This is a genomic window from Qipengyuania sp. NPDC077563 (assembly GCF_044901345.1).
Lineage (GTDB): Bacteria > Pseudomonadota > Alphaproteobacteria > Sphingomonadales > Sphingomonadaceae > Qipengyuania > Qipengyuania aestuarii.
The window spans coordinates 727,440-782,050 of sequence record NZ_JBJDPC010000002.1; the positions used below are offsets into that span (position 1 = coordinate 727,440).

General features: G+C 60.8%; 59 protein-coding genes (2 of these 59 cut by a window edge). 35 read left to right on the forward strand and 24 right to left on the reverse strand.

Going from position 1 to position 54,611, the window contains the following annotated elements; all coding sequences use genetic code 11:
• The 28 genes from rplC to ACI2I1_RS09660 all read left to right on the forward strand — a co-directional run.
• Positions 1 to 275: the end of a 50S ribosomal protein L3 gene (gene rplC, locus ACI2I1_RS09525; protein ID WP_404678910.1), read on the forward strand. Its footprint begins 583 nt before the window's first position; only the last 275 of its 858 coding nucleotides appear in the window; its start codon lies beyond the left edge, outside the window; its stop codon occupies positions 273 to 275.
• A 2-nt stretch (positions 276 to 277) separates the two neighbouring features.
• Complete coding sequence (rplD, locus tag ACI2I1_RS09530) at positions 278 to 901, forward strand: 50S ribosomal protein L4 (RefSeq protein ID WP_221541767.1); 624 nt, start codon at positions 278 to 280, stop codon at positions 899 to 901.
• The gene (locus ACI2I1_RS09535; protein ID WP_221541766.1) at positions 894 to 1,214 is read left to right on the forward strand and encodes a 50S ribosomal protein L23; all 321 of its coding nucleotides are present in this window, start codon (positions 894 to 896) and stop codon (positions 1,212 to 1,214) included. Before rplD ends, ACI2I1_RS09535 begins: the two co-directional genes overlap by 8 nt.
• The gene (rplB, locus tag ACI2I1_RS09540; RefSeq protein ID WP_221541765.1) at positions 1,214 to 2,050 is read left to right on the forward strand and encodes a 50S ribosomal protein L2; all 837 of its coding nucleotides are present in this window, start codon (positions 1,214 to 1,216) and stop codon (positions 2,048 to 2,050) included. The genes ACI2I1_RS09535 and rplB overlap by 1 nt, the downstream gene beginning before the upstream one ends.
• A gap of 6 nt (positions 2,051 to 2,056) precedes the next feature.
• Positions 2,057 to 2,332, forward strand: a complete 276-nt coding sequence (gene rpsS / locus ACI2I1_RS09545; RefSeq protein WP_160607323.1) for a 30S ribosomal protein S19 — start codon at positions 2,057 to 2,059, stop codon at positions 2,330 to 2,332.
• The gene (rplV, locus tag ACI2I1_RS09550; RefSeq protein ID WP_006831883.1) at positions 2,332 to 2,709 is read left to right on the forward strand and encodes a 50S ribosomal protein L22; all 378 of its coding nucleotides are present in this window, start codon (positions 2,332 to 2,334) and stop codon (positions 2,707 to 2,709) included. Before rpsS ends, rplV begins: the two co-directional genes overlap by 1 nt.
• A gap of 1 nt (position 2,710) precedes the next feature.
• Positions 2,711 to 3,406 carry a 30S ribosomal protein S3 gene (gene rpsC / locus ACI2I1_RS09555; RefSeq protein ID WP_221541764.1) on the forward strand — a complete coding sequence of 232 codons (696 nt, stop codon included), beginning with the start codon at positions 2,711 to 2,713 and terminating at the stop codon, positions 3,404 to 3,406.
• Between the two features lie 21 nt (positions 3,407 to 3,427).
• The gene (gene rplP, locus ACI2I1_RS09560) at positions 3,428 to 3,862 is read left to right on the forward strand and encodes a 50S ribosomal protein L16 (protein WP_090478793.1); all 435 of its coding nucleotides are present in this window, start codon (positions 3,428 to 3,430) and stop codon (positions 3,860 to 3,862) included.
• A complete protein-coding gene (gene rpmC, locus ACI2I1_RS09565; protein WP_224811415.1) occupies positions 3,862 to 4,071 on the forward strand; it encodes a 50S ribosomal protein L29 in 210 nt (69 codons plus the stop codon). The genes rplP and rpmC overlap by 1 nt, the downstream gene beginning before the upstream one ends.
• A gap of 10 nt (positions 4,072 to 4,081) precedes the next feature.
• Positions 4,082 to 4,372 (forward strand): 30S ribosomal protein S17, encoded by a 291-nt coding sequence (rpsQ, locus tag ACI2I1_RS09570; RefSeq protein WP_221541762.1) that lies wholly within the window; start codon positions 4,082 to 4,084, stop codon positions 4,370 to 4,372.
• 68 nt (positions 4,373 to 4,440) lie between these two features.
• Entirely contained in the window at positions 4,441 to 4,809 is a 369-nt protein-coding gene (gene rplN, locus ACI2I1_RS09575) for a 50S ribosomal protein L14 (protein ID WP_006831888.1), read from the forward strand.
• The gene (gene rplX / locus ACI2I1_RS09580) at positions 4,809 to 5,129 is read left to right on the forward strand and encodes a 50S ribosomal protein L24 (RefSeq protein ID WP_221424868.1); all 321 of its coding nucleotides are present in this window, start codon (positions 4,809 to 4,811) and stop codon (positions 5,127 to 5,129) included. The genes rplN and rplX overlap by 1 nt, the downstream gene beginning before the upstream one ends.
• Positions 5,122 to 5,700 carry a 50S ribosomal protein L5 gene (gene rplE / locus ACI2I1_RS09585; protein ID WP_221541761.1) on the forward strand — a complete coding sequence of 193 codons (579 nt, stop codon included), beginning with the start codon at positions 5,122 to 5,124 and terminating at the stop codon, positions 5,698 to 5,700. Before rplX ends, rplE begins: the two co-directional genes overlap by 8 nt.
• A 41-nt stretch (positions 5,701 to 5,741) precedes the next feature.
• Positions 5,742 to 6,047, forward strand: coding sequence for a 30S ribosomal protein S14 (gene rpsN, locus ACI2I1_RS09590; protein WP_040963574.1), 306 nt, complete (start codon positions 5,742 to 5,744; stop codon positions 6,045 to 6,047).
• Positions 6,048 to 6,058: 11 nt separating this feature from the next.
• Positions 6,059 to 6,454 carry a 30S ribosomal protein S8 gene (rpsH, locus tag ACI2I1_RS09595; RefSeq protein ID WP_221541760.1) on the forward strand — a complete coding sequence of 132 codons (396 nt, stop codon included), beginning with the start codon at positions 6,059 to 6,061 and terminating at the stop codon, positions 6,452 to 6,454.
• Positions 6,454 to 6,987, forward strand: coding sequence for a 50S ribosomal protein L6 (gene rplF, locus ACI2I1_RS09600; RefSeq protein WP_404678911.1), 534 nt, complete (start codon positions 6,454 to 6,456; stop codon positions 6,985 to 6,987). Before rpsH ends, rplF begins: the two co-directional genes overlap by 1 nt.
• Before the next feature lies 1 nt (position 6,988).
• Positions 6,989 to 7,333, forward strand: a complete 345-nt coding sequence (gene rplR / locus ACI2I1_RS09605; RefSeq protein WP_221541758.1) for a 50S ribosomal protein L18 — start codon at positions 6,989 to 6,991, stop codon at positions 7,331 to 7,333.
• The gene (gene rpsE / locus ACI2I1_RS09610; RefSeq protein ID WP_404678912.1) at positions 7,333 to 8,112 is read left to right on the forward strand and encodes a 30S ribosomal protein S5; all 780 of its coding nucleotides are present in this window, start codon (positions 7,333 to 7,335) and stop codon (positions 8,110 to 8,112) included. Before rplR ends, rpsE begins: the two co-directional genes overlap by 1 nt.
• A gap of 5 nt (positions 8,113 to 8,117) precedes the next feature.
• On the forward strand, positions 8,118 to 8,306 hold the full coding sequence (rpmD, locus tag ACI2I1_RS09615) for a 50S ribosomal protein L30 (RefSeq protein WP_221541757.1): 189 nt from the start codon (positions 8,118 to 8,120) through the stop codon (positions 8,304 to 8,306).
• Positions 8,307 to 8,414: 108 nt separating this feature from the next.
• Positions 8,415 to 8,939 carry a 50S ribosomal protein L15 gene (rplO, locus tag ACI2I1_RS09620; RefSeq protein WP_221541756.1) on the forward strand — a complete coding sequence of 175 codons (525 nt, stop codon included), beginning with the start codon at positions 8,415 to 8,417 and terminating at the stop codon, positions 8,937 to 8,939.
• Between the two features lie 102 nt (positions 8,940 to 9,041).
• The gene (gene secY, locus ACI2I1_RS09625; protein WP_221541755.1) at positions 9,042 to 10,406 is read left to right on the forward strand and encodes a preprotein translocase subunit SecY; all 1,365 of its coding nucleotides are present in this window, start codon (positions 9,042 to 9,044) and stop codon (positions 10,404 to 10,406) included.
• A 32-nt stretch (positions 10,407 to 10,438) separates the two neighbouring features.
• Positions 10,439 to 11,083, forward strand: a complete 645-nt coding sequence (locus ACI2I1_RS09630) for an adenylate kinase (RefSeq protein ID WP_404678913.1) — start codon at positions 10,439 to 10,441, stop codon at positions 11,081 to 11,083.
• Between the two features lie 120 nt (positions 11,084 to 11,203).
• Positions 11,204 to 12,556 carry an NADP-specific glutamate dehydrogenase gene (gdhA, locus tag ACI2I1_RS09635; RefSeq protein ID WP_404678914.1) on the forward strand — a complete coding sequence of 451 codons (1,353 nt, stop codon included), beginning with the start codon at positions 11,204 to 11,206 and terminating at the stop codon, positions 12,554 to 12,556.
• A 292-nt stretch (positions 12,557 to 12,848) separates the two neighbouring features.
• On the forward strand, positions 12,849 to 13,217 hold the full coding sequence (gene rpsM / locus ACI2I1_RS09640; protein ID WP_221541753.1) for a 30S ribosomal protein S13: 369 nt from the start codon (positions 12,849 to 12,851) through the stop codon (positions 13,215 to 13,217).
• A 60-nt stretch (positions 13,218 to 13,277) separates the two neighbouring features.
• A complete protein-coding gene (gene rpsK / locus ACI2I1_RS09645) occupies positions 13,278 to 13,667 on the forward strand; it encodes a 30S ribosomal protein S11 (RefSeq protein WP_006831904.1) in 390 nt (129 codons plus the stop codon).
• A gap of 107 nt (positions 13,668 to 13,774) precedes the next feature.
• Entirely contained in the window at positions 13,775 to 14,830 is a 1,056-nt protein-coding gene (locus tag ACI2I1_RS09650) for a DNA-directed RNA polymerase subunit alpha (protein ID WP_221541752.1), read from the forward strand.
• Between the two features lie 83 nt (positions 14,831 to 14,913).
• Positions 14,914 to 15,336 carry a 50S ribosomal protein L17 gene (rplQ, locus tag ACI2I1_RS09655; protein ID WP_224811420.1) on the forward strand — a complete coding sequence of 141 codons (423 nt, stop codon included), beginning with the start codon at positions 14,914 to 14,916 and terminating at the stop codon, positions 15,334 to 15,336.
• A 279-nt stretch (positions 15,337 to 15,615) separates the two neighbouring features.
• The gene (locus ACI2I1_RS09660) at positions 15,616 to 16,200 is read left to right on the forward strand and encodes a hypothetical protein (protein WP_404678915.1); all 585 of its coding nucleotides are present in this window, start codon (positions 15,616 to 15,618) and stop codon (positions 16,198 to 16,200) included.
• Positions 16,201 to 16,350: 150 nt separating this feature from the next.
• On the opposite strand, the gene ACI2I1_RS09665 is transcribed toward ACI2I1_RS09660, so the two are convergent.
• The 3 genes from ACI2I1_RS09665 to ACI2I1_RS09675 are packed head-to-tail and all read right to left on the reverse strand — an operon-like array spanning position 16,351 to position 19,084.
• A complete protein-coding gene (locus tag ACI2I1_RS09665; protein ID WP_404678916.1) occupies positions 16,351 to 17,004 on the reverse strand; it encodes a trimeric intracellular cation channel family protein in 654 nt (217 codons plus the stop codon).
• Positions 17,001 to 17,705, reverse strand: coding sequence for a PepSY domain-containing protein (locus ACI2I1_RS09670; protein ID WP_404678917.1), 705 nt, complete (start codon positions 17,703 to 17,705; stop codon positions 17,001 to 17,003). Before ACI2I1_RS09670 ends, ACI2I1_RS09665 begins: the two co-directional genes overlap by 4 nt.
• 44 nt (positions 17,706 to 17,749) lie before the next feature.
• Positions 17,750 to 19,084, reverse strand: coding sequence for an amidase family protein (locus ACI2I1_RS09675; protein WP_404678918.1), 1,335 nt, complete (start codon positions 19,082 to 19,084; stop codon positions 17,750 to 17,752).
• A 119-nt stretch (positions 19,085 to 19,203) separates the two neighbouring features.
• Between ACI2I1_RS09675 and ACI2I1_RS09680 the strand changes: the two genes are divergently transcribed.
• Positions 19,204 to 20,877 carry a hypothetical protein gene (locus tag ACI2I1_RS09680; protein WP_404678919.1) on the forward strand — a complete coding sequence of 558 codons (1,674 nt, stop codon included), beginning with the start codon at positions 19,204 to 19,206 and terminating at the stop codon, positions 20,875 to 20,877.
• Between the two features lie 40 nt (positions 20,878 to 20,917).
• On the opposite strand, the gene ACI2I1_RS09685 is transcribed toward ACI2I1_RS09680, so the two are convergent.
• The 8 genes from ACI2I1_RS09685 to ACI2I1_RS09720 form a co-directional block, all read right to left on the reverse strand.
• Positions 20,918 to 22,282, reverse strand: a complete 1,365-nt coding sequence (locus ACI2I1_RS09685) for a serine hydrolase (protein WP_404678920.1) — start codon at positions 22,280 to 22,282, stop codon at positions 20,918 to 20,920.
• Between the two features lie 51 nt (positions 22,283 to 22,333).
• Positions 22,334 to 23,182: a hypothetical protein gene (locus ACI2I1_RS09690; RefSeq protein WP_404678921.1), complete on the reverse strand. Its 849-nt coding sequence runs from the start codon at positions 23,180 to 23,182 to the stop codon at positions 22,334 to 22,336.
• Positions 23,183 to 23,197: 15 nt separating this feature from the next.
• The gene (gene lpdA / locus ACI2I1_RS09695) at positions 23,198 to 24,616 is read right to left on the reverse strand and encodes a dihydrolipoyl dehydrogenase (RefSeq protein WP_404678922.1); all 1,419 of its coding nucleotides are present in this window, start codon (positions 24,614 to 24,616) and stop codon (positions 23,198 to 23,200) included.
• Between the two features lie 122 nt (positions 24,617 to 24,738).
• Complete coding sequence (odhB, locus tag ACI2I1_RS09700; RefSeq protein ID WP_404678923.1) at positions 24,739 to 25,974, reverse strand: 2-oxoglutarate dehydrogenase complex dihydrolipoyllysine-residue succinyltransferase; 1,236 nt, start codon at positions 25,972 to 25,974, stop codon at positions 24,739 to 24,741.
• Positions 25,975 to 26,001: 27 nt separating this feature from the next.
• Positions 26,002 to 28,836, reverse strand: coding sequence for a 2-oxoglutarate dehydrogenase E1 component (locus tag ACI2I1_RS09705; RefSeq protein WP_404678924.1), 2,835 nt, complete (start codon positions 28,834 to 28,836; stop codon positions 26,002 to 26,004).
• A gap of 101 nt (positions 28,837 to 28,937) precedes the next feature.
• The gene (gene sucD / locus ACI2I1_RS09710; protein WP_404678925.1) at positions 28,938 to 29,828 is read right to left on the reverse strand and encodes a succinate--CoA ligase subunit alpha; all 891 of its coding nucleotides are present in this window, start codon (positions 29,826 to 29,828) and stop codon (positions 28,938 to 28,940) included.
• A 97-nt stretch (positions 29,829 to 29,925) separates the two neighbouring features.
• Positions 29,926 to 30,888 (reverse strand): malate dehydrogenase, encoded by a 963-nt coding sequence (gene mdh / locus ACI2I1_RS09715; RefSeq protein ID WP_404678926.1) that lies wholly within the window; start codon positions 30,886 to 30,888, stop codon positions 29,926 to 29,928.
• A 311-nt stretch (positions 30,889 to 31,199) separates the two neighbouring features.
• Entirely contained in the window at positions 31,200 to 31,412 is a 213-nt protein-coding gene (locus ACI2I1_RS09720) for a hypothetical protein (RefSeq protein WP_404678927.1), read from the reverse strand.
• A 444-nt stretch (positions 31,413 to 31,856) separates the two neighbouring features.
• On the opposite strand from ACI2I1_RS09720, the gene ACI2I1_RS09725 reads away from it, so the two are divergent.
• Both ACI2I1_RS09725 and ACI2I1_RS09730 read left to right on the forward strand, forming a co-directional pair.
• On the forward strand, positions 31,857 to 33,770 hold the full coding sequence (locus tag ACI2I1_RS09725; protein WP_404678928.1) for a TonB-dependent receptor plug domain-containing protein: 1,914 nt from the start codon (positions 31,857 to 31,859) through the stop codon (positions 33,768 to 33,770).
• Between the two features lie 60 nt (positions 33,771 to 33,830).
• The gene (locus tag ACI2I1_RS09730) at positions 33,831 to 34,121 is read left to right on the forward strand and encodes a GCN5-related N-acetyltransferase (RefSeq protein WP_404678929.1); all 291 of its coding nucleotides are present in this window, start codon (positions 33,831 to 33,833) and stop codon (positions 34,119 to 34,121) included.
• Between the two features lie 22 nt (positions 34,122 to 34,143).
• On the opposite strand, the gene ACI2I1_RS09735 is transcribed toward ACI2I1_RS09730, so the two are convergent.
• The 4 genes from ACI2I1_RS09735 to ACI2I1_RS09750 form a co-directional block, all read right to left on the reverse strand.
• Positions 34,144 to 36,390: a M3 family metallopeptidase gene (locus tag ACI2I1_RS09735; RefSeq protein ID WP_404678930.1), complete on the reverse strand. Its 2,247-nt coding sequence runs from the start codon at positions 36,388 to 36,390 to the stop codon at positions 34,144 to 34,146.
• A gap of 147 nt (positions 36,391 to 36,537) precedes the next feature.
• Complete coding sequence (locus tag ACI2I1_RS09740; RefSeq protein ID WP_224811438.1) at positions 36,538 to 37,185, reverse strand: hypothetical protein; 648 nt, start codon at positions 37,183 to 37,185, stop codon at positions 36,538 to 36,540.
• Entirely contained in the window at positions 37,182 to 37,724 is a 543-nt protein-coding gene (thpR, locus tag ACI2I1_RS09745) for an RNA 2',3'-cyclic phosphodiesterase (RefSeq protein WP_404678931.1), read from the reverse strand. The genes ACI2I1_RS09740 and thpR overlap by 4 nt, the downstream gene beginning before the upstream one ends.
• 12 nt (positions 37,725 to 37,736) lie before the next feature.
• Complete coding sequence (locus ACI2I1_RS09750) at positions 37,737 to 38,654, reverse strand: lysozyme (protein WP_404678932.1); 918 nt, start codon at positions 38,652 to 38,654, stop codon at positions 37,737 to 37,739.
• A gap of 364 nt (positions 38,655 to 39,018) precedes the next feature.
• Here ACI2I1_RS09750 and uvrA point away from each other — a divergent pair, with 364 nt between their 5' ends.
• Entirely contained in the window at positions 39,019 to 41,946 is a 2,928-nt protein-coding gene (gene uvrA / locus ACI2I1_RS09755; RefSeq protein WP_404678933.1) for an excinuclease ABC subunit UvrA, read from the forward strand.
• 273 nt (positions 41,947 to 42,219) lie between these two features.
• A complete protein-coding gene (locus ACI2I1_RS09760) occupies positions 42,220 to 42,594 on the forward strand; it encodes a hypothetical protein (RefSeq protein WP_404678934.1) in 375 nt (124 codons plus the stop codon).
• A 165-nt stretch (positions 42,595 to 42,759) separates the two neighbouring features.
• Here ACI2I1_RS09760 and ACI2I1_RS09765 read toward each other — a convergent pair whose 3' ends face one another.
• Together ACI2I1_RS09765 and ACI2I1_RS09770 are read right to left on the reverse strand one after the other, a co-directional pair.
• Positions 42,760 to 44,175: a hypothetical protein gene (locus ACI2I1_RS09765; protein WP_404678935.1), complete on the reverse strand. Its 1,416-nt coding sequence runs from the start codon at positions 44,173 to 44,175 to the stop codon at positions 42,760 to 42,762.
• A gap of 279 nt (positions 44,176 to 44,454) precedes the next feature.
• Positions 44,455 to 44,661 (reverse strand): hypothetical protein, encoded by a 207-nt coding sequence (locus tag ACI2I1_RS09770; protein WP_404678936.1) that lies wholly within the window; start codon positions 44,659 to 44,661, stop codon positions 44,455 to 44,457.
• A 264-nt stretch (positions 44,662 to 44,925) separates the two neighbouring features.
• On the opposite strand from ACI2I1_RS09770, the gene ACI2I1_RS09775 reads away from it, so the two are divergent.
• Positions 44,926 to 46,122, forward strand: a complete 1,197-nt coding sequence (locus ACI2I1_RS09775) for a hypothetical protein (protein WP_404678937.1) — start codon at positions 44,926 to 44,928, stop codon at positions 46,120 to 46,122.
• Positions 46,123 to 46,170: 48 nt separating this feature from the next.
• Here ACI2I1_RS09775 and ACI2I1_RS09780 read toward each other — a convergent pair whose 3' ends face one another.
• Together ACI2I1_RS09780 and ACI2I1_RS09785 are read right to left on the reverse strand one after the other, a co-directional pair.
• Positions 46,171 to 46,683, reverse strand: coding sequence for a septal ring lytic transglycosylase RlpA family protein (locus ACI2I1_RS09780; protein WP_224811448.1), 513 nt, complete (start codon positions 46,681 to 46,683; stop codon positions 46,171 to 46,173).
• Between the two features lie 946 nt (positions 46,684 to 47,629).
• Positions 47,630 to 48,844 carry an argininosuccinate synthase gene (locus tag ACI2I1_RS09785; protein ID WP_404678938.1) on the reverse strand — a complete coding sequence of 405 codons (1,215 nt, stop codon included), beginning with the start codon at positions 48,842 to 48,844 and terminating at the stop codon, positions 47,630 to 47,632.
• Positions 48,845 to 49,097: 253 nt separating this feature from the next.
• Between ACI2I1_RS09785 and ACI2I1_RS09790 the strand changes: the two genes are divergently transcribed.
• On the forward strand, positions 49,098 to 50,411 hold the full coding sequence (locus ACI2I1_RS09790) for an acyltransferase (RefSeq protein WP_404678939.1): 1,314 nt from the start codon (positions 49,098 to 49,100) through the stop codon (positions 50,409 to 50,411).
• Between the two features lie 59 nt (positions 50,412 to 50,470).
• Here the strand turns inward: ACI2I1_RS09790 and ACI2I1_RS09795 are convergent, their stop codons facing one another.
• From ACI2I1_RS09795 to ACI2I1_RS09815, 5 genes are all read right to left on the reverse strand, one after another.
• On the reverse strand, positions 50,471 to 51,718 hold the full coding sequence (locus ACI2I1_RS09795; protein WP_404678940.1) for a class I SAM-dependent methyltransferase: 1,248 nt from the start codon (positions 51,716 to 51,718) through the stop codon (positions 50,471 to 50,473).
• A gap of 137 nt (positions 51,719 to 51,855) precedes the next feature.
• Positions 51,856 to 52,101 (reverse strand): hypothetical protein, encoded by a 246-nt coding sequence (locus ACI2I1_RS09800; RefSeq protein ID WP_404678941.1) that lies wholly within the window; start codon positions 52,099 to 52,101, stop codon positions 51,856 to 51,858.
• A 223-nt stretch (positions 52,102 to 52,324) separates the two neighbouring features.
• Entirely contained in the window at positions 52,325 to 53,620 is a 1,296-nt protein-coding gene (locus tag ACI2I1_RS09805; RefSeq protein ID WP_404678942.1) for a class I SAM-dependent methyltransferase, read from the reverse strand.
• Between the two features lie 69 nt (positions 53,621 to 53,689).
• Complete coding sequence (locus tag ACI2I1_RS09810) at positions 53,690 to 54,457, reverse strand: SDR family oxidoreductase (RefSeq protein WP_404678943.1); 768 nt, start codon at positions 54,455 to 54,457, stop codon at positions 53,690 to 53,692.
• A gap of 110 nt (positions 54,458 to 54,567) precedes the next feature.
• Positions 54,568 to 54,611: the 3' portion of a glycine zipper 2TM domain-containing protein gene (locus tag ACI2I1_RS09815; RefSeq protein WP_221541718.1), read on the reverse strand. 352 nt of this gene lie beyond the right edge of the window; only the last 44 of its 396 coding nucleotides appear in the window; its start codon lies off the right edge, out of view — the gene reads right to left on this strand; its stop codon occupies positions 54,568 to 54,570.

Consider the following 54,611-nt stretch of genomic DNA (forward strand, 5'->3'; position numbering starts at 1 on the left):
TCCCGGGTGCGAAGAATGGCTGGTTGATGGTTCGTGACGCCGTGAAGGTCGCTATGCCGGAAGATCTGCCGTTCCCGGGCGTGATGTACCGCAACCGCGATGAGTTCAAGACGGAAGATGCCGATGCGGGTCTCGTTGAGAGCGCAGCCGAGCACGAAGTCGGCACCGAGGTGTCTGCTGAGCAGCAGGAAAAGCTGATGCAGCAGCAGGACGCGGGTGCTGATGCCGAAACCACCACCGACGGCGCTGCCGGCGGTGAAAGCAAGGAGTCCTGATCGTGAAGGTCAAGGTCCAGAAAATCGACGGCAAGGCGTCGGGCGATATCGAGCTGAACGATGATGTGTTCGGCGTCGAGCCGCGCGCCGACATCCTTCACCGCGTTGTCACCTGGCAGCTCGAGAACCGTCGCGCCACTGCACGTCCCACGCGTGAACGTTCCGACGTTGCTCGCACGGGCAAGAAGTTCGGCCGCCAGAAGGGTTCGGGCGGCGCACGTCACGGTGACCGTGGTGCCCCGATCTTCATCGGCGGCGGTAAGGCTCATGGTGCGCGCAAGCGTGACTTCGAGCAGTCGCTGAATAAGAAGATCCGTGCCCTCGGTCTCAAGATGGCTCTCTCGAGCAAGGCGAAAGACGGCCTCATCGTCGTCGACAGCCTTGAGCTGAAGGATGCCAAGACCAAGGCGCTCAAGGGTCACTTTGACAAGAATGGCTGGGCGGGCAAGGTCCTGATCATCGACGGCGAAAGCGTGAACGACGGCTTCAAGAAGGCTGCCGGCAACCTGCCGGGCGTGAACGTCCTCCCGGCGATGGGCGCCAATGTCTACGACATCCTGAAGCACGACACGCTCGTCCTTACGAAGGACGCTGTCGAAAAGCTGGAGGGCCGTTTCAATGGCTAAGAAGCAGGAAATCGCAGCACGTCACTACGACGTGATCCTCGCTCCGCACATCACCGAGAAGTCGACCATGGCTTCCGAAAACAATGCGGTCGTATTCAAGGTTGCCGGCGACGCTACGAAGCCGCAGATCAAGGAAGCGGTCGAAGCGATCTATGCTGACCAGAAGGCGAAAGTCCTTTCGGTCAATACGATCAACGTGAAGGGCAAGACCAAGCGCTGGAAGGGAAAGCCCTACAAGCGCAACGACGTGAAGAAAGCGATCGTCACCCTCGCTGAAGGTGCCATGATCGACATCACGGAAGGTGTAGGCTGATGGCACTGAAGAATTACAAACCGACGAGCCCGGCGCGCCGCGGCCTCATTCTCGTCGACAAGTCGGGCCTGTACAAAGGCAAGCCCGTCAAGTCGCTGACTGAAGGCAAGCGCAAGACCGGTGGTCGCAACAACAAAGGTCATGTCACTTCGCGTGGCATCGGCGGCGGTCACAAGCAAAAGTACCGCTTCATCGACTTCAAGCGTCGCAAGTGGGACGTCGAAGGCACCGTGGAGCGGATCGAATACGATCCCAACCGCACAGCCTTCATCGCACTCGTGAAGTACGAGGACGGCGAAATGGCCTACATCATCGCTCCGCAGCGTCTCGCTGTCGGCGATAAGGTGATCGCAGGCGAGAAGACCGACACCAAGCCTGGCAACGCCATGTTGCTCGGTCAGATGCCGGTCGGTACGATCTGCCACAACGTCGAGATGAAGCCCGGCAAGGGCGGCCAGATCGCACGTTCGGCAGGTGCCTATGTTCAGCTGGTCGGTCGTGACCGCGGCATGGTCATCGTGCGCCTCAACAGCGGCGAGCAGCGTTATCTGCGCGCCGACTGCATGGGCACCGTTGGCGCTGTGTCGAACCCCGACAATCAGAACCAGAACCTTGGCAAGGCCGGTCGTCGTCGTTGGATGGGCATCAAGCCGCTTACTCGCGGTGTTGCAAAGAACCCGGTCGACCACCCGCACGGTGGTGGTGAAGGCCGCACCAGCGGTGGCCGTCATCCGGTTACCCCGTGGGGCAAGCCGACCAAGGGTGCCCGTACCCGCAAGAACAAGCAGACGGACAAGATGATTATCCGTTCGCGCCACGCCAAGAAGAAGAGGTAATCCGACATGGCTCGTTCCGTCTGGAAAGGTCCGTTCGTCGAACTCAGCCTTCTGAAGAAGGCCGAAGAGGCGCAGGACGCAAGCAACGCGAAGCCGATCAAGACCTGGTCGCGTCGCAGCACCATCCTGCCCCAGTTCGTCGGTCTCACGTTCAACGTGTACAACGGCCACAAGTTCATCCCGGTCTCCGTCTCGGAAGAGATGGTTGGCCACAAGCTCGGCGAATTCGCGCCCACGCGCACATTCCCCGGTCACGCTGCCGACAAGAAGGGTAAGCGCTGATGAGCAAGCAAAAAGCACCCCGTCGCGTTGCCGACAACGAGGCTCTTGCCGTAGGCACCACCATCCGTGGTTCCGCGCAGAAGCTGAACCTCGTTGCCGAGCTCATCCGCGGCAAGAAGGCCGAAGAGGCCCTCAACATCCTGGCGTTCTCGAAGAAGTCGATGGCCAAGGATGCCACGAAGGTTCTCGCCTCGGCGATTGCCAACGCGGAAAACAACCACAACCTCGATGTCGACTCGCTGGTCGTTGCTGAGGCTTCGGTGGGCAAGTCGATCACGATGAAGCGCTTCCACACCCGTGGTCGCGGTAAGTCGACGCGCATCCTGAAGCCGTTCAGCCGCCTTCGGATCGTCGTCCGCGAGCAGGAAGAGGCGTAAGATGGGCCATAAGAGCAATCCGATCGGTCTGCGCCTGCAGATCAACCGCACCTGGGACAGCCGCTGGTACGCCGAAGGGCGTGACTATGCCAAGCTGCTGGCCGAGGACATCGAGATCCGTAAGTACATCCTCGAGAACGCTGCCCAAGCCGCTATCTCGAAGGTCGTGATCGAGCGTCCGGCGAAGCTTTGCCGCATCTCGATCTATGCTGCTCGTCCCGGTGTCATCATCGGCAAGAAGGGCGCGGACATCGAAAAGCTGCGCACCAAGCTGTCGAAGATGACCGAAAGCGAAGTGAAGCTTAACATCGTCGAAATCCGCAAGCCGGAAGTCGATGCGAAGCTCGTTGCCCAGGGCATCGCCGATCAGCTGATCCGCCGTGTGGCTTTCCGCCGTGCAATGAAGCGCGCGATGCAGTCGGCCATGCGCCTTGGTGCAGAAGGCATCAAGATCATGTGTGGCGGCCGTCTCGGTGGCGCTGAAATCGCCCGCGTGGAACAGTATCGTGAAGGCCGCGTGCCGCTGCACACGCTGCGTGCCAACATCGACTATGCCGAAGCCGAAGCACTGACCGCTTACGGCATCATCGGCATCAAGGTGTGGGTCTTCAAGGGCGAGATCCTCGGCCATGATCCGACCGCGCAGGACCGTCTCATGATGGAATCGCAGACGTCCGGCGTCCGTCCGGCTCGCTGATTGCAGGTATAGGAAAGAACCATGCTGCAACCGAAGAAAACCAAGTACCGCAAGGCGTTCAAGGGTAAGATCCATGGCAACGCCAAGGGCGGCACCACGCTCAACTTTGGCTCTTACGGGCTGAAGGCTCTTGAGCCCGAGCGTATCACCGCACGCCAGATCGAGGCGGCTCGCCGCGCGATCACGCGTCACATCAAGCGCCAGGGTCGTCTCTGGATCCGTGTCTTCCCCGACGTGCCGGTTTCCAAGAAGCCTGCTGAAGTCCGTCAGGGTAAGGGCAAGGGTTCGGTCGAATACTGGGCTGCTCGTGTGAAGCCGGGCCGCATCCTGTTCGAACTCGACGGTGTTGCCGGCCCACTGGCTGCCGAAGCGTTCAGCCGCGCAGCCATGAAGCTGCCGGTCAAGACCAAGGTTGTTGCCCGTCTCGGCGACAGCTCGCACCTCGGAGGCGAATAATGAGCAAGATCGAAGATCTGCGCCAGAAGAGCGACGACCAGCTGGATGAGGAAATGACCAGCCTGAAGCGCGAGGCATTCAACCTGCGCTTCCAGGCTGCGACCAACCAGCTCGAAGCTCCGGCGCGCATCCGCGAAGTCCGTCGCACGATCGCCAAGATCAAGACGCTGCAGGGCGAACGCGCCCGCGCAGCGGCAGCCAAGGCGTAAGGAGTAGACAATGCCCAAGCGAATCCTTATCGGCACCGTCACCTCCGACAAGACCGACAAGACCGTAACCGTGCTTGTCGAGCGCAAAGTGAAGCATCCCCTCTACGGGAAGATCATCCGTCGCTCGAAGAAGTACCACGCTCATGACGAGAAGAACGAGTATGTGCTCGGCGACGTCGTGCGCATCGAAGAGACCAAGCCGATCTCGAAAACCAAGACCTGGATGGTCAAGGACCGAGTGACGGCAGGCGGAACCCAGGCTGTCGAGGCTGACCTCGAAGTCGAAGCCGCAGGCAACTGACGTATTAGGAACTGCCGGGCGCCTGGAGACAGGGCCGTCCCGGCAAGCCAAGAGAAGGAACCGGATCAATGATCCAGATGCAATCCAATCTCGACGTCGCGGACAACAGCGGCGCGAAGCGCGTCCAGTGCATCAAGGTACTGGGCGGCTCCAAGCGCCGCACCGCGTCCGTCGGTGACGTGATCGTGGTTTCCGTGAAGGAAGCCCAGCCACGCACGAAGGTGAAGAAGGGCGATGTCCATCGCGCTGTCATCGTGCGTACGAAGAAGGACGTCCGCCGCCCCGATGGCAGCGTGATCCGCTTCGACAGCAACGCCGCCGTTCTCGTCAACAAGAACGAAGAACCCATCGGCACCCGTATCTTCGGCCCCGTGGTCCGCGAACTTCGTGGCCGTGGCTTCATGAAGATCATCAGCCTTGCTCCGGAGGTGCTGTAATGGCTTCTGCAAAGATCAAGAAGGGTGACACCGTCGTAGTCCTGTCCGGTAAGGACAAGGGCAAGACCGGTACCGTGTCGAAAGTCAGCCCCAAGGACGGCAAGATTGTCGTCGAGGGCGTGAACATCGCCGCGCGTCACCGCAAGCCGACCCAGCAGAACCCGCAGGGTGGCATCGACCGCTTCGAAGCGCCGATGCCCATCAGCAAGGTTGCTGTGGCCGATCCGAAGGATGGCAAGCCCACCCGCGTCCGTTTCGAAGAAAAGGACGGCAAGAAGGTGCGCGTTGCCGTGAAGAGTGGGGAGACCATCGATGGCTGATTACACCCCCCGTATGAAGCAGCGCTACGACGACGAGATCGTCAAGGCGATGACCGAAAAGTTCGGTTACAAGAACCGTCTCGAAGTCCCCAAGCTGGAAAAGATCACGCTCAATATGGGTGTGGGCGAAGCCAGCCAGGACAAGAAGAAGGTCCAGACTGCTGCTGAAGAAATGGCCAAGATTGCGGGTCAGAAGCCCGTCATCACCAAGGCGAAGAAGTCGATCGCACAGTTCAAGCTGCGCGACGGCATGCCGATCGGTTGCAAGGTAAACCTGCGCCGTGACCGTATGTACGAATTCCTCGACCGTCTCGTCACCATTGCAATGCCCCGCATCCGCGACTTCCGTGGCCTCAACGCCAAGTCGTTCGACGGCCGCGGCAACTATGCAATGGGCCTCAAAGAGCAGATCATCTTCCCTGAAATCTCCTACGATCAAATCGAGAAGGTTCGGGGCATGGATATCATCATCACCACCACGGCGAAGACCGACGAAGAAGCTCGCGAGCTCCTGAAGCTGTTCGGTTTCCCGTTCCCGTCTGAAAAGTCGGAAGAGAAGGAGGCGGCGTGAGCCGCTTCCGGATCGCAGGATAAGGAAGGAACTTAAGTCCAATGGCGAAACTGAGTTCGATCAACAAGAACGAGCGTCGCAAGAAGCTCGTCAAGCAGTATGCGGACAAGTTTGCGAAGCTCAAAGCTATCGCTGACGACGAAAGCCTCGATGAAGGTGAGCGACTGATCGCTCGTCTCAAGATGGCTGAACTCCCGCGTAATGCGAATCCCACCCGCGTGCGCAATCGTTGCGCCACCACCGGCCGCCCCCGCGGCTACTATCGCAAGTTCGGTCTCAACCGTATCGAACTGCGCGACCTCGGCAACAAGGGCCTCATTCCAGGCCTGACCAAGTCGAGCTGGTGAGGTAGAGACAGATGGCTATGACCGATCCCCTGGGTGATATGCTCACCCGTATCCGCAACGGCCAGCAGGCGAAGAAGGACAGCGTCCTTTCGCCTGCCAGCAAGCTGCGTGCAAACGTTCTCGAAGTGCTTCAGCGCGAAGGCTACATCCGTGGCTACAGCGATGATGCTTCGGGCAAGCATGCACAGCTGCGGATCGAACTGAAGTATTTCGAAGGCGAACCTGCGATCAAGCATGTTGCCCGTGTCTCCAAGCCTGGCCGCCGCGTCTATGCGGGTTCGAAAGAACTCCCCGTAGTGCGCAACGGCCTCGGCATCACCATCGTCTCGACGCCCAAGGGTGTGCTTTCCGACGCGGAAGCGCGCACTGAAAACGTCGGCGGCGAAGTGCTGGCGGAGGTGTTCTGATGAGCCGCATCGGCAAACGTCCGGTGGCGATCCCAAGCGGGGTCACTGCCAATATCGACGGCGACACGCTCTCGGTTAAGGGTCCCAAGGGTACCCTGACCATGGGCCTGTCCGACCTGGTCGAATACAAGCTCGAGAATGACGAAATCTCCGTCACACCGGCCAACGACACGCGCGCCGCTCGCAACCACTGGGGTATGCAGCGCACGCTCGTTTCGAACCTGGTCGAAGGTGTGACCGATGGTTTCACCAAGGTTCTCGAAATCAACGGTGTCGGTTACCGTGCGCAGGCCCAGGGCAAGAAGCTCAAGCTTCAGCTCGGCTATTCGCACGATGTCGATCTCGACGTTCCCGAAGGTATCGAGGTGAAGACCCCGGACCAGACGACCGTCGAAATCAGCGGCACCGACAAGCAGGCCGTGGGCCAGTTTGCGGCGAACGTCCGCAGGTGGCGCAAGCCCGAGCCTTACAAGGGCAAGGGCATCAAGTACCGCGGCGAGTATATCTTCCGCAAGGAAGGGAAGAAGAAGTAAGATGGCAAAGCTTTCTCTTTTCGAACGTCGCCGTCGCCGCGTCCGCACCGCTCTCAAGAGCCGCGCCGGTGGCAAGCCTCGCCTGTCAGTGCACCGCACCGGCAAGCACATTTACGCGCAGATCATCGACGATGCCGCGGGCAAGACCGTTGCCTCGGCCTCGACGCTGGGTGGCAAGGCTTCGGGCGCCAATGTCGATGCGGCCAAGCAGGTCGGCTCCGATATCGCTGCCGCTGCAAAGAAGGCTGGCGTAACGACCGTCGTGTTCGACCGCGGTGGCTTCCTGTTCCATGGCCGCGTGAAAGCGCTGGCCGACGCCGCTCGTGAAGGCGGGCTGGAGTTCTGATGATGGCTGACGAAAACAAAACCGAAGAAGCCGTGACGGCTGAAACACAGCACGCTGTAACCAAGGAAGAACCGGCGATTGCCGATACTCCGAGTGAAGCAGCTGCAAACCAGGACCCTGCACAGGGTGCCGAAGGTCAGCCGCGTGAGCGTGGTGGCCGTGGTGGTCGCGGTGGCAACCGTGACGGTGGCCGTGGCCGCGGTGGTCGCGACAATCGTCGTAACAACCGCCGCGAAGAAGAAGACGATGGCATCATCGAGAAACTCGTCCACATCAACCGCGTCAGCAAGACGGTGAAGGGCGGTAAGCGCTTCGGTTTCGCTGCACTGGTTGTCGTGGGTGACGGCTCGGGCCGTGTCGGCTTCGGCAAGGGCAAGGCCCGCGAAGTGCCTGAGGCGATCCAGAAGGCAACCGCAGCTGCGCGCAAGAAGATGATCCGTGTGCCGTTGAAGGAAGGTCGTACCCTCCATCACGATGGTAATGGTCGCTTTGGCGCTGGCAAGGTCACCGTTCGTACGGCGCCTGCAGGTACCGGCATCATCGCCGGTGGTCCGATGCGTGCCGTTTTCGAGAGCCTCGGCGTTGCCGACGTGGTGACCAAGTCGGTCGGCACCTCGAACCCCTACAACATGATCCGCGCTACCTTCGACGCGCTGCAGGACCAGACTTCGCCGAAGTCGGTTGCGCAGCGTCGTGGCAAGAAGGTTGCCGACCTGCTCGGCCGCGGTGGCGCTTCCGAAGCCGAGGCTGAAGCCGACGCTGCGGCAGTCGTGGAGTAATTCCAATGGCCAAAGCTAAAACCATCAAGATCAAGCAGATCGGTTCGCCGATCCGCCGCCCTGAAAGTCAGCGCAAGATCCTCATCGGTCTGGGCCTGAACAAGATGCATAAGGTCGTCGAACGCCAGGACACTCCCGAAGTGCGTGGTGCCGTCGCCAAGGTTCCGCATCTGGTGGCGATCGTCGAAGACTAAGGCCACGGCCGAAGTCGGATACGATTACAATTTGACGGGAGCGGCCTGCTGCGATAGCGGGCCGCTTCCATTTTACAGCGCGAACAAAAGCGAAAGCGAGTGCAGACTATGAAACTTACAGATCTCCGTGATAATCCTGGCGCCCGCAAGGAGCGTATGCGTGTTGGCCGTGGTATCGGCTCGGGCAAGGGTAAGACCGGCGGCCGTGGCCAGAAGGGCCAGAAGAGCCGTTCGGGCGTTGCCATCAAGGGCTTCGAAGGTGGCCAGATGCCGCTTCACATGCGTCTGCCGAAGCGCGGCTTCAACAATCCGTTCGGCAAGGATTATGCCGAAGTGAACCTGGGCATGGTCCAGAAGTTCATCGACGAGAAGAAGCTCGACGCCAAGAATGACATTGACCACGCTGCATTGAAGGCTGCTGGCCTTGCACGTGGCGGCAAGGATGGCGTCCGTCTCCTCGGCAAGGGCGAACTCAAGGCCAAGGCCAAGTTCATCGTCGCCGGTGCCTCGAAGGGGGCCATCGAAGCAGTCGAGAAAGCTGGCGGTTCGGTCGAAGTGATCGACAAGGGCGAAAGCGAAGCCGAAAAGAAGGCCAAGCGGACCGAAGCCAACAAGGCCAAGAAGTCTAAATAACCGAAAATGTAGGAAGCGGGGTTCGACAAAGGTCGCTCCGCTCCCTATCTGTCCGGTCAACGCCGGGACGGGCCGGCGGCAAGCTAGGATCGAAGACGACCAATGGCATCACGCGCCGATAATTTCGCGAGCAATATCAGTCTCGCCAATTTCTCCAAAGCCACCGAGCTGAAGAACCGTATCTGGTTCACCATCGGTGCGCTTATTGTGTTCCGATTCCTGAGCTTCGTGCCGCTGCCTGGCATCAACGCCCGCGCGCTCAGCCAGCTGGCTGACCAGACGCAGGGCGGCATCATCGACATGTTCAACATGTTCACCGGTGGCAGCCTAGAACGCATGAGCCTCATCGCTCTGGGCGTCATGCCTTATATCACCGCTTCTATTGTGGTGCAGATGGCTTCCGCACTGCATCCCACGCTTGCCGCGCTGAAGAAGGAAGGCGCTGCCGGCCGGCAGAAACTCAACCAGTATACTCGCTACGGCACGGTGCTGCTATGCACGGTCCAGGGCTGGTTTCTGGCAGCAGGCCTCGAAAGCTTCGGTGCCTCCAGCGGTATCGCGGCAGTCGTCGATCCCGGTTACATGTTCCGTATTGGCGCCGTGATCAGCCTTGTCGGCGGAACGATGTTCCTGCTGTGGCTCGGTGAACAGATCACCAGCCGCGGTATCGGCAACGGCGTGTCGCTCATAATTATGGCCGGCATCGTCGCCCAGTTCCCGACCTTCATCACCAATATGACTTCTGGCTATAGCGAGGGATCCATTTCGACGGGTATCCTCCTCGGCTTCATCGTCATGGTCGTGGGGCTAATCCTTCTGATCAGCTTTTTCGAACGGGCTCAGCGCCGCCTGCTCGTCCAGTACCCCAAGCGTGCCACGCAGCGCGGTATGATGCAGGCCGATCGGTCGCACCTGCCGCTCAAGCTCAACACCGCCGGCGTTATTCCTCCCATCTTCGCCAGCTCGCTGCTTCTGCTGCCGCTGACGATCACGCAATTTGCCGGGAATTCGCTGGATACCGACAGCGGCGTGGGCGGGACCATTCAGACAGTGCTTCAATATCTCCAGCACGGTCAGCCGCTCTACATGACGCTCTACGCGATCGGCATCATCTTCTTCTGCTTCTTCTACACCGCGGTCGTCTTCAACCCGGAAGAAACTGCCGACAATCTGAAGAAGAACGGCGGCTTCATTCCAGGCATCCGTCCGGGCAAGCGCACGGAAGATTATCTCGACTATGTGCTGACGAGAATTACGGTCATCGGCGCCATCTATCTGACATTCGTCTGCGTGGTGCCGGAGTATATGATCGCTCAGACCGGCGTTCCGCTGTTCCTTGGCGGTACCAGCCTGCTCATCGTGGTCAACGTGACCGTTGATACGATCAGCCAAATTCAGTCGCATCTGCTGGCGCACCAGTACGGCGACCTCATCAAAAAGGCCAAGTTGAAGGGCCGCCTGCGTTAAGGCAGGGTGCTCGGGGAAGGGGACCTCTCTCGATGGACATCATACTTTTGGGCCCTCCAGGTGCGGGCAAGGGTACGCAGGCGCATCGCCTGGTGGAGCATCACGGGATGATGCAGCTGTCGACCGGCGACATGCTCCGCGAAACGCGCAAGGCGGATACCGAACTCGGTCGCAAGGTTTCCGATATCATGGATTCGGGGTCGCTCGTTTCAGACGACATCGTCTCCGCCATGATCGACGCCAAGCTTGCCGATATGGGTCCGGAAGTGGGCGCTATTTTCGATGGCTATCCGCGGACCGCAGCGCAGGCCGAACAGCTGGACGAAATTCTGGCCAAGCATGGCCGGAATCTCGATCACGTGATCGAACTGGAAGTCGACGAGGATGCTCTGGTCGAACGCATCACCGGCCGGTTCTCCTGCGCCAATTGCGGGGCGGGCTACCACGAAGTGTTCAAGCAGCCCGAAGTCGACGGTGTGTGCGATGAATGCGGCTCGACCGAATTCAAGCGCCGCCCCGATGATACGGAAGAAACCGTGCGCCATCGCATGCAGGTATACCGCAGCGAAACCGCGCCCATCCTCCCGGGCTACGAAAAGCGCGGCATCGTATCGCGCGTCGATGGTATGGGTGCAATTGACGAAGTTACGCACGCAATCGACTCCATCCTCGCCTAAGCGGGCTTGCTGTCAAATCTACCCGCTGCGCTTCTCGCGAAAACTGGCGCGAAGTTCTTTTCGGTATCGGTGAACAATTGAAAGCTGTGGGCGTACTTGTCGAAAGACAAGGAGGCCGCATTGCCTAAAGCCGTACCCGATCTGCGTGAATTCATCGAAGGCGTTCGCGAACGCAATCCTGGTCAGGAAGAATTCGTCCAGGCCGTCGAAGATGTCGCCCGCGATATCATTCCGTTCGTCGCGGACAATTCGAGATATCACGAGGCCGAGATACTTCGCCGGATCGCCGAGCCGGACCGGATTGTGTCGTTTCGGGTATGCCGGGAAGATGACGAGCGCAACGTGCGTGTCGAACGCGGTTGGCGTGTGCAGAACAACAATGCGGTGGGCCCCTACAAGGGCGGTTTGCGATTTTCGGGCAGCGTGACTGAAAGCGTCTTAAAATTTCTCGCTTTCGAACAGACCTTCAAGAACTCGTTGACCGGCTTGCCCATGGGCGGCGCCAAGGGAGGATCGAACTTCAATCCTAAAGGTAAATCGGATCGGGAAGTGATGCGGTTCTGCCAGTCCTTCATGTCCGAACTCTACCGTCACATCGGTCCCGACACCGACGTGCCGGCCGGCGATATCGGCGTCGGCGCCCGCGAAATCGGATATATGTTCGGCCAATACAAGAAGCTTACCGGGCGATGGGAAGGCGTCTTGACCGGAAAAGCGAGTGAATATGGTGGGTCGAGCCTGCGAACGGAGGCGACTGGCTATGGCGTGGTCTATTTCCTGCGTGAGATGCTGGAGGCGGCGGATGACGAGCTTGATGGAAAGAATGCCGTCATCTCGGGCTCTGGAAATGTCGCACTGCATGCGGCGGAAAAGCTTATCGCTGAGGGTGCCAAAGTCCTGACGCTATCGGACAGTGACGGCTTCGTCCATGATCCTGACGGCCTTGATGAAGAGAAGCTTGAATGGGTAAAGGGGCTCAAGCTCGATCGGCGCGGGCGGATCTCAGAATATTGCGAGCAGTTCAGCGGTGCGGACTATCACGAAGGAAAGGCCCCGTGGGGCGTCGGTTGCGACATCGCACTTCCTTGCGCGACTCAGAACGAGCTGGACAAACAGGCTGCGAAAAACCTCATTGGCAATCAGGTGAAAGCGGTAGTTGAAGGCGCGAATATGCCCAGTACCACCGAAGCATCGGACGCTTTCCGCGAGGCTGGTATCCTGTTCGGTCCGGCAAAGGCGGCCAATGCCGGAGGCGTGGCCGTTTCCGGCTTGGAAATGAGCCAGAACTCCGGACGTGTCAGTTGGGAGAGGGGCAAGCTCGATAGGATGTTGACCGAACTCATGCAGGACATCCATCGCAAGTGCGTCGACGATGGGAGAAACGACGAGGGCGCGGTTGACTACGTCCGGGGTGCGAACATCGCGGGCTTTCGAAAGGTTGCAGATGCCATGCTCGCCTTCGGCGTGGTCTGATTGGCCGGCTCTATATGAAAATGGTAAAGGCCGGATGTCAGGGCACTTCTTGAAACCGCGAACAGTCGGCCCATATCCGCACCGTCGTGTCAGCGCGCGCAGACGGTTGACGGCATCGCCGAATCCTATTATGCGCGCCGTTCATTCGATAGTTTCGGTCAATCCGGAAGGCGGCAGCCATATTAGCGCGCCATCCGGATTTTCTGCGCTTATGGCGTCCGATGCTAAGAATGAAGAAGGCGTTGAGATGGGGTCGCGCTTCCAAACGACCCTGTGGAGCATGGAGAATTAAGTGGCTCGTATTGCCGGGGTAAATATCCCCACCAACAAGCGCGTTATCATCGCGCTCACCTATATTCACGGGATCGGTCGCACCACGGCCGTTCAGATCGCCGACAAGCTTGGCATCGATCACGCTCGCCGCGTGCAGGATCTGACCGACGAAGAAGTTCTTCGTATTCGTGAAACCATCGACGAAGAGCACATGGTTGAAGGTGACCTTCGCCGTGACACCGCGATGAACATCAAGCGCCTCATGGACTTGCGTTCTTATCGTGGCCTGCGTCACCGTGCCGGCTTGCCCGTTCGTGGTCAGCGCACTCACACCAACGCCCGTACCCGCAAGGGTAAGGCCAAGCCGATCGCTGGCAAGAAGAAGTAAGCTTCGGGGCTTTGTCCCTCAGGCTTTTCCCTTCTTGATAGAATAGAGGAATACAGAACCATGGCACGCGAACCCGGCCGCGTTAGGCGCCGCGACAAAAAGAACATCTCGAGCGGCGTTGCGCATATCAACGCCAGCTTCAACAACACCATGATCACCATCACGGATGCGCAAGGCAATGCCATCAGCTGGTCGAGTGCCGGCATGATGGGCTTCAAGGGAAGCCGCAAGTCGACTCCCTATGCGGCTCAGGTTGCTGCCGACGATGCAGGCCGCAAGGCTGCGGAGCACGGCGTGCGTACCCTTGAAGTAGAAGTTAAGGGTCCGGGTTCGGGCCGTGAAAGTGCGCTGCGCGGTCTCGCTGCTGTGGGCTTCACGATCACCTCGATCCGCGACGTGACGCCGATCCCGCACAACGGGGTTCGTCCTTCCAAGCGTCGTCGCGTCTGATCCGTACCTGCCTGGTGGCTCGGATCCGCTGAGCCACCGACACATTTTCACGGACCGGACGCTCGCTTGAGCTCCGGTCCTGCCCGCATCCACACCAGGGGAAATCCATGTCCGTCAACAACAAGAACTGGCAGGAACTCAAGAAACCCAACACCCTCGACATCAAGGATAGTGGCGACAAGGGCCGCAAGGCTACTTTCGTGGCTGAGCCTCTCGAGCGCGGCTTTGGCCTGACGCTCGGCAACGCTCTGCGCCGCGTGCTTCTGTCCTCGCTTCAGGGCGCAGCGATTACCTCGATCAAGATCGAGAACGTGCTTCACGAATTCTCCTCGCTCGCTGGCGTGCGCGAGGACGTTACCGACATCGTCCTGAACGTGAAGCAGATCGCGCTCAAGATGGAAGGTGAAGGCATGAAGCGCCTTCAGCTCTCCGCGACCGGTCCGGGCGAAGTAAAGGCCGGCGACATCGCCGTGTCGGGCGACATCGAAGTGATGAACAAGGATCTCGTGATCTGTCATCTCGACGAAGGCGCGACGCTGAACATGGAACTGACTGCTGACACCGGTAAGGGGTATCGCCCCGCCGTGATGAACCGCCCGGTGGATGCACCGATTGGCCTCATCCCGGTAGACAGCCTGTATTCGCCTGTTCGCCAGGTCAGCTACAAGGTCGAGAATGCTCGTGTTGGCCAGGAACTGGACTACGACAAGCTCAGCCTCACCATCGATACCGATGGCACTGTGACGCCGGAAGACGCCGTTGCTTATGCTGCTCGTATTCTTCAGGACCAGTTGACGCTGTTCGTGCACTTCGAAGACGGTATTCCGCAGCCTACCTCGGCGATGGTCGGTCAGTCTGCAGAGCCGCAGGAGAGCGATAGCAACCAGCTTAACCGTTACCTTCTCAAGAAGGTCGACGAACTGGAACTGTCGGTCCGTTCGGCCAATTGCCTCAAGAACGACAACATCATCTACATCGGCGACCTGGTCCAGAAGACCGAGGCCGAGATGCTCCGCACGCCGAACTTCGGCCGCAAGTCGCTCAACGAGATCAAGGAAGTCCTGAGCTCGATGGGTCTGCGCCTCGGCATGGACATCCCGGGCTGGCCGCCTGAAAACATCGAAGAAATGGCCAAGAAGCTCGAACAGGAACTTCTCGGCTAATCAGGGCAGGGGCGGCGGGCCCGAACCGCCGCCAGCACTGGGCTACCTAGAACGGGCCCTTTTCGAACGAAGAAGGAAATACAATGCGTCATAAGATTTCTGGTCGTAAGCTTCAGCGTAAGACCGGCCACCGCAAGGCACTGTTCCGCAACATGAGCGCTGCGCTCATCAAGCACGAACAGATCCTCACCACGCAGGCCAAAGCCAAGGAACTGCGTCCGTACATCGAAAAGCTCATCACGCTGGCAAAGCGTGGCGGTCTTTCAAACCGTCGCCTTGCCATGAGCAAGCTGCAGGACGAAACGCAGCTCAAGAAGCTGTTCGAAGTTCTCGCCGAGCGTTATTCTGACCGGGATGGCGGTTATACGCGCGTCATTAAGGCAGGCTACCGTGGCAGCGACGCAGCGGCGATGGCAGTCATCGAATTCGTTGATCGCGATGTCGATGCGAAGGGTCAGGACAGCGGCCCGGTGATGGCCGAAGAAGAGGAAATGGCAGACGCATAAGCGTTCGTCTTCCACGAGATCAGCAAGGGGCCGGAAGTGTTCTTCCGGCCCTTTTCTTTTGTCTTCGGGGTTCTGGTCGATTTGCTGGGGTGCCAAAGAAACTGGCGCACGCCTTCATCATGTCTGGGACGGTCGAGCAGGAACCTGCGGTTAATATAAACGCCTCTTAAGATGAACGCTTGCTGCATCTGCAATTCAGCGTCGTCTCAACGTTGCGCTTCTAGAAAGATGGTCAACCGAGGCAATCCCGTCGCGGTATAAGAATGATGAGGGCCTCACATGACTTTCAACTTAAGGATGCTCGCAAAAGGTGGGATTGCGACAGCGTCACTCGGCGCCATGGCGCTTGCGGGCGCAACGCCTGTTCAGGCGCGAGATCGCGATGACGGAATTTCGATCGGCGAGGTAATTGCAGGTGCAGTTATCATCGGCGGAATTGCCGCTATTGCCGGATCTTCAAACAGAGACCGCGACTATTATCGCGGTGACCGGTATTACCGCGACGGCGCTTATTATCGGGATGGAAGCGATTATCGCCGTCATGCCTATCGCCAGCGCGGCAATCCGCGCGCAGCGGTCGAGCGGTGCGTTAATGCCGCCAGTCGCGATGCGCGCCGGTACGGTGGGTATCGCTGGGTCCAGGTAACGCAAATCCGGGATGTCGACGACACGCGTTATGGCTGGAGAGTGAAGGGCCGTATCGAGGTTGAAAACCGCGGTGGCCGCTACAATCGTTACGACAGATATGATCGCAGGGATCGCCGTTACAGCAGCCGCAGCAGAGACGCGGGCAAGTTCACTTGCTATATCGATAGAGGGCGAGTGAGCAAGGTCGATTACAGCGGAATACGCGGACTTCGATAATACCGAATGGAATTGATTCTAACGGCCCGGATGTATTCGTCCGGGCCGCTTTTCTTCGCGGTTCAGTCAAATTACAACTCAACAGCCTTGCGGTCGTGGTTTTGACGATGCGTCTGGAGCGATCGATCGCGATCTTGAGAATTTAACTGTTTACCGGGTTTTCGGGTGCTGATCCGCCTTGGGCCCGCGTTCGTCATAGGAAGGCAAAGCCAGGTTCATCATGATGGCGGCCAGGCGCAGCGTGAAGCCTGCCAGCGCTGCTGCAGTCCAGATTACCCAATTTCCGAAGGGTAATAGCTCCCCGATCACGGTGAGGCTGGCGGACAGCGCGGCCGCCGTTACGTAAAGTTCGGGGCGCATCAGGATAGACGGGCGACCAGCAAGAACGTCGCGGATCATGCCGCCTGCCGTTCCCGTGATGATGCCCATCAGCACGGCAGGAACCGGCGGCACCCCGTATTCGAGAGCCTTGGCCGATCCGAGAACGGCATAGGCGGCGAGGCCAGCGCCATCGGCTATCGACAGAAAACGTCCTTCCCACCACCGTGTCGGCGTGAACCAGGCGAACAGTGCGACGCCGAGACAGATGGCCGCAACCCACGGGTCTTCGATCCAGAATACTCTGGCGCCGATCAGGAGGTCGCGGATCGTGCCGCCGCCGACGCCCGTCACCAGTGCAAAGAAGGACAGCGTGACTAACGTTTGGCGCTCCTTCGCGGCCACCAGAGCGCCTGTGAGCGCGAAGATCATCACGCCGGCCAGATCGAGCCAGTCCAGAACGGGAGTAAGAACTTCCTCGTTCATGCGGCCACTCTGACCCGGCCTTTACGACGTCGGAACAGTAACACGCAGCCGAGTAGGCTGCCTATTACCGACAGAGACGCGAAAAGGATAAGCGTTGGATGGCTCGTGTCCTCACGCGTCTCGAGGTCCATGATGTGAAGGCCCCACATGAAACCGAAAGTCCGCCACCACCGTGTGCGCACGGCTTCGATTGCGCCTGTTTGGGTGCCTACATAAACATGAGTTCCATCCTGAAGCCCGATTTGCCAGACCGGAACCGGGCGGCGAAAGTCCGAGGGTGGTTCATCAGCCGCAAAGCGCTTGGAACTGACGATCTTATCGCCGCCGACGATATTCTCATCCACGATCATCCGCGCCTCCACTTCGGAGAGCGGCGACATTTTCGTGCCATCCGGACGGAAGCGCTCGCTGGTGCCGTCCATGTGAGTGATGCGCGTGACAGTCTCGCCGCGCTCGACCTGAGTGGTGACCGAGCGAACCGGATCGGTGCTATCAGAGGGAAGCGAAACGGAAATATTCGTATCGCTGGGAATGGCACTCTCGGCGACGTCCTTGCGCAGATGATTGCCCCGGACTTCCTCCATCGGTTTGATGACCATGACGAGTCCGGTCAGGGTCCACATCAAGATCGGCAGGCCGACCGGCCAGCCCAGCCAGATATGCCAAGCGGCGAAGCGCCTCATCGCGCGTTGCTGTCCCATGGATATTCCTCCGTCGTCCGCGGCGGGCCTTTGAGCATTTGCGCTCAGGAGTGCAAGTGCTTGCCGATTTCCGCGGCGACGCCAATGGTGTCGAGATCGGACCAGCGAGGCCCCATGATCTGTGCCCCGCAAGGCAATCCGTCGTTCTCGCCGATCGGCAGGACCGTGGCAGGCAAATTGGGAAAAGTGGCCAGGCCTGCCCAGGCGAGTGCGTCCGCACCACGTCGCGACTGGCCGTCGATTTCCAAATCACCCTCGAAGACTGACCCTTTGCGGCTCGGTATGGCGAGGACCGGGGCGGGCGGGGCGATGACAAAGTCGAAGATTGCAAAAAGATCGTCCCACGCCCTTACATTGCGCGCCTGAAGATCGAGCAGGTCGAACCAATCGGTTGCGCTCGCGCGCCTGCCATCCTTTCCCGGCGCACCGCGCGCCATGGCAATGCTCAGCATCCGCACGTAGTCGGAATTCTGTTTTGCGAGATCGGGAAGCAGATCGCTGGAGCGATCGATCCGCGCGCCCGCCTTCTCCAGTTCCGCGATCATATCCTCCATCGGGCGAAGGACAGTTTCGTCTACGGGGCAGGAGGGATGATCAGTAATGACGAGCAAGCGGCAATCGGCGAGTGTCTTCGTGCGCCGCCTCAGCGGAATTTGCGCGGTCAGTTCGACCATTGCCGAGAGATCCTGTGCGTTACGCGCCAGCGGCCCGGCGATACTGAGCACACCATCATGGGCCGGTCGGCCAGCCATAAGTGGATGTTCGTGGCCTTCCTTGCTTATCAGGCCCCAGCTCGTTTTATGCCCCCAAATCCCGCAGAAATGCGCCGGCACGCGAACTGAACCGCCGATGTCGGTGCCGAATTCGCACGGAACCATACCGCTCGCCACGGCCGCCGCCGATCCCCCGGAAGAGCCGCCGGGCGAGCGTTCGTGGTCGTGCGGATTATGCGTACGGCCATAGACCGGATTGGCCGACTGCCAGTCTGCAAGATCGGGAGGGACATTGGTCTTGCCGAGAAAGATTGCGCCAGCATCCTTGAGCTTGCGCACGACTGCCGAGTCTCGTTTGGCGATATTGTCGGCATGGGCTGCATGGCCCCAACAGGTAGGCAAACCTTCGATATCGAAGCTTTCCTTGATCGTCATTGGGACGCCGAACAGGGGAAGCTTGCCCGAAGGTCTGTTGCTCGTGGCCGCCTTTGCGGCGGAGAGCGCCCGATCGAAATCACAGACCACCACTGCGTTGATATGCGCGTCCATCCGCTCGATCCGATTGATGGCCGAATCCACCGCCTCCAAGGGCGATAATTCCCCGCGCGCAATCATGGCGGCGGTTTCCAGCGCGCCGGGCAACTGGGTCAAAGTCGGATAGGCCAAGCCACTCTCCTCTCGCGCTTTGCGTCGCGTCATCGGACCACACCGCCCAACGCTGTGCAAGACATAACGAATCTAATCGTTTAGGGCGTGGCTACTATTTCGAGACGAAGGAATTCCTAATGCGTCATGCCATTTTGCCGATTTTGCTCGCCACGGCGGCCTGTGCACCAGCCATGACCGAGACCGGTATTGCCAGCACCGATAGCTCCGCGGGTGAAGGCTATGATCTGAATGCGCAATACGCCAAGCTGGCACAAATCGAGATGGATCCCGATACCAGCTATCTCAGCGAGGAAGAACGGCAGGTCGTCAACCTCCTGATCGATGCGAGCAGTTACATGGACGAAATCTATCTTCGCCAACGCTTTGCCGCCAATCCGGAAATCCGCCAGGCAATCGTCCGCAGCAGGATCGCAAATCGTGATCTGCTTCTCGCGATGTTCGATCGCTACTATGGCGCGTGGGACGATCTCGACGAGTTTCATCCATTCTGGGGAACGGAAGAATTGCCCGAAGGGGCGGGCTTCTATCCCACCGATCTCACGCGCGCAGAATTCGATGCCTATCTCGCGGCAAATCCAGGCCAGCGTGACGAGCTACTGAATCCCTATACGGTCGTGAAGCGGGACGGCTATCGTCTTGTCGCCGTACCCTATAGCGAGGAATATGCCGAGTGGCTCATCCCTGCGTCACGCCTGCTTGAACAGGCGGCTCAGATCACGACCAATCCCAGCCTCAAGAAATTCCTGGCCTTGCGCGCGCGGTCATTCCTGACCGACGATTATTTCGAAAGCGAAATGGCCTGGATGGATTTGAAGGACACGCCCATCGAAATCGCGATCGGCCCGTACGAAGTCTATACCGACAGGCTTTACGGCACGAAGACCGCCTTCGAAAGCTTCGTGACCTTGCGCAACCCCGAGGAAAGCGCCGCCTTGGCGAAGTACAAGAACTACCTCAGAGACATGGAAGCGAACCTTCCGATCGAGGATCAGTACAAGAACTTCCAGCGCGGGTTCGAAAGCCCCATTGCTGTTGCGGATCAGGTTCACGGCGGCGGTGACAATGTGCCCGGCGTTCAGACCATCGCTTTCAATCTGCCCAATGACGAGCGTGTGCGCGAAGCCAAGGGGGCCAAGAAGGTCATTCTGGCCAACGTGCTGGGCGCGAAATACGAGCGGATTCTCGATCCCATCGGGGACGTGGTCCTGAAACAGGATCAGTCGGCTCTGGTGGCTAAGAAATACATGGAGCTGTTTACGCTGTTCCATGAACTTTCGCACAGCCTCGGGCCCGGTACGATCACGGTTGATGGGCGTCAGACCACGGTAAACGAAGAGCTCAAGGAGCAATATTCGGCGCTGGAAGAGTCCAAGGCCGACGTGATGGGCATGTGGAACCTCATGTTCATGATGGCAAAGGGCGAACTGCCCATGTCGGAAAAGGAAAGCGCGCTCGCGAGCTATATGGCGGGGCTCTTCCGGTCCATGCGCTTCGGCATCGATGAGGCGCATGGCAAGGGCGCGGCGCTGCAGTACGGCTATCTCAAGGAAAAGGGAGCGTTCCGCTGGGATGCTTCGGCCAGTCGATATGTGGTCGATTACGCCAAGATGGAGACGGGCATTCGCGACCTTCTGCATGACCAATTGATGTTGCAGGCCCGCGGTGATTACGAGGGCACCAAAGCTTTCTTTGCCCGCTACGCCAAGCTCGACGATTGGGCCCGCGGCAGATTCACCGCCATGTCGGACATTCCGGTAGATATTCAACCAATCTACCCGAACGAGGTATGAGGAAACGCGCCTGCCTCGCATCGGGGCAGGCGCATTGATCTCATTGTTTGGCGCCTGTCATAACGGCGCCGTTCTGGTGCAGGGTTACCGACGTGACTTCGCCGGCGGTATCACGGTTGAACACGAGCTTCGCGTCCACGACCTTGAGGAAGAAATGGTCGGCCTTCTGCGCAAAGACCGGGAAGGCGGGTTGGTTGGTCGCCTGTGTCATCAATTGTTCGCCTTCGACCCAGAATTTCAGCATGAAGCCGGGTGCCAGTTCGTAGCTTCCCTCGTATTCGGCAAGGGTTTCCGGATCGACGGTGATCTCCGTTCGCTCGCTCGCCAGTTCGATGTCATCTCCGCGCGCGAGCGTAACCAGCGATTGCCCAAGCTTGTTCGCCGCCCCGCCATTGATGTTGGCAAGAACCGCTACCGTGATGTCACGCTCGGGATCATGGGCGAGGAAAGCATTGAAGCCCTCGATACCGCCGCCATGCCAGATGAGCGTGCCATCCTCGTCTTTTGTCACAAGAACGCCCATCGCGTAGGATGAGCCGGGCATGGCTTCCACAGAAGGCGCGGTCATCAAGGCGACCGTTTCGGGTTTCAAGAGTTCGCCGCCGAACAATCCGCGCTCCCATTTCAGGAGATCGTGCGTGGTCGAATACAAGGCGCCCGCGCCACTCGGTATGCCCATATCCACATAATCGGCATTGAGCGGCCCGCTGCCCGAGGGAGAATAGCCGGAAGCGCGCTTCGGCACGATCTGGGCCGTAAGGTCTATCGCCGTGTCTTCCATACCCAACGGCGTGAAAATGTTCTCCTCGACGAAGTCGCTGTAGGATTGGCCAGATACTTCCTCCACCACCGCTGCGAGCAGCAGATAGCCGGAATTGGAATAGCTCCATTTCTCACCGGGTGCGAATTCCAATTCGCTCCCGGCGAAACGAGCGATCATCTCATCCCGCGTGGTCGGAAGATATTTCCACTTACCAAAGTCATCGAAATCGGTGACGTTGGGGATGCCCGAAGTGTGGTTGAGCAGATGCCTCAATGTGATCGCGCTCCAGCTGTCCGGCGCGTTAGCCCAATAGGCGCCTACCTTCTCGTCGATGTCGAGCTTGCCGCGTTCCTGCAACATCAGGATTGCCGCGGCGGTAAACTGCTTGGTCACGGACCCGATGCGGAACTTGGTATCTGTACTGTTGGCAATATCCCATTCGAGATTGGCCGAACCATAAGCTTTGTCCAACAGGATATCATCACCGATCGCGACAAGAGCGGTCCCCATGAAGCTCTGATCCTCGGCTGATGCCGATACGGCCTGATCCATCCGGGCTGCGTCTTGTGCGGATGCCGATGGCGTGGCTAGGATCACCGCAACGGGTGCCATGGCCCAGGCGGTCAGGCGTAGTCTTTTCATCACTTCCTCCCTTGGTGACTTGTGTAAGTAATACACCTTGGGGGCGAGAATTCAAGCCATCCGATCTTCGGTCGCGATTTGTGCTGAAGAATTCCGCATGCAGCCGAGCGCCGCCATGAGACCGATTATTGCGGAAGCGCCATATCCAGCGAGCGGCACGGGGTAGGGCGAGAGGAAGGAAGATCCAAGGAACGCGCCATAGACCAAGGCTATTGCACGCCGATCGGAAGTCAGGGCAGCTTCGCTCCGCAACAGGTAGAACAGCGGCGCGAGTAGCAACACCACCAAGCCGATCGCCTGAGTTGGCACACCCATTTCATGCCACAGCATGGGAACCAGATATTCCACAAAAGGCACTGGAGGAGGGGAGGGCTGCTGAAGCAGAACGCCGGCTACAGCTATTGCCGCTACAGAGACACCGAGTCCCGCCCATTTTCGATGCGCCCATGCCCAGACGCCTGATGAGGCTGCAATGGCAAGTGCGGCGGCTGCATCGGGTTGCAGCGATACGACCAAAAGAGCGAGCGAGAGAAAGACCCAGCCCAGCTTCTCGTCGCGCAATGCCATCAAGGCGAGCACTGGAAGGACCAACAGTCCCGCATTCAGAGTGAGCGGCCCCATCGGCAGCCAGCGGCTCACTCCGTCCAGTTGGGGGCCGGTAACCAGCGGCAGCGCTAAAAGGGCGATGGCGCTCACGCAAAGCAGTCTGGCACTCTTCAGCGAACCGGCCGGACGAATGAAATAGATTGCCAGCAACCCAAGCAGAAATGCGGCGATATTGATCCACGCATAGTGCGCGGGCGCATCATGCCACCAGAAGATCAGCAATCCGCCAAGAATCGGAAAGGCGACCGTCCGCGCGAGCTCTTGGGTCCGCCGGATCGATCGCCTCTCGATCATGTCAGTTTGTTGTCCTCAGACGTGGATGGCCTTGCCCTGTACGGCCATGGCCGCTTCCTTGATCGCTTCGGAATGCGTCGGATGGGCATGGCAAGTGTAGGCGATGTCTTCGGAAGTTGCGCCGAATTCCATGGCTTGGGCGGCCTGTGCAATCATCGTGCCGGCGACATTGTTGATGCACCACACACCCAGCACGCGGTCACTTTCCGCTTCGGCGATGATTTTCACGAAGCCGTCCGGCTCATGGTTGGTCTTTGCGCGGCTGTTGGCCATCATCGGGAATTTGCCGACTTTGATCTTGGCCTTGTCGCCGCCCATCTTCTCGATGGCTTCTTCCTGGGTCAGGCCGACACCGGCGAATTCGGGCAGGGTGTAGACTACGCCCGGGATGATATCGTGGTTCACGATCCCGGTCTGGCCCGCGATGTTCTCGGCGCAGGCGATACCTTCGTCTTCCGCCTTGTGAGCGAGCATGGGGCCGGGGACGCAGTCACCGATAGCCCAAACGCCGTCTACGGCCGTGCGGAAATCGTGATCGGTTTCGATCTGGCCGCGCTTGTTGGTTTCGAGGCCGATGGAGTCGAGACCAAGCCCATCGGTGTTCGGACGGCGGCCGATAGATACCAGCACGCAATCGGCTTCCAGCGTCTCCGCTTCGCCGCCCGCAGCCGGTTCGAGCGTAAGAGTGGCAGTCTTTCCGTCGACGCTGCAGCCGGTGACCTTGGTCGACAGGCGCAGTTCCATGCCCTGCTTTTTGAAGATCTTTGCGGCTTCCTTGCGGACATCGTCGTCCATGCCCGGCAGCAGCTTATCGAGATATTCCACCACGATGACTTCCGCGCCAAGGCGGTTCCAGACCGAGCCCATTTCCAGCCCGATCACACCGCCGCCGATGACGACCATCTTCTTCGGCACGGCAGGCAATTCGAGAGCGCCGGTAGAATCGACCACCACCCCTGCGTCATTGTCGACCTCCACACCCGGCAGCGGGGTGACGGAGGAACCGGTGGCGATGATGATGTTCTTGGCGGTGACGGTTTCGTCGCCGACCTTCACCGTGTGCGCATCCTGGAAGGTGGCGTGGCCCTTTTTCCAGTCGACCTTGTTCTTCTTGAACAGGAACTCGATACCGCCGGTCAGACCCTTTACCGCATCGCGGCGCTGGGCGTGCATCTGTTCGAGATTGAGGGTCGGCTTTACGTCGATACCCATCTCGGCCATCGCGCCATTGGCGGCGGCATCGTAGAACTCGGACGCATGCAGCATGGCTTTTGAAGGGATGCAGCCCACGTTGAGGCAGGTCCCGCCCAGCGTCTCGCGGCTTTCGGCGCAGGCCGTTTTCAGGCCCAGCTGCGCAGCGCGAATTGCGGCGACATAGCCACCCGGGCCAGCGCCGATGACAAGGACGTCGTAGTCGTAGGAATGGTCGGCCATTCTAAACTCCGTTCGCCCCGAGCCTGTCGAAGGGCTGCACTTTCTTTTGGTCCGTCGCTCTTAAGAGAAGAGCAGGGCTTAGACAGGCTCAGCCCGAACGGGGGTAGGATTGCGATAACTTCTTAGAGGTCGATCAGCATCCGGGTGGGATCTTCGATCGCTTCCTTGATGATCTTGAGCGCGGTCACAGCCTCGCGGCCGTCGATCAGGCGGTGGTCGTAGGACAGGGCGATATACATCATCGGACGGATGACAACCTCGCCATCGACGACGACCGGGCGGTCTTCGATGCGATGGAGGCCGAGGACGGCACTCTGCGGCGGATTGATGATCGGGGTCGACATCAGCGATCCGAAGACGCCGCCGTTGGAAATGGTGAAGGTTCCGCCCTTCATATCTTCCATCGTCAGCGTGCCTTCCTTGGCGCGCTTGCCGAAGTCCGCAATGTCCTTTTCGATGCGTGCAAAGCCCTTGTCCTGCGCGTCACGGATCACTGGGACGACGAGGCCGTTGGGAGCCGAGACGGCTACCGAGATGTCGACATAATCGTGATAAACGATCTCGTCGCCCTCGATATAGGCGTTGACTGCCGGTACGTCCTTCAGGGCAAGGCAGGCGGCCTTGGCGAAGAAGCCCATGAAGCCGAGACGGATGTCGTGCTTCTTGGCGAACATGTCCTTGTATTTGCCGCGCGCTTCCATGACGGCGCTCATGTCGACGTCGTTGAAGGTGGTGAGCAGCGCGGCATTGTCCTGCGCGCCCTTCAGGCGTTTGGCGATGGTTTGGCGCATGCGCGTCATCTTGACGCGTTCCTCGCGGCGTTCGCCGGTAGCGCCGGGCGCCGGGGCGGAAGAGGCTGGAGCGGGAGCGGGGGCCGGGCTATCACCCTTTGCTTTCGCAGCCGCAATTACGTCTTCCTTCGTGAGGCGCCCGTCCTTGCCGGTGCCCTTGATGGTCGATGGGTCGACGCCGTGCTCGAGCACGGCGCGGCGCACGGCAGGCGAGAGCGTCTGCGAGGCATCGCTGCCAGTAGCTTCCTTGGCCTGTGCAGGGGCGGCTTTCTCGACACCTGCGTCGGGTGCTTCTGCCTTGGGCTCGCTTGATGGAGCAGCGCCAGCGCCGCCTTCCTCGATGACTGCCAGCACAGCGCCCACTTCGACGGTATCGCCCACGGCGACCTTGAATTCCTTGATTACCCCGGCGATCGGCGAAGGCGCCTCGACCGCAACCTTGTCTGTTTCGAGGCTGACGATGGGTTCGTCCACTGCGACGCTGTCGCCAACATTCTTGAGCAACTCGCCGATGGAGGCTTCGGTAACGCTCTCGCCGAGCGTGGGGACTTTGACTTCGGTGGCCATGGTGTAATGTTCCTTTTCAGGCCTTAATCAGTTGCACGTGCTGGTGGCGGCGGAATTGTCGCCGTCATTCAGGCCGAGCGCAATGTTTACGAGTGCTTCCTGCTGGATCTGGTGGCGGCTGGCAAAGCCGGTGGCAGGTGATGCAGCGACTTCCCGACCGGCATAGCAGGGACGCATACCATCCTTGCCAGCCTTGGTGGCGGCTTCCTCGATCAGGCGATCGACGAAGAACCACGCGCCGTTATTCTTTGGTTCTTCCTGGCACCAGACGATGGTTTCCAGATTGCTCATTCGCTCGAGGCGGGCGGCCAGCGGTTCCCCGGGGAAGGGATAAAGCTGTTCGATGCGCACGATCGAAACGTCTTCGAGCTCTGCTTCGTCACGGCGCTGCATCAGGTCGTAGGCGACCTTGCCGCTGCACAGGACGAGACGCTTTACCTTGCTGTCCTCGATCTCGGTCAGGTCGGACTTGATCCGCATGAAGTGGTGATCGTCCATGAACTCGCTGGCACTGGATTTCGCCAGTGGGTGACGAAGCAGCGACTTGGGAGTCATGATGACCAGCGGCTTACGGAAAGACCGCAGCATCTGCCGACGGAGAACATGGAAGTAGTTCGCCGGGGTGGTAATGTTGCAGACCTGGATATTGTCGTTCGCGCAAAGCTGCAGGAAACGCTCGAGCCGGGCGGAGCTATGCTCAGGACCCTGGCCTTCATACCCGTGCGGCAGCAACAGCACGAGACCGTTGGCACGCAGCCATTTCACTTCGCCGGCGGCGATGAACTGGTCGATCATGATCTGCGCGCCATTAGCGAAATCGCCGAACTGCGCTTCCCACATCACCAAGCTCTTCGGATCCGCCATGGCGAAACCATATTCGAAGCCGAGCACGCCGTATTCGGACAGCGGGCTGTCATACACTTCGAATTTGCCATGGGGCAGGGTCGACAGCGGAATATATTTGCGCTCGTCGGTCTGATCGGTCCAGACCGCGTGCCGCTGGCTGAAGGTGCCGCGGCCGGAATCCTGACCCGACAGACGCACACCGAAGCCTTCGGTCACGAGGCTGCCGAATGCGAGCGCCTCACCGGTAGCCCAGTCGAAACCCTCGCCGGTCGCGAACATCTCGCGCTTGGCATCAAGCACACGGCCGAGTGTCTTGTGAATAGTCACATCGTCGGGAACGGTGGTCAGCGTGCGGCCCAGGCTGTCGAACAGTTTCTTGTCGATGCCCGAATCCACGTTGCGTCGCGCGGTTTCCGGATCGGCAGGCTTGTTCATGCCTGCCCAGCGCCCGCCGAACCAGTCCGCCTCGTTTGGCTTGTAATCCTTGGATGCTGCGAATTCTTCCTCGAGATGCGCGTTGAATTCCGCGCACAAGCCGTCGGCATAGCCTTGGTCAATAACGCCCTCGGCTTCGAGACGCTTCGTATAAAGCTCGCTCACCTTCGGGTGCTTACGGATCTCGTCATACATCACCGGCTGGGTAAATTTCGGTTCGTCGCCTTCGTTATGGCCGAAGCGGCGATAGCACCACATGTCGATCACGATGTCGCGGCCGAAGGTCTGGCGGTATTCGATGGCGAGCTTGCAGGCAAAAGTGACAGCTTCGGGATCGTCGCCATTGACGTGCAGGATTGGTGCCTGGACACCCTTCGCCACATCGCTGGGGTAGGGCGAGGAGCGCGCGAATTGCGGGCTGGTGGTGAAACCGATCTGGTTGTTGATGACGAAGTGCAGGCAGCCGCCGGTGTTGTAGCCGCGCACGCCCGAGAAGCCGAGGCATTCCCACACGATGCCCTGACCGGCAAACGCCGCGTCACCGTGGAGGAGCACGGGAAGCACCTGCTCGTGTTTCTTGAGATCGTCCCGGATCGCCTGCTGCGCGCGGCTCTTGCCGAGCACGACCGGGTTCACCGCTTCGAGATGGCTGGGGTTGGGCACCAGGCTCATGTGCACATCGATACCGTCGAACGTGCGGTCGGTGCTTGTCCCGAGGTGGTATTTCACATCGCCCGAGCCGCCGACATCGTCGGGGTTCGACGAACCGCCCGAGAATTCGTGGAAGATCACCTTGTAAGGCTTGCCCATGACATTGGCGAGCACGTTGAGGCGGCCACGGTGCGCCATGCCGTAGATGATTTCGCGCACGCCGAGCTGGCCGCCGTATTTGATCACCGCTTCCAGCGCCGGGATCATGCTTTCGCCGCCGTCGAGGCCGAAGCGCTTGGTGCCGACGTATTTCTTGCCGAGGAATTTTTCGTACTGTTCGCCGCGGATCACCGCAGCAAGGATGGCGCGCTTGCCTTCCTCGGTGAACTGGATCGTATCTTCGGGCGTCTCGAACTTGTCCTGGAGGAAACGGCGTTCCTCCGTGTCCGAGATGTGCATGTATTCGAGGCCGACCTTGCCGCAATAGGTTTCGCGCAAGGCCCGGTAGAGCTCGCCCACAGTGACCCATTCGAAGCCGAAGACACCGCCGACATAGACTTCGCGGTCTTCCTGACCCTGGAAGCCATGCCATTCGAGCGTCAGGTCTTCGGGCACATCGCGGTGCGAGAGGCCCAGCGGGTCGAGATCGGCAGCGAGGTGACCGCGAACGCGATACAGGCGGACCAGCAGCATCGCGCGGATGCTGTCGTCGGCGGCCTGCTCGATCGCCTTGGGATCGGCAGCCTTGCCAGCCTTTTCAGCCGCCTGCTTCACTGCGATCCGCATCTGCGTGGGATCGAGCGCCGCGGTCAGCTCCGCATCGCTGTCGACTACCTGCTGCAGCCAGTTGGGATTGCCCCAGCTCGGGCCCTGCTGCGGACCTTCCTGATCGCCCAGCTCGGGCAGGAAATCGTGGCTCTCGTTACCCATCGGGTTACCTTTCGCGCCGACCCTCATGTCGGCTCATACTGCCAATGCCTAGGCGGCGCGGAAGGCTCCCGGGGAGGACAAAACCTTTCCGCGCTGCGTGATCAGGCGAGTTCCTTCAGCATCGCGTCGAGCGTGGTGCCGAGTTCGCTGGGCGAGGGCGAGACGCGGATGCCCGCGTCTTCCATTGCTGCAATCTTGTCGTCCGCGCCGCCCTGGCCGCCCGAAACGATGGCGCCGGCATGGCCCATGCGGCGGCCCGGAGGCGCCGTGCGACCCGCGATGAAGCCGACCATGGGCTTCTTGCGGCCCTTGGCGGCCTGTTCCTTAATGAAGGCCGCGGCTTCTTCTTCCGCGCTGCCGCCGATTTCGCCGATCATGATGATCGACTTGGTGTCGTCGTCGTCCAGGAAGAGGTCGAGCACGTCGATGAAGTTGGTGCCGTTGACCGGGTCGCCGCCGATACCGACAGCCGTGGTCTGGCCGAGGCCGACCATGGTGGTCTGATGGACGGCTTCATAGGTCAGCGTGCCCGAGCGCGAAACCACGCCGACGCTGCCCTTCTTGAAGATCGAACCCGGCATGATGCCAATCTTGCATTCGCCGGGCGTCAGCACGCCGGGGCAGTTCGGGCCGATAAGGCGCGACTTGGAACCGGTGAGGGCGGCCTTCACCTTGACCATGTCGAGCACCGGAATGCCTTCGGTGATGGCAACGATGAGTTCCATCTCGGCGTCGATCGCCTCGAGGATGGCGTCAGCCGCGAATGGCGGCGGCACGTAGATGCACGATGCGGTCGCGCCGGTTTCGGCCTTGGCTTCCTTGACGGTGTTGAACTGCGGCAGGCCGATATGGTCGGTGCCGCCTTTGCCCGGCGTCACACCCGCAACCATCTGCGTCCCGTAATCGAGCGCCTGCTGCGTGTGGAAGGTACCGGTGTTGCCGGTCATACCCTGGGTGATGACCTTGGTGTCTTTGTTTACGAGGATGCTCATGTCGGGTCCTTTTCGTCATCCCAGCATCACCTGGGATCGCTTTCGGTTTGCCGCACCTAATGGTGCGCGACCCCGGACGAAACCGGGGTGACGGTGTTTACTTCAGGCTTTCGTCCAGCCCCTTGCAGGCCTCCAGCAGTTCCTCGACCGCGTCGGTCGAAACCTTGAGGTTGCTCTTCTCTTCGTCCGACAGTTCGATCTCGATCACTTCCTCTGTGCCGCCCGCGCCGATCACGGTGGGGACGCCGACATAGAGGCCGTCGAGGCCGTACTTGCCTTCAACATAGCTGGCGCAGGGCAGGATGCGCTTCTGGTCGCCCAGATAGGCTTCCGCCATGGCGATCGCGCTGGTGGCCGGGGCGTAATAGGCCGAGCCGTTGCCGAGCAGGCCGACGATCTCGCCTCCGCCCTTGCGGGTGCGGTCGACGATTTCGTCGATGCGGCCCTGATCGACGCCCTTGATCTTGGCGAAGTCGTTGACTGGGATGCCGTTGATGGTGGTGTAGCTGGTGACGGGCACCATGGTGTCGCCGTGGCCGCCGAGCACGAAGGCGTTCACGTCCTTCACCGAGACATCGAATTCCCAGGCGAGGAAGGTGGCGAAGCGCGCGCTGTCGAGTACGCCGGCCATGCCGACGACCTTGTTGTGCGGCAAGCCGGAGAATTCGCGCAGCGCCCAGACCATCGCGTCGAGCGGGTTGGTGATGCAGATCACGAACGCGTCGGGCGCGTTGTTCTTGATCCCTTCGCCGACCGCCTTCATCACCTTGAGGTTGATGCCGAGCAGGTCGTCGCGGCTCATGCCGGGCTTGCGCGGGACGCCGGCGGTGACGATGATCACGTCAGCGCCGGCGATGTCTGCATAATCGTTTGAGCCGGTGATCTTGGCGTCGAAACCTTCGACGGGGCCGCACTGGCTGAGATCGAGCGCCTTGCCCTGCGGCATGCCTTCCGCGATGTCGAAGAGGACGATGTCGCCCATTTCCTTCTTCGCGGCGAGATGGGCGAGCGTGCCGCCGATCATGCCGGAACCGATAAGCGCGATCTTCTTGCGTGCCATAGGGGGATGCGTCCTTTACGAGCCTCGCGGGACGGTGATGTCTGGACCGCTATGGCGCGACGCCTGTCCCGCGTGGGTGCGCGCGCCCGGTGTTCGGACTGCGACCTAGGCCTGCAAAAAAGGGATTGCAACCTCTAACGGACTGAGCTTGCAAACTATCTTTGCAAATGGTTTGCAGTAGCAATAGGCCCGTTGAGCTGCGGTAATACCTGTCAGACGCTCAAGCCGAATGGTCGTTCCGGATTCGGTGCGAACTGCGAAGCGTCGACCATACGCTGGGCGTTGTGGTCTGGAGCCCGTTACAGTTCCGATCAACCCAGGAGGCGGGTTTCCGGCACGCTGCGGGCAGCTTCGAATTGCGCCGCGGCGCGCGCATCCAGCTCGCGGCAGATACCGAGCCAGTAGCGGTGATCCTCGTCATGCGCTGCTGCTGCAGCCGCGGAGGCATTTCCCAAGGCGATTTTGGCGGCGCGCAGGCCATGGGCGGCGAAGTGGCGCAGAGCGTCCTGTGTGGTGTCTTTCATCCCAAGAAATATCCCGTCGTGATCGTTGGCTGCGAGCTTAAGCGGCGCACGTTTCAGGATTCTTGCAATCGGCGAATTCGCCGCGTTGCGCGCGGGCGCAAATCGAAAGGGCATCGACCGTGAAACTCCCCTGTCTTGCCGGTCCCCACCGGCATTCCCCATGCCAGCGTGTTTACCCATGATCGCCTAACCGCGGGTTCCTCAGCATGCTTTCGAGACCGTTTACGATTGGGAGGCGCGGGTCCTTTCGATGCCAGTTACTGTCAAGCTCGGCCCCAGAACTTGTCAGCGTGGAGGCGGGCACTTAAAGGCGCGCAGATCAAGGGGCGGGCTGAACGGTCCGGCCCTGCAGAATTCGCCTGCAGCCCAGTTTTGAGGGGCAGGGCGGGTTCAAATTTCATCGGAGCTTTCGTGTATAAATACCTGTTATTCGTTTCTGTTTCCGTGCTCTCCGTATCGGCCCAGGCTCAGAATTCCACCGAGGATGCACTGGCTGAAATCGTGGCCGCGCAAGATGAGGTGATCGAGGAGGATGCCCCGCTCATCACCGCGCCGGGCAATGAAGGCTATCTCCCGCTCACGCAGGCCATCACAGTTACGGCAAATGGGCTCGGCACAGATATCCGCAACACCGGTCAGGCAGTCAGCGTGATCGACAGCGCAGAAATCGACCGGGTGCAGGGCGCCGACCCGACGCGCGTTCTGCGCCGGGTTCCTGGGCTATCGCTGGCCCGCAATGGCGGGACCGGCGGGGTAACGGGCGTCAACATCCGCGGCGCGAATGCCGAGCAGGTTCTCGTGCTGGTCGACGGAGTGCGCGTCTCCGATCCCGCTTCGCCCGCCGGGGGCTTCGACTTTGGCAATCTCCTCACCGGCACGATCGACAAGTTCGACATCCTGCGCGGGTCCAACAGCACGATCTGGGGCTCCGATGCTGTGGGCGGCGTGATGGACTTTTCCACCCGCACGGAAACAGGGGCGCGCGGCAGCGTGGAATACGGCGCGCGCGACACGCTTTTCGCCAGCGCCTCGGCCGGAGTCGATGATGCCGGGGTCTATTATGGGCTCACCGGCTCATGGTTCTCTACCGATGGCTTTTCCGCGGCGGCCGACGGGACCGAGAACGACGGCTTTCGCCAGCTCGCGCTCGGCATGGTCACCTTCGTCGATCTGACCGACAGTCTCGAAGCCTTCGCCCACGCCAATTTCAGCGAGGGCGACCTCGAGATAGACGGCTTTTCATCCGCCCCGCCTTATGGGCTGGTGGACAGCGCCGACACGCAGAAGACCACGCGCCACTGGGGCGATGTCGGTCTTGCCTATTATGGCAACGACCTGACCCTGCGCGGCAGTTACAGCATGGCCGACACCGAACGGACGAACCGCGATGGCGCCGGGCTGGAAACCTTCTCCAGCGACGGCCACAGCCAGCGCCTCGCGCTGCGCGGCGAATATCGCCTGCTGGGCGGCCTAGTCGCGGCCTTTGGCGGCGAGCACGAGTGGAGCGACTATCGCACCAGTTCCGACGGAACGGCCGAGGTCGAGACGACCGGCGCGTATGCCCAGCTCGGCTGGGTGATGGGGCCGCTGGCGGCCCATGTCGGTGGCCGGATCGACGATCACGAGGATTTCGGCACCGAAGCGACCTTCGGCGGCGATCTCAGCTATCGGATGGGCAGCGACCTGCGTCTGCGCGCCAGCCTGGGCGAGGGGTACAAGGCCCCGACCCTTTTCCAGCTCTATTCCGATTACGGCAACCAAGAGCTTGAGCCGGAGCAGAGCACCAGCGTCGACCTAGGCATCGAGAAGGGACAGCGCGAGGCCGGCCTCTATCTGGCGCTCACGGGTTTTCGCCGGGATAGCGACAATTTGATCGGCTATGTCTCTTGCTTCGGTGCGGGTGCACCGGCGATCTGTAAGCCCGGCCAGTTCGGCGTCTATCAGAATGTCGGCCGGGCACGCGCGCAGGGTCTCGAAGCGGAGGCCGGTGTTGACGTGATCGAGGGTCTGCGCCTGTCGGGCGTCTACAGCTTCGTCGACAGCGAAGATCGCGAGACCGGCCTCGACCTTGCGCGGCGGCCCCGTCATTTCGGCACGCTGTTTGCCGATTACCGGACCGGCTTCGGCCTCGATCTGGGCGCGGACCTGCGGATCAGTGGTTCGCGCTATGACGATCCCGCCAACCTCACGCGCCTCGATGGCTATGAGATCCTCGACCTGCGCGCCTCCATGGCGTTTGGCGAAAGGCTCGAGCTATTCGGCCGCGTGGAAAACGTCTTTGACGCCGAATACCAGACGGTTGCCGGTTACGGCACTGCTGGGCGCGGCGCCTTCGTCGGCGTGCGAGCAAAGATGTAAAATGAGGCCGGGGGCTCTCGCGCTCCCGGCACTTGCCGCCTCGCGGGCCGTTTCCCTGTCATGGACAGAGAAGCCCTCGTCGCGGAATGGTTCGAGCTGACCCGGGTCCGGATGGCCGCCTGCGCGTCCGCTCGGGGCTGGCCGGTGCGGTTCGATCACTGTTTCCAGCGCATCCTGCTCGACAATGCGGTGGGAGCGAAATGGACCGAGCACATTGCTGCGCCGGCCTACAAAAAAGCACCCGACCGGGTGCTGAAGGACGCCATAAAACTGGGCGAGGATTGTCTTGCGGGGAGGGCGGATCTGGCCGCACTCAATCGCAACTCTCTGGAATGGCGGGGCAAGCTTTGAAGGCCTGCCCCGCTGAATTCCCTTACTCGGTTGCTGTGCCCGGCAGCGCGCCGTCGGATACTTCGCTATCCGCTGCCTCGTCGCCAGCGATCAGGCCGCGGGCTTCGAGCATCGGCGTCACGTCGGGTGCACGACCGGCGAAGTTCTCGAACATCTTGAAATAGTCCATCGTGCCACCGCGGCTGAGCACGGTTTCGCGATAGTGATCGCCATTGGCGCGGGTCAGCCCGCCGTTTTCCATGAACCACTTGCGGCTGTCGCGATCAAGCATTTCGGTCCACAGATAGCTGTAGTAACCGGCCGAATAGCCCGTCGGACCGCTGAAGATGTGGTTGAAATAGGTGCTGCGATAGCGCGGCGGGACGAGATCGATTTCGAGTCCGAGTTCCTTCAGCGAATTGCGCTCGAACGCGTCGACCTTGGCCGGCGTATCGAGAGCCGCAGCCTCTTCCTTCGAAAGCGCAGCCCATTTCATGTCCAGCAGGGCAGCCTCGACGACTTCGCCGAAATCATAACCCTGGTTGAACTTGGACGCGGCTTCGATCTTGTCGATCATCGCCTGCGGGATGGTTTCCCCGGTCTGATAGTGCTTGGCATAATTCGACAGCACTTCGGGGTACGTCGCCCAGACTTCGTTGACCTGGCTCGGATATTCCACGAAGTCGCGCGCCGTTGCGGTGCCCGACAGGCTTTCATAGCGCTGGTCGGCGAAGAAGCCGTGCAGTGCGTGGCCGAATTCGTGGAACATGGTGTTCACATTGTCGAAGCTCACCAGCTGCGGCTCGCCCGCCGGTGCCTTCGGGATGTTGAGCACATTGTAGATCACCGGCTTGGTGTCCCACAGGAAGCTCTGGTCCACGAAGTTGCTCATCCAGGCGCCGCCGCGCTTGGACGGACGCTGGAACGGGTCGAAGTAGAACAGGCCCAGTTCGCTGCCGTCGCGATCGAACACGGTGTAGGTCCACACATCGGGATGGTAGACCGGCAGATCCGTGCGGCGTTCGAAGCGCAGGCCGTAAAGCTTGCCCGCAGCGTAGAACACGCCGTCTTCCAGCACCTTGTCGAGCTGGAAATACTCGGTCATCGCGTCTTCATCGAGATCGAACTGTTCGGCCTTGATGCGGTTGGCATAGCGATACCAATCCCACGGCTTCACCTCGTAATTGCCGCCATCGGCCTTGATCGCCGCATTCAGCATCGCGGCTTCGCGGCGCTGCGTGGCGGCGAGGGCGGGGACCATCTGTTCCATGAAGTCGAGCGCGGTCTTGGGCGTTTCGGCCATCCGGTCCCACATCGCATAGGTCGCCCAGTCGGGCTGGCCGAACAGGGCGGCCTTCTCGGCGCGCAACTCGGCGATTTCGGCGATCAGCTGGCGCGTGTCGAAATCGGTCGTGCCGTCGGCGCGGTGGAAACTCGCCATGAACAGTTTCTCACGCGCGGCACGGTTTTCCATGCTCGGCAGCGAGGGCTGCTGCGTGGTGTTCTGCAGGGCGATGGCGTATTTGCCCGGGAAACCCTTTTCCGCGGCGAAATCGGCGGCAGCCTTGATGTCGCTGTCGGACAGGCCGGCAAGATCGCTGCGATTGTCGAAGATGACCGGCTGATCGGCCATGGCGGCCTTCGCCTGCTGGCCGAATTCGGTGGTCAGCGTGGTCAGTTCGGTATTGATCGCCTTCACGCGCTCGCGCTGGGCTTCGGTGAGGAGCGCACCCGCGTGGACCATGCCTTCGTAGGTGTTTTCGAGCAGCGTCGCGTCTTCGGGCGTCATGCTCGTCGCGGCGCGGTTGTCGTACACCGCCTTCACGCGCTGGAACAGCACGGGGTCAAGCGTGATGCTGTCGCCGTGGGCGGTCAGCTTGGGGCTGATCTCGGTGTTGATTTCATCGAGCCGGTCGGTAGTGTTCGAACCCGTGAGGGCGAAGAACACGCGGCTGACCCGGCCGAGCATGCGGCCCGATTTTTCCAGCGCAACGATGGTGTTGGAAAAGGTCGGCGGTGCCGGATTGGCCTTGATCGCTTCGATCTCGGCCTTGTGAATGCGCATCGCCTGTTCGAACGCCGGGATGTAATCCTCTTGCGAGATCGCATCGAAATTCGGTGCCTGGAACGGCAGATCGCTGTCGGAAGCGAAGTATCCGGTGCCATTGGGAATCGAAATGCCCGCGTCTACGGCGGCGTCGGCGATGGGGTCCATTTCTCCTCCGGGAGCGGTGGTGCAGGCTGAAAGAAGGGCGGCTGCGGCTGTCGTGGCCAGAATGTGGGCCTTCATGATCTCTCCGTATTTCTACTTAAATCAACGAGTGAATGCGCGGATGCGCTAATTGGTTGCCATTGTGATCAGTCTGCTTGAACGTGGACTGAAGCGCAAGGGCAAGGCCGCGGCGCTCAACCGCTCATGGCGCTCTGCGAACGACGATTACTCGATCGGTTCGCCCTGGCCGCGTTCGGCCTGGTCGCGTGCCGCCACGGCCGCTTCGTCGAGCGCCTGACGGTTCACGGTCATTACGCGGGGTTGCCCGCTTTCATCGACGACCAGCCACAACGATCCGAGTTCGAAGAACGCGCCCTGGTCCTTTTCCACTGTCATCTTCGACAGGTCGAGCCGTTGCAGCAGATCGAGCATTCGGGCGTCGAAGACGTCGTCGAACAGCGTATCGATCTGATCCTTGGTCAACTCATGACGTTCGCCATCGGGCGCGATGTAGAGCAGGGGAATCCCGATCTGGTCGAGGATGCGGGCCTTGTTTCCGCTGCGCGCGGCATCGCGCAGGGCGGCGATGGCGGCTTCGAACTGGCTGGGTGTGGCGCCGGTGGCGCAGGATATCGCGCCGCCTTTCACCGTGTCGTTTGCGCGGTCGAATTCGATATCGCTATCCTCCTCCTGTTCCGACCATACCATCAGCAGGCAGCTTTCGGCAGGGCCGCCGTCGACACTGGCTTCCACGGTCTTGAGCAGGTTCTGGCGCCCGGGGCTCTGCGCGGACCTGTCGTTCGGTACGGGAGAGCAGGCGCCCGTCAACGCGGCGATCACAAGGGGCAGGGTAAGGCGATAAGGTAAGATCATTTCATCCGTGCGGAATAAGTGCAAAGCGGTTCGTAAAGCGATCCCTGCTCGCGGAGATGGCTCTCATACAATATATACTCGTCCACATGCCACGGGCCAAGGCGCACCGTCGCATAATTGGCCAGAAAAGGCCCGAGAGAACCGCTGGCCTGATTGAGGCGTGCGAGCGTGACATGCGGCACGAATTTGCGCCGTTCGGGTTCCAGACCGCTCTTCACACACAAGCGATCAAGTTTGCGGTGGAGCGCTGACAGGCGCTCATTCGGAGCGATGCGCGCATACAGTTGGCGAGGCATGCCTTTTTTCTCGAAAAAAGAACAGCCTGCAATGGCAAGCTCAAGCGGTTCGAAGGCAATGTGGCGGGCGCTGTCGGCAAGATCCTCGGCCATGCTCTCATCGACCTCGCCGATATAGCGTAACGTCAGATGCAGCTGATCGTCATCCTGCCACCGCGCACCATCGACCTGTTCCATCAAATCTAGCAGGTTCTCGCGAAGGGAGGAGGGCGGCCGAAGCGCGAAGAACAGACGGCAACTCATCCCGGCCTCCTATCAGGAGATCGTCGAGCCGATTTCCCGCGGATCTTCGTAAGACGCATCCATGAAAATCTTGGCGCGTCTCTCTGAACGGAACTCCAATCCGCGCGCAACGCGTCCGGCGGCATGGGTGTAATCCAGTTCTGCGGCGATCGCTTCGTAATCGGCATTCTGGATCGCGGCGTTGAGGCGGGGGCTTTCGCGTTCCGAGACGTTTCCAAGGCCGACGTTGTAGACAAGATCAAGCAATGCATCGAACTCATGCTGATGCAGGGGAAGATCCCCGACGAGAATGCGCACGCCGCGTTCAGCTGTCACAAGGTCGCTTTCGAGAAATTCGATTACCTGTTCGTCGCTGATCCGGTCGCCGACCCGCAAATTGTCTGCGGGGCGAATGAGGTGGCCAACGCCGACTGTGGGATAACCGGCAACGTCGCGATACACGGTGTATCGGACGCCTTCTTCTTCGATCAGCGCCTGCTTGAAATCTTCGCTGGCCTTGAGCAGGGTCGCGGGCTTGCGAACTTCATCCTGCGGCGTAATCGCCATCGAAAATTCCGTCGCCGGAGCGCGTGACTTCTGGACCGGGCCGGTAAACGCCCCGAGGCTCATCGCGCCGACGCCCATCATGAGCGATGCGCGCTTGCGCGTCGAAAGCTTGGGCTTGACGCTATAGACCTTCGAAGCGGCACGGCGTGCCCGCTTGAGTTCGTCGCGATGACGGCGGTGCCGGCGGATCCGGCCAATCAGGCCGAGCGCGTTCTTCTGCTCGCCGGCGTGCGGCGTGGATGTCCACTTTTCGTTCTTTAACGGCCGATCGAGTTCTTCCATCAATTTCTTCAACCGCTCGCTCTGCAAGGAATTCTTGGCAGCGGGGCGAAGAGATGAGATGTCGACCGGCGCGGTGCTCTCTCGCTTGTTCTGTTCTGACATTCTGCGGTGCGCCTCGTGTAACGGTATTAGTCTGCCGAAGAGGCGCGATTTCACCTCCCGGGAGGCTCATTCAACCGAGCGAAATAAAATTGCATCGGGATGGCCTTATGTGTCTTTACAACGGTCCGCAGACCCGATTGGGTCCTCACTTCACCGTATCTGGGCCACAGATCGGGGGTCGATTGTTCGAAATTGCGGGGCGAGGCGAGTCCGGGAAACTTCCTGCCGCTCTCTGGTTGGAATTGGCGAAGCGCATTCCATATTACCCCTTCATCTCAGCTCGCGCTTCGGGCCCCAGGCCTTCCATCGCGGCGACGGCAACGTCTCTTGACAGTTTCGAACAGAACGGGAACACGCCTCCTATATGGCACTCACCAAAATCTCCGTCCGCGGTGCGCGGGAACACAATCTCAAGGGCGTCGATATCGACCTGCCGCGCGATGCGCTGATCGTGATCACCGGCCTTTCGGGGTCGGGTAAATCCAGCCTCGCGTTCGACACCATCTATGCCGAAGGGCAGCGGCGGTACGTAGAGAGCCTTTCGGCCTATGCGCGCCAGTTCCTCGAGATGATGCAGAAGCCCGATGTCGAGCATATCGACGGGCTGTCTCCCGCGATCAGCATCGAGCAGAAGACCACCAGTCGCAACCCGCGCTCGACCGTGGCGACGGTGACCGAAATTTACGACTACATGCGCTTGCTATGGGCGCGGGTGGGGGTTCCCTATTCGCCCGCCACCGGTCTGCCGATCGAGGCGCAGACCGTCTCCAACATGGTCGATCGGGTGATGGAACTGCCCGAAGGCACGCGGCTTTATCTGCTCGCGCCCGCCGTGCGCGGGCGCAAGGGTGAATACCGCAAGGAACTCGCCGAATGGCAGAAGGCCGGCTTCACCCGCGTCCGCATCGATGGCGAGATGTACGGCATCGAGGAAGCGCCTGCGCTCGACAAGAAGTTCAAGCACGACATCGAAGTCGTCGTCGATCGCCTGGCGGTCAAGGAAGGCATCGAGACGCGGCTGGCGGACAGCTTCGAACAGGCGCTGAAGCTGGCCGACGGCCTCGCCTATGTAGATCTGGCCGATGGCGTAGTGCCGGGGCGCGAGGACGAAGGGGCCGCGGGCGGCGCGATGAAGGGGGCGGGCCTGCCTGCCAACCGCATCGTCTTCTCCGAGAAGTTCTCCTGCCCGGTCTCGGGCTTCACCATCGAGGAAGTCGAACCGCGCCTGTTCTCCTTCAACGCGCCGCAGGGGGCCTGCCCGACCTGTGACGGGATCGGCGAAAAGCAGCTGTTCGACCCGCAGCTGGTCGTGCCGAACGAAGCGCTCAGCCTGAAGAAGGGCGCGGTGGTGCCCTGGGCGAAGAGCAATCCGCCGAGCCCTTATTACATGCAGGTGCTGGCCAGCCTCGCCAAGGAATACGAGTTCGATCTCACCACCCCGTGGGAGGAGTTCGACAAGGAAATCCGCGACATCATCCTCTATGGAACCAAGGGCCGCGCCATCCCGCTCACCTTCAAGGACGGGCGCAAGCAGTACACGGTGAAGAAGCCGTTCGAAGGCGTGATCGGCAATCTCAACCGCCGCCTGCTGCAGACCGAGAGCGCCTGGATGCGCGAGGAGCTGGCCAAGTTCCAGACCGCGCAGCCATGCGAGACCTGTAACGGCAAGCGCCTCAATGAAAAGGCGCTCAGCGTGAAGGTCGGCGGGCCCGACAACGCGACCGATATCGCCACCCCCACCAAGATGAGCGTGGCCGATGCCAAGGAGTGGTTCCTCGCGCTGCCCGGCCTGCTGAACGACACGCAGGGCCAGATCGCCAAGGCCATCCTCAAGGAAATCAACGAGCGGCTGGGCTTCCTCGACAATGTCGGGCTCGACTATCTCAACCTCGACCGCACCAGCGGCACGCTATCGGGCGGCGAAAGCCAGCGCATCCGGCTCGCATCGCAGATCGGCTCCGGCCTCTCGGGCGTGCTCTACGTGCTCGACGAGCCCAGCATCGGCCTGCACCAGCGCGATAACGACCGGCTGCTGGAAACGCTCAAGCGCCTGCGCGATCTCGGCAACACCGTGATCGTGGTAGAGCATGACGAGGACGCCATCCGCGCTGCCGATTACGTGGTTGATCTCGGCCCCGGCGCGGGCGTCCACGGCGGCGAAGTGGTGGCCGAGGGCACGCTGAAGCAGGTGCTCAAGAACAAGAAGTCGCTCACCGCCGCCTATCTCACCGGCCGGCGCGAGATCGCCGTCCCGGCCCAGCGACGCAAGGGCAATGGCAAGAAGCTGACCGTTCACGGCGCGCGGGCGAACAATCTCAACAATGTCACCGCCTCCATCCCGCTCGGCACCTTCACCTGCATCACCGGCGTCTCGGGCTCGGGCAAGTCGTCCTTCACCATCGACACGCTCTATGCCTCCGCCGCGCGGGCGCTCAACGGGGCGCGCGTGGTGGCGGGCGCGCATGACAAGGTCACCGGGCTCGATCACTGCGACAAGGTGATCGAGATCGACCAGTCGCCCATCGGCCGCACTCCGCGCTCCAACCCCGCCACCTACACCGGCGCCTTCACCAATATCCGCGACTGGTTCGCCGGCCTCCCCGAAGCGCAGGCGCGCGGTTACAAGCCCGGCCGCTTCAGCTTCAACGTGAAGGGCGGCCGCTGCGAGGCGTGCCAGGGCGACGGCCTGATCAAGATCGAGATGCACTTCCTGCCCGACGTCTACGTCACCTGCGAGGAATGCGGCGGCAAGCGCTACAACCGCGAAACGCTGGAGGTGAAGTTCAAGGGCCACTCCATCGCCGACGTGCTCGACATGACGGTGGAAGATGCCGAAAGCTTCTTCGAGAACGTCCCCCCCATCCGCGACAAGATGCACATGCTGAACGAGGTGGGGCTGGGCTACGTCAACGTCGGCCAGCAGGCGACCACGCTGTCAGGCGGCGAGGCGCAGCGCGTGAAGCTGGCCAAGGAACTGTCCAAGCGCAGCACCGGCCAGACGCTCTACATCCTCGACGAGCCCACCACGGGCCTGCATTTCGAGGATGTCCGCAAGCTCCTCGAAGTGCTCCACCGGCTGGTGGACCAGGGCAATTCGGTGGTGGTGATCGAGCACAACCTCGACGTCATCAAGACCGCCGACCACATCCTCGACCTGGGTCCGGGCGGCGGCGTGCGCGGCGGCGAGATCGTGGCCGAGGGTACGCCGGAGAAGGTGGCCGGGGTGGAGGGGTCCTTCACCGGGCATTACCTGAAGCCGATGCTGGAGCGACAGAAAGAAGCCGCCGAGTAGCAACGGAGGCATGCCCTTGTGGTGCAGAAGGCGCGGCTGAACCAAGAACGGGGAATGGATGGATTCCTCGTGAGGCATCGTTTTCAGCCGATGCAGGCCAAGACACGGAGCGGCAGCGGAGTAAGGTTTGGAGTTTCACCTTCTAAAGTCGATGATCAGAATTTTTTGCTCGTGTAGCCATCAGCAAAAAACTCACTTCGTTGTTTCGCACCGCTCTATTTCTCGATAGTTAGATTTTCCCTTCGTGTCGCATTATCCGAAGGAGGAAGTATCATGAGTGAAGACTTTGATAGCTACCCTGCGTTCGAAATTATTCCGAACAAAACGCGCGGGGTTCAAGAAGGAAGCGACGACCTTTCTCAGGACTTTAGCTTTGGGCCATGTTGGTCTGTTTCTGCGTTCGGCGTATGTATCGAAAAATGGCAGAATGATAAGCTGACGCTCGGTTTCTACCTATCTGGAATAAAGATTGGGCAGAAAACGATCGATGCTAAAAACCCCTGCGTGAAATTGCGGGAAGGCGGTGATCTGGCCAAAGTAAAGGCCGACATTTGCGCGGATTTTGCGAACAGGCGAGTCACCGCTAAAGGCGAGGTTTGCGTCACATTCGTTTGCGCAAGGTTCAACCAAACAATTTTCAACTGGTGAGACCCATAGTCGAAGCGTCTCTCTCGAAGCAGAGGCGCTTCGATTTCGATTGTCATTTTAACAAACTTGCGCGGAGACGCTTCCCGTGTCGCCACTGAGTTACTATCCCATCGCCTTTAATTGATCAGGCCGAAATAGTGAGGACCGCCAAGATGAGGCGGATAGCTAATCATTCAGATTTTCGGTAGGAGGTTCGATCTCCGTAACTTCTTCGGAGCGGCCTACCGGGGATGTAACTGTGCCTCTTCTCTGCTCTGCTTTGTCGACGCGCGTCAGAAATCCGCTAAAGGGTAAATAGGTTGTGATGCGATTTGGCAAGGATATCTCTAAGTCTGGGGAAACATACCCGCGCAAGTGATCCTTAAGCATTTCCATTTTTAAACGCACTCTCAGACCGTAACGCTCGACCTCAGAGAGTTCCAACCCAGTTTCTGCGGCATTCGCAACGTCCTTGGCGACAATACTCACTTTAGATAGGCTAAGTCTTTGTCGATTAATGCTGATTAATTCTGATACGAAGAATTTCGCAATTTGATAGCATGCGGTTATTATTGCGAGAGAAACAATCACGTAGGGTGCTCGCGAAGCTACGAGAGCCAAAATGTTTATCGATTGATCACCGCTAATTTTTGTAGTCAAATCAACTGCGCCACTGATGAGCAAGAAAAACATACTGCAGATGACGGCAATTGGGGAAAGAGCTAGCCAAAACAAGGTTCGAGTATTTTTGCTACCTTGTTTAACAAAGTCCTCCAATTCGCTCGGGAATATATCAAGATTGGCTCGAAGATCGGAAAGCTTCTCTTCCATCACCGATATTTGACCGTCTAACGTTTCCTTACGATCACCCTTCTCACTTAATTCTGTACGTAAGTTTTGAAGTGTGATTTCAGAAGTAGCTACGGACTGCTTTAGTATCTCAAGTCTTGCTGTGATTTCAGATTTCTCAGAGTCCAATCTTCGCAGATTTGATCTTTGTCGATCAGTTTGCCCTTTTAGCGTTGTCAATTCTTTCTTGGCTTCAGCGACCCGAGCGTCGCTTTTCCCAGCTGCATCAATTTTGTCTTGATAGATCTTCTCGCTACGCTCGATGTCCGCGATGGCCGCTTTTTTGAGATTATCTATTGAGCGGGCAAATTGGATGAACTTTGATGCTTCAACCTTTTGGAACCCAAAGACTTCTACTGAATCGATGGTTTTGCCCAAACTCCAGTATGCTTTCGGCGGACGAAACCTAATGGAATTACAGAAGTCATTTACGTCTAAGATTACTTTGCCGGATTTTGGCGACGTCGATTTCTTGACGGTCTTTCCATCTTCGAGTGTTACTTCAATTTGGAAACTATTATATTCCGGGTAGTTAGTCTCGTGAATAACCACCCGTGAGATGAAAAATGGCTTCTTAAAACTGAAAGAAAACCAGCGATGTTGACCATCGATTGCCTTGCCCTTGCCGGAATTGGCCAAAAGCCGGGTAGTTTTGTTTGACGGCTTCTCGACTAGCCGAAACGGCAGTTGGCCGATTTTAGGTGAGTCAGTTTCAGCAACTTTTTGCTTATTCGTCTCGCTAATCTCGGTCATCGTGAGGCTCCGTGCGTTTACGGAGTATGGTTGATTAAGCTACATACTGAGGCAAGGGGGCTGCCAAGATAATTGGGGATTTCCAGACTTTCGAGTTTCTTGAAGGAGATTCTCATTCAATGAAATGAATGTAAATTTCGGGTTTATTCGATATTTGCGTGTCTCAATATATCTGGACGGTGCGACAGGTTTATTGAGGATTGTCGAGGCGGTATCGATTTGAATGACCACTACTAGAGGGGCGCGCGGCGCGGCGGGCTAACCTCCGTTTCCCGCCCCCTAAACCTCCACCTTCCCTCTCCCCATCGACCAGTTCTCCTGCATCCGCACCTTGGGATTGGGCGCGCACCAGATTTCGCCATTGGCGTCGAGCGCGGTGACCCAGATCAGATTGTGTTCCGGGCCGTAGTCGATCACGGCGAGCGCGAGGCCCTTGCCCCGGTCGATGACGGTCACGGGCAGCGGCGGATTGAGTTGGGTGAACATGGGGCTGGGCGATCCTCGGGCGGCGGGCGATGTCTTCGCGCGCACGCACAGTAAACGCGCCCTGCGTGCTTCCGTATCCCGGGCTAAATATTTATCAATTAGGGCTGTCCTACACGAAATCGCCTGTATATCTGGTTCGGTTCACTCCAAATCCATGAGGTGAACCATGATGTTTTTCTGTATTCGTGAAGACCTTTTGCCGCCCGGCGCGCTGCGCTGTCGGCGGCGCCCTCTTATGTGCGCGCTGCGTGCAGGAGGTGCCGCATGAACGCCATCGTGACGATCGAACAGCCGGCCCCCACCGCCGGTCCGCACGGGGCGGGGCACACCAGTTTTTCGCCTCGCAAGCAGGCCGATTTCATCCAGAGCCTGCAGATGTTCGGCAATGTGCGGCTCGCCTGCCGGGCGGCGCGGGTGTCCTCGCAGACGGCCTATCGCCAGCGGCGTGCCTCACCTGCGCTGGCCGATCTGTGGGATGCGGCGCTGCTGGCGGCGCGCACCCATGCCGAGGCGACGCTGGCCGAGCGCGCGCTGAACGGGGTGGAGGAGCCGGTGTTCTACCACGGCGAGGAGGTGGCGCGCCGCCGCCGCTTTTCCGACCGGCTGCTGCTCGCCCATCTCGCGCGGCTCGACCGGCTCGAAAACCGCGCCGAGGTGGTCGAGACGCTGGCGGTGATGGACACCATGCTCGAAAACCTGCGCCGGGGCGAGGCGCTGGACGAAGGCGCGCGTGCCGGTGGGGACGCGGGCGAGGGAAATAATCGCCAGGACCGTGCTCCAGGTGCTCCATCCTGTAGGAATGGCTCTGGGGGAATCCAACAGGGTCAGGAAAAGGCGCGCAGCGGGCCCGATCCGCTCGACAAGCCCTGCGACTGTGTGGGGGCGCGCCATGATGGCGGGGGCGGCCCGGCGCATTGGTGCATGGGGCCGCAGGGGCCGGAGCCGGTGGCGAACCGGGGCGGGGGCAAGGGGCCGTGCTGCGACAAGCCGCGCTGGCCCGATTGCCGCGGCTGCGCGCATTATCCGCCCGAAATCAGGCTGCATGACGAGATGGAGGATGCGCGGCCCAGCCACGCGCCGCTGCCGGGCCAGCTGGGCGATATGATGGCGGTGGACGAATGCCAGACCGCCGCCTTCCTGGCGGGCGATGAGGACTGGTGGCGCATGGGCGCGGGCTTCACCCTGTTCGAGAGCACCACTTACGGCGTGTGGATGCCGGTCCGCGACGGAAATGACGACGAGGACTGGGCCGGGGACGAGGACGCGGGCGAGGACTATGAGAGCGGGGAGGGGGACTGCGCGCAGAGCGCTCCCTCACCGGGCGAGGGGGCGCTGGAGGAAAGCGCGCCGGTCGCTGACGGGGCCTGTGCGGAGGTGGGAGATGCGGGCGAGGCCGGAGAGCCTGCTGGCGAGGAGAGCCCGCGCCCCTGGCCCGCGATCACCGTGCTGGGGCCCTGTTAGGCGCGGCGGGTAGACGCGCGGCGCCGGGCGGTCTCAGTAGGCGCGCTCTCAGTCGACCAGCGCGAGTTCCACCGTGCCATGGCCGCGGGCGATCAGGCCCAGATCCTGCGCGGCGGCGCGGCTGAGGTCGATCGTGCGCGAATGGTTGAAGGGCCCGCGGTCGTTGATGCGGACCGTCACGCTCTTGCCGGTGGACGGGTTGGTGACCAGCACCTTGCTGCCGAAGGGCAGGGTGCGGTGCGCGGCGGTGTAGCCGTTCATGTCGAACCGTTCGCCGCTGGCGGTGCGGCGGCCGTGGAAGCGCTTGCCGTAATAGGAGGCGACGCCCTGGCCGAGCGAGGTGGCGGCGGGCGCGGCTTCGACCGGCGGCTCGAACGTGTCGAGGTCGACCGCCTGCGGACCCGGCTCGGGCTGGTCCGGCAGGTCGCGATAGGGCGCGAAGTGCCCCCCGAAGGTGGGCTGGACTACGGCCGTCTGCTCGCTCGTCTGCGAGTGACCGGCCGTGCTGGGCAGCGCCATGGCTGCAACAAAGAGTACGCTGCGAAGCGTTCGATTGGTCATGTCTGGGACCTCCCGTGCGGTTCGGGAGGATATAGAGGGCTGCCGGGCGGGAGTCGTTAACCCCACGGGAAGCTGCCCCGTTTCCGCCACGATTCATCGTGATCGGACCCGCGGGAGGGGGTCGCTACAGCATATTGGGGGTGTGATGCCCTGGGCATACAAGGGAGCGAATCCCGCAATTCGGCACCTGCCTGATCGGCGCTGGAGAAAGGGTCCTCCAACGACAAATGGGGCCGGCATCGCTGCCGACCCCACTCTCACCGATGCGTGGCCGAGTTCCTTCAACACGAGTGTTCAAGGGACACAGACTTGGCATCCGATGTTTCCCCGTCCGGCCATTTGAAAATGGTCTTCAGGTTCCTTCACCGGCGCTCGCACCGGCATCCGGATCGACCCTCCGCTCGGCCCGGTGTCGGCCGCGTCGCGATCCGAGGATCGTTCGCTAGCCTTGCCCAGCCGCGCTTCAACGGGCGGTTCCGCAGCCTGGCCTTCCGTTGATGGCCGGCGCCTCGAGCGATCACATCGCATGTCCGGTCCGAAGACCTTCGTGCGACGCCATCTTCGGCATCCGGCCGGGTTGGCCCGACCCGCAACGAGAAACCTTCGCACTTCCGTCATCGACCCGCCTTGCGTCCGGCCAGAAGCCTTGGCACGAGGGTCTCGAAAAGCGCGCGGACAGAACCCGCTGCGTCTTCCCGGTTTCGGAAAGTCCTTGCCTTTCAGATCGTTAGATCATCTTGGCGAGAAGCTTTCCTGGCCGTTCCGATGAGTTGAAGCTGCGCTCGAAGCGGCCAATTGGCAAGCGGGCCGGACGCGGGTTATCCACTTTCGGCCGATTTCGCTGTGGATCAGGGTGGATAAGTCCACCGCTCACCGCAATTTTATGCGTGAAAGGGCGCGGTGCGTAAAATCACCGCGCCCTGCTAGCACCTTTAACGCAATATTGTTACCGGTCTCGCTTGGCGAGCAGGCGCAGGCGTAGGGCGTTGAGCTTGATGAAACCTTCCGCATCCTTCTGGTCATAGGCGCCCGCATCGTCCTCGAAGGTCACATGCGCTTCGGAATAGAGCGAGTTGTCCGACTTGCGACCCACAACCATGGCATTGCCCTTGTACAGCTTGAGCCGCACCACGCCGTTCACCTTCTCCTGGCTCAGATCGACCGCCGCCTGCAGCATTTCGCGCTCGGGGCTGAACCACAGGCCGTTGTACACCAGCTCGGCATAGCGCGGCATCAGCTCGTCCTTGAGATGCGCCGCCCCGCGATCGAGGGTGATCTGTTCGATGCCGCGGTGCGCACGGGCATAGATCTCGCCGCCCGGGGTCTCGTACATGCCGCGGCTCTTCATGCCAACGAAGCGGTTCTCGACCAGGTCGAGGCGGCCGATGCCGTGGGTGCGGCCCAGATCGTTGAGCGCGGCGAGCAGGCTGGCCGGGCTCATCGCCTCGCCGTTGAGCGATACGCCGTCGCCCTTTTCGAAGCCTATCTCGATATATTCGGGCGTGTCGGGCGCGTCTTCGGGATGGTCGGTGCGCGAATAGACGTAATCGGGCGTTTCCTGCCACGGATCTTCCAGCACCTTACCTTCGGAGGAGGTGTGCAGCAGGTTCGCATCGGTCGAGAACGGGCTTTCCCCGCGCTTGTCCTTGGGCACGGCGATCTGATGCGCCTCGGCCCAGGCGATGAGCGCGGTGCGGCTCGTCAGGTCCCATTCGCGCCACGGGGCGATCACCTTGATGTCCGGATCGAGCGCATAGGCCGACAGTTCGAACCGCACCTGATCGTTGCCCTTGCCGGTGGCACCGTGCGCGATGGCATCGGCGCCGGTCTCATGCGCGATCTCGACGAGGCGCTTGGAGATCAGCGGGCGCGCAATGCTGGTGCCCAGCAGATAATCCCCTTCGTAGCGGGCGTTGGCGCGCATCATCGGTAAGACGAAATCGCGCACGAATTCCTCGCGCAGATCCTCGATGAAGATGTGCTGGTCGGGAATGCCCATCGCGCGGGCCTTTTCACGTGCCGGCTCGATTTCCTCGCCCTGGCCGAGATCGGCGGTGAAGGTCACGACCTCCAGCCCGCGCTCCACTTCGAGCCACTTGGCGATGACGGAAGTATCGAGGCCGCCGGAATAGGCAAGGACGACGCGCTTGATATCGGACATGGGCATACCTTCTGTAAATTCGCCGCGCCGCTAGCAGGGCGCGGCCATGCGGGCAATAAAGACGCGCTTGGGCGTGAACAAATCCCGCCGCATGGGATGAACGATAAGAAGGAGCCACAAGCGCGCTATCCGCTCCCGGCCGTGTAGGAAAACGATAAGTCGCGTCCAGTAACACTTGGCTTCGCTACTGGATTGTTAAGTATTCGATCCTAGATCTTCTGTCAGTCGATTGGAGAGAAGGGGCATTACTACCATGTGGAACAAGGCGAAGGCGCTGGCCGAGCAAGCGCCGCCGGAGCGCAACCGTTATGTCGATTTCCTGCGCGCCCTGTCGATCCTGGCGGTAGTGGTGGGCCACTGGCTGGTCGCCGCGCCCTATATCGGCGCCAACGGCGAGGTGGTTGGGGGCCACCTGCTCGGCATCCTGCCTTGGACGCAGTGGCTGACCTGGGGTTTCCAGGTCATGCCGATCTTCTTCCTCGTCGGCGGCTATTCCAACGGGGTGAGCTGGGCCTCGTCCCGCGCGAAGAACGGCCATTATTCGGACTGGTTCGCCAGCCGTATCCAGCGCCTGATCAATCCTGTCTTCCCGGTGCTGCTGGCGTGGGCGGCTTTCGCCTTTCTCGCGACGCAGGCGGGGATGGAGCGCGCGACAGTGCGCATGGCGGTGGAGCTGGCGCTGGTGCCGGTGTGGTTCCTCGCGGTCTATCTGCTGGTCACCGCGCTCGCCCCGCTGACGTGGACGCTGTGGGAACGGCTCGGCTTCGGCAGCATCGCGCTGCTGGTAGTGGCCGCGATCCTGATCGACTGGCTGACGCTGGCGCTCGACGTGCCTTATGTGAACTTCCTCAATTTCCTGTTCGTATGGGTGGGCATCCACCAGCTGGGCTATGCCTGGCAGCAGGGCAGGCTGGCGCAGGGCAGGGCGCTCGCGCTGTTCCTCGGCGGACTGGCCGCGCTGATCGGCCTTACCGTCTACGGCCCCTATCCCATCGCCATGATCGGCGTGCCGGGGGCGGAGATCACCAATTCCATGCCGCCCACGCTGGCGTTGCTCGCGCTGGGCGTGACGCAGGCCGGGCTGGTGCTGGCGCTGGAGCCGTGGGGCCGCAAGCTGCTGGACAATCTGACGCTGTGGACCGCGACCGTGCTGATGAACGGCATGATCATGACCGTCTATCTCTGGCACCTGACGGCCTATGTGCTGGTGATGGTCGCCGCGTGGATTGCCGGAGGGATCGGCCTGCGCATGGCTCCCGGCAGCACGGAATGGTGGTGGAGCCGCCCGGTCTGGTTCGCGCTTTACATCGCCGTGCTGCTGCCGCTGATCGCCGTCTTCGCGCGCTACGAACGGGGCATGGGAGCTGCCAAGCGGGACAAACCCGTTCCGCACCTGCGCCTCGTGCTCGGCATGATCGCGATCTGCATCGGTCTCGCCATGACCGCCGCCATCAGCATCGCCAGCCCCGAGGGCGTAACCGGCGTGCGCCTATGGGTCGTGGCGCTGCCGTTCGTGGGGGCGGCATTGGTGGGGTTCGGGCCGGTTTATCGCTGGGTGCGTGCGTGACGGCGTTTGCCTTTCCAAACCAATGACGACAGAGAGCGGGAAAGCGTTTCCGAGATACTCTACCTCTCCAACAACCGCTCTTCCTCCTCAGCCATATACCCTCGCGTGATCGGCAGCGCGTGGCGGTTGCGGGCGAACTGGATCTGGTAATTGCACATCCCGCCGAACTCGAAGACCGTCGCCGCGCCGGCGAGGTAGAACAGCCACATACGATAGAAACGCTCGTCGTAAAGCGCGACAATCCTTTCCCGATTGGCGATGCAATTGGCATACCAGCAGCGCAGGGTCTTGCCGTAATGGAGGCGAAGCGTTTCCACATCGGTGGCGATCAGCCTCGATTTCTCGCTTGCAGCGACCGTTTCCGACAGCGCCGGAATGTAGCCGCCGGGGAAGATGTATTTACGCGTGAAGGCATCGGTCGACCCGGGCGAACCCATTCTGCCGATCGTGTGCACCAGCATGGTCCCGTCATCGTTGAGCAGGTTCGCGCAGCAGCGGAAGAACTCCTCGAACTGGGGCTGGCCGACATGTTCGAACATGCCCACGCTCACGATGCGATCGAACTTGCGCCCGGCCGCGGCAAAAGCCCGGTAATCGACCAGTTCGATGCTGACCTTGTCTCCGACCACGGCCTTTTCCACCCGCTGGCGTGCAAGCCGGTGCTGTTCTTCCGACAGGGTGATGCCGGTGACTTTCACATCGTAATTCTGCGCCAGATAGATCGCCATGCCGCCCCAGCCGCAGCCGATATCGAGCACGGTGTCTCCGGGACGCAGCATCAGCTTGGCGGCAATATGGGCCAGCTTGGCCCGCTGCGCCTCGGCCAGGGTTAAATCATCCGTGGGCCAGTAGGCGCAGCTGTACTGCCAGTACTCGTCATCCAGCATCAGGGCGTAGAAATCATTCCCGATGTCGTAATGATGCGCGACATTGTCTTTCGACCGGACGGCATTGTTGACCTTTTCCGCCGCGCCCGCAACGCGCCCCAGCAGACGCCTGCTGAGCCGGGGCTTGCCCAGATCGCCTCCCTTGTCCCACGCATTATTGGCGCGCAGCAGGGTAACGAGGCCCATGATGTCGCCCTCTTCGATGACCAGCCGGCCGTCCATATAGGCCTCGGCCGCACCGAGCCGCGGATCGAGCACGATATCGCGCGGCACGCGGTCATCCGTGAGCCTCAGCACGATCTCGGGAAAGCCCGTGGCAGGCTCGCCAAACGTGTTGGCGCTGCCATCGGCATAGACGACGCCCAGCCGGCCGCGGCTCACGCTGCGCTGGAGGAATTTGCGGAAGAGTGTCTTGCTCATGGGTAACCTGCTGGAAGAGTGATCTTTCAGCCTAGCTAATCACCGTAATGCACTTTTGCGATACCGGAATTGGGGGCGCGGTGGTGTGGGAGCGGAAGACCCTTACTCCTGCGTGTGACGGAAAGTCTCGCGATGGATTACTTGGCTACGCTCGCAATGACCGGGAGCGGCGCGTCGTGCCCTTCATGGTGGGCGAAGGTCGGGCAGCAATTGCCGGTTTCCTGCATAAGTCCGATCCAATGACCCTTCATGCGAAGGACGTCATTCAGAAACCACGTCATTGCGAGCGCAGCGCGGCAATCCATCGTGCCGCCTCGCGTGAATAGCGCCCCCTGCGGATTGCCGCGCTTCGCTCGCAATGACGGGTTTAGGGAGCGGGCCATCTCGCCTTGGCCGGTCACGCCCGCGCACGCTCACGCACCGGGAGGCCCGAAAGGCGTTTCCTACACGATGGCGAATCGATATGCCGCAGCCTCGCTCTTTCGCATCGTTGCCCTTTCTCGATCCAGCTCGCGCGGTCCGGGAAAATTACCCTCTGGACCGTGCTCCATGTGCTCCATCCTGTAGGATTGCCCGAGGGCCAATCCTACATGGCGGCCAACGCGCTTACTCTGCCGCTTCCCGCTGGGCGAAGCGCCATTCGGGGATTTGGTTGGCGTCGGCGGCGCGCAGGCGGGCGCTCTCTTCCATGATCCATTCGCGGGTCATGGGGATGGCGCTGCGGTCCTTCACATAGATCAGCTGCCAGTTGACCATGTCGCCGTGGCGGAAGCTCTGCTCGGCCCCGGCGAGGTAGTAGAGCCACATGCGGTAGAAGGTCTCGTCATACATATCGACGATCTCGGCGCGGTGCTGGACCGTGCGATTGTACCATTCCTCCAGCGTGTGGCTGTAGTGGAAGCGCATGGCCTCCACGTCCATCACCTGCCAGCCGAACTGCTCGGACTGGGTGACCAGTTCGCTCAGCGCCGGAATGTAGCCGCCGGGGAAGATGTAGGTACGCGTCCAGGCGTCGGTGAAGCCGGGCGGGCCGGCGCGCCCGCAGCAATGGCTCATCATCACGCCATCGGGTTTGAGCAGGCGGTTGGTGTGTTCGTAGAACTGCGGGTAATGCGGCGTGCCCACATGTTCGAGCAGGCCGACCGAGCTGATGCGGTCGAACTGGCCTTTCACGTCGCGGTAATCGGTGAGGGAGAACCTGACCCGGTCGGCGAGGCCCGCTTCCTCTGCGCGTTCCTTGCAGAAGGCGATCTGGTCGGGGGCCAGCGCCACGCCGTGGACCTCGACGTCGTAATGCCGCGCCAGGTAGAGCGCGAAGCCGCCCCAGCCGCAGTCGATGTCGAGGATGCGCTGGCCGGGTTTGATGTGCAGCTTGGCGGCGAGGTGCGCCTTCTTGTCGAGCTGCGCCTTCTCGAGCGAGGTGGTGGCCGGATCCTCGCGGTAATAGGCCATGGTGTACTGCCGGTCCTCGTCGAGGAACCGCTCGTACAGCTCGCGGGTGAGGTTGTAGGTATGCTCGGCGTTCTTGCGCGCCTTGCCGCGCAGATTGATGCTGTCGGCCTTGGCAATGAACCGCTGGGCGGCGGTGCGCAACTTGCCCTTGGGTTTCAGCGCCGTGTCGCCGGGCCTGCCTGCCTGTTCGGTGACGAAGAGGATGAGATCGCGGATATCGTGCGGCGCCTCGACCTTCAGCCAGCCCCACATGAACGCCTCGCCCGCGCCCATCTGCGGATAGCGGGCGATGTGGTTCGCCGCCTTCTTGTGGGTCAGCGTGATGCGCAGCGGCGGCTCGGCGGGGGCGGTTGGGCCGTATTCGTAGGTCTTGCCGTCATGGTCCGTGACGACGAGGCGGCCCTTCCTGACCGCGGTTTTCAGAAACTTGTCGAGTAGCCACATGGCCATCCGCTCCCCTTCGGCGATTTTCGGGCGAACATGCCGATCATGCGGGCCAAGTCAATGCGAAGGGCCCTGCTATCCCACCTGCTCGCGGGCGAGATAGATCACATCGCGTTGCTGGCGGAGCAGGTGCTGGCCGCTGTCGAGGAAGAGCGTCTGGCCGCTGGCGAGATGCCCGGAGGCAAGGAAAACCGCGGCATCGGCGACCTCCTGTGCAGAGGTTCGGCGCCCCAGCAGGTTCATCCGGTGCGACCGCTCGGCCTCTTCGGCGGACTGGTCGTGGCTGGCGAGGATGGCGCCGGGCGCCAGGCCGTAGACCCGGTCCTCCTCCCGCGCCGCGCCCATGGCGAGCATGGCGATGGTGGCATCGAGCGCGTGCTTGCTCATGGTATAGCTGAAGAAGTCGGGATTGGGGTTGGCCAGCTTCTGGTCGGTGACCTGGATCACGCGCCGCCCGGCCTGCGCTGTCGCGTGCCTGAGATAGGCCTGCGCCAGTAGCGCCGGGGCCCGCGCATTGATCTGCATCGCGCGGCGGCTGGTGGCGGGATCGAGCGCGGTCACGTCGTCGGGATCGAAGACAGAGGCGCAGTTGATCAGGGCCCGCCAGTCCGAAAGGCGCGGCGCGAGTTCCTCGGCCATGGCGATGGCGGCGTCATCGTCGCACAGATCGGCGCGGACAGTTTTGGCGCTGTCCAGCTCGGCAGCCAGATCCTGCGCCGCAGATGCCGAGCGGTTGTAGTGGATCACCACGTGCCATCCGGCCGCGGCAAAGGCCCGCGAGATGGCGCCCCCGATGCGTTTCGCCCCGCCGGTAACGAGCACTGCTGGTCTGTCGTGATCCATGCCAGCGACCATATCAGCGAGCGGCGCAAAGGGAAGGCGGGGGCATCAAAATGGCGCCGCCACCGAGGGGAGTGGCGACGCCATCTTCTGCGACCCGGTTCGGACTTGAATTAGCGGCAGCGCAGGCTTCCGCGGTCGATCTCTCGGCCGACCA

What these genes read in the sequence shown, in the direction of transcription:
- ACI2I1_RS09765 (WP_404678935.1), bottom strand. Translation starts at nt 44,175, where the DNA reads ATGACCGAGATTAGCGAGACGAATAAGCAAAAAGTTGCTGAAACTGAC.
- rplE (WP_221541761.1), top strand. Translation starts at nt 5,122, where the DNA reads ATGGCTGATTACACCCCCCGTATGAAGCAGCGCTACGACGACGAGATC.
- lpdA (WP_404678922.1), bottom strand. Translation starts at nt 24,616, where the DNA reads ATGGCCGACCATTCCTACGACTACGACGTCCTTGTCATCGGCGCTGGC.
- ACI2I1_RS09800 (WP_404678941.1), bottom strand. Translation starts at nt 52,101, where the DNA reads ATGGCCCGCTCCCTAAACCCGTCATTGCGAGCGAAGCGCGGCAATCCG.
- ACI2I1_RS09535 (WP_221541766.1), top strand. Translation starts at nt 894, where the DNA reads ATGGCTAAGAAGCAGGAAATCGCAGCACGTCACTACGACGTGATCCTC.
- rpsE (WP_404678912.1), top strand. Translation starts at nt 7,333, where the DNA reads ATGATGGCTGACGAAAACAAAACCGAAGAAGCCGTGACGGCTGAAACA.
- uvrA (WP_404678933.1), top strand. Translation starts at nt 39,019, where the DNA reads ATGGCACTCACCAAAATCTCCGTCCGCGGTGCGCGGGAACACAATCTC.
- ACI2I1_RS09775 (WP_404678937.1), top strand. Translation starts at nt 44,926, where the DNA reads ATGAACGCCATCGTGACGATCGAACAGCCGGCCCCCACCGCCGGTCCG.
- sucD (WP_404678925.1), bottom strand. Translation starts at nt 29,828, where the DNA reads ATGAGCATCCTCGTAAACAAAGACACCAAGGTCATCACCCAGGGTATG.
- rpsH (WP_221541760.1), top strand. Translation starts at nt 6,059, where the DNA reads ATGGCTATGACCGATCCCCTGGGTGATATGCTCACCCGTATCCGCAAC.
- rpsC (WP_221541764.1), top strand. Translation starts at nt 2,711, where the DNA reads ATGGGCCATAAGAGCAATCCGATCGGTCTGCGCCTGCAGATCAACCGC.
- mdh (WP_404678926.1), bottom strand. Translation starts at nt 30,888, where the DNA reads ATGGCACGCAAGAAGATCGCGCTTATCGGTTCCGGCATGATCGGCGGC.
- ACI2I1_RS09795 (WP_404678940.1), bottom strand. Translation starts at nt 51,718, where the DNA reads ATGAGCAAGACACTCTTCCGCAAATTCCTCCAGCGCAGCGTGAGCCGC.
- thpR (WP_404678931.1), bottom strand. Translation starts at nt 37,724, where the DNA reads ATGAGTTGCCGTCTGTTCTTCGCGCTTCGGCCGCCCTCCTCCCTTCGC.
- ACI2I1_RS09685 (WP_404678920.1), bottom strand. Translation starts at nt 22,282, where the DNA reads ATGAAAAGACTACGCCTGACCGCCTGGGCCATGGCACCCGTTGCGGTG.
- ACI2I1_RS09805 (WP_404678942.1), bottom strand. Translation starts at nt 53,620, where the DNA reads ATGGCCATGTGGCTACTCGACAAGTTTCTGAAAACCGCGGTCAGGAAG.
- rpsN (WP_040963574.1), top strand. Translation starts at nt 5,742, where the DNA reads ATGGCGAAACTGAGTTCGATCAACAAGAACGAGCGTCGCAAGAAGCTC.
- rplN (WP_006831888.1), top strand. Translation starts at nt 4,441, where the DNA reads ATGATCCAGATGCAATCCAATCTCGACGTCGCGGACAACAGCGGCGCG.
- ACI2I1_RS09650 (WP_221541752.1), top strand. Translation starts at nt 13,775, where the DNA reads ATGTCCGTCAACAACAAGAACTGGCAGGAACTCAAGAAACCCAACACC.
- ACI2I1_RS09690 (WP_404678921.1), bottom strand. Translation starts at nt 23,182, where the DNA reads ATGATCGAGAGGCGATCGATCCGGCGGACCCAAGAGCTCGCGCGGACG.
- rplQ (WP_224811420.1), top strand. Translation starts at nt 14,914, where the DNA reads ATGCGTCATAAGATTTCTGGTCGTAAGCTTCAGCGTAAGACCGGCCAC.
- rpmD (WP_221541757.1), top strand. Translation starts at nt 8,118, where the DNA reads ATGGCCAAAGCTAAAACCATCAAGATCAAGCAGATCGGTTCGCCGATC.
- rplF (WP_404678911.1), top strand. Translation starts at nt 6,454, where the DNA reads ATGAGCCGCATCGGCAAACGTCCGGTGGCGATCCCAAGCGGGGTCACT.
- ACI2I1_RS09665 (WP_404678916.1), bottom strand. Translation starts at nt 17,004, where the DNA reads ATGAACGAGGAAGTTCTTACTCCCGTTCTGGACTGGCTCGATCTGGCC.
- rplP (WP_090478793.1), top strand. Translation starts at nt 3,428, where the DNA reads ATGCTGCAACCGAAGAAAACCAAGTACCGCAAGGCGTTCAAGGGTAAG.
- rpsS (WP_160607323.1), top strand. Translation starts at nt 2,057, where the DNA reads ATGGCTCGTTCCGTCTGGAAAGGTCCGTTCGTCGAACTCAGCCTTCTG.
- rplV (WP_006831883.1), top strand. Translation starts at nt 2,332, where the DNA reads ATGAGCAAGCAAAAAGCACCCCGTCGCGTTGCCGACAACGAGGCTCTT.
- ACI2I1_RS09810 (WP_404678943.1), bottom strand. Translation starts at nt 54,457, where the DNA reads ATGGATCACGACAGACCAGCAGTGCTCGTTACCGGCGGGGCGAAACGC.
- ACI2I1_RS09790 (WP_404678939.1), top strand. Translation starts at nt 49,098, where the DNA reads ATGTGGAACAAGGCGAAGGCGCTGGCCGAGCAAGCGCCGCCGGAGCGC.
- ACI2I1_RS09660 (WP_404678915.1), top strand. Translation starts at nt 15,616, where the DNA reads ATGACTTTCAACTTAAGGATGCTCGCAAAAGGTGGGATTGCGACAGCG.
- ACI2I1_RS09740 (WP_224811438.1), bottom strand. Translation starts at nt 37,185, where the DNA reads ATGATCTTACCTTATCGCCTTACCCTGCCCCTTGTGATCGCCGCGTTG.
- ACI2I1_RS09630 (WP_404678913.1), top strand. Translation starts at nt 10,439, where the DNA reads ATGGACATCATACTTTTGGGCCCTCCAGGTGCGGGCAAGGGTACGCAG.
- ACI2I1_RS09785 (WP_404678938.1), bottom strand. Translation starts at nt 48,844, where the DNA reads ATGTCCGATATCAAGCGCGTCGTCCTTGCCTATTCCGGCGGCCTCGAT.
- rplB (WP_221541765.1), top strand. Translation starts at nt 1,214, where the DNA reads ATGGCACTGAAGAATTACAAACCGACGAGCCCGGCGCGCCGCGGCCTC.
- rplR (WP_221541758.1), top strand. Translation starts at nt 6,989, where the DNA reads ATGGCAAAGCTTTCTCTTTTCGAACGTCGCCGTCGCCGCGTCCGCACC.
- ACI2I1_RS09760 (WP_404678934.1), top strand. Translation starts at nt 42,220, where the DNA reads ATGAGTGAAGACTTTGATAGCTACCCTGCGTTCGAAATTATTCCGAAC.
- ACI2I1_RS09670 (WP_404678917.1), bottom strand. Translation starts at nt 17,705, where the DNA reads ATGGGACAGCAACGCGCGATGAGGCGCTTCGCCGCTTGGCATATCTGG.
- ACI2I1_RS09720 (WP_404678927.1), bottom strand. Translation starts at nt 31,412, where the DNA reads ATGAAAGACACCACACAGGACGCTCTGCGCCACTTCGCCGCCCATGGC.
- ACI2I1_RS09780 (WP_224811448.1), bottom strand. Translation starts at nt 46,683, where the DNA reads ATGACCAATCGAACGCTTCGCAGCGTACTCTTTGTTGCAGCCATGGCG.
- ACI2I1_RS09730 (WP_404678929.1), top strand. Translation starts at nt 33,831, where the DNA reads ATGGACAGAGAAGCCCTCGTCGCGGAATGGTTCGAGCTGACCCGGGTC.
- ACI2I1_RS09770 (WP_404678936.1), bottom strand. Translation starts at nt 44,661, where the DNA reads ATGTTCACCCAACTCAATCCGCCGCTGCCCGTGACCGTCATCGACCGG.
- rplX (WP_221424868.1), top strand. Translation starts at nt 4,809, where the DNA reads ATGGCTTCTGCAAAGATCAAGAAGGGTGACACCGTCGTAGTCCTGTCC.
- ACI2I1_RS09735 (WP_404678930.1), bottom strand. Translation starts at nt 36,390, where the DNA reads ATGAAGGCCCACATTCTGGCCACGACAGCCGCAGCCGCCCTTCTTTCA.
- rpsQ (WP_221541762.1), top strand. Translation starts at nt 4,082, where the DNA reads ATGCCCAAGCGAATCCTTATCGGCACCGTCACCTCCGACAAGACCGAC.
- rpsK (WP_006831904.1), top strand. Translation starts at nt 13,278, where the DNA reads ATGGCACGCGAACCCGGCCGCGTTAGGCGCCGCGACAAAAAGAACATC.
- secY (WP_221541755.1), top strand. Translation starts at nt 9,042, where the DNA reads ATGGCATCACGCGCCGATAATTTCGCGAGCAATATCAGTCTCGCCAAT.
- rpmC (WP_224811415.1), top strand. Translation starts at nt 3,862, where the DNA reads ATGAGCAAGATCGAAGATCTGCGCCAGAAGAGCGACGACCAGCTGGAT.
- ACI2I1_RS09750 (WP_404678932.1), bottom strand. Translation starts at nt 38,654, where the DNA reads ATGTCAGAACAGAACAAGCGAGAGAGCACCGCGCCGGTCGACATCTCA.
- ACI2I1_RS09680 (WP_404678919.1), top strand. Translation starts at nt 19,204, where the DNA reads ATGCGTCATGCCATTTTGCCGATTTTGCTCGCCACGGCGGCCTGTGCA.
- rplO (WP_221541756.1), top strand. Translation starts at nt 8,415, where the DNA reads ATGAAACTTACAGATCTCCGTGATAATCCTGGCGCCCGCAAGGAGCGT.
- ACI2I1_RS09705 (WP_404678924.1), bottom strand. Translation starts at nt 28,836, where the DNA reads ATGGGTAACGAGAGCCACGATTTCCTGCCCGAGCTGGGCGATCAGGAA.
- odhB (WP_404678923.1), bottom strand. Translation starts at nt 25,974, where the DNA reads ATGGCCACCGAAGTCAAAGTCCCCACGCTCGGCGAGAGCGTTACCGAA.